At 66.0% G+C, this 55,151-nt stretch carries 55 protein-coding genes and 1 riboswitch (1 of these 56 running past the window's edge); of the genes, 23 read left to right on the top strand and 32 right to left on the bottom strand.

Annotated features, from left to right (window positions below; translation table 11 throughout):
- Window positions 1-466 precede the first annotated feature (466 nt).
- Window positions 467-1,033 (bottom strand): methyltransferase family protein, encoded by a 567-nt coding sequence (locus AC1DYL_RS17930; RefSeq protein WP_477174223.1) that lies wholly within the window; start codon window positions 1,031-1,033, stop codon window positions 467-469.
- Window positions 1,034-1,232: 199 nt separating this feature from the next.
- On the opposite strand from AC1DYL_RS17930, the gene AC1DYL_RS17935 reads away from it, so the two are divergent.
- Window positions 1,233-2,096, top strand: a complete 864-nt coding sequence (locus AC1DYL_RS17935; RefSeq protein ID WP_477158246.1) for an alpha/beta fold hydrolase — start codon at window positions 1,233-1,235, stop codon at window positions 2,094-2,096.
- A gap of 3 nt (window positions 2,097-2,099) precedes the next feature.
- On the opposite strand, the gene gcvPB is transcribed toward AC1DYL_RS17935, so the two are convergent.
- The 7 genes from gcvPB to AC1DYL_RS17970 form a co-directional block, all read right to left on the bottom strand.
- Complete coding sequence (gcvPB, locus tag AC1DYL_RS17940; protein ID WP_477174224.1) at window positions 2,100-3,635, bottom strand: aminomethyl-transferring glycine dehydrogenase subunit GcvPB; 1,536 nt, start codon at window positions 3,633-3,635, stop codon at window positions 2,100-2,102.
- Window positions 3,632-4,987: an aminomethyl-transferring glycine dehydrogenase subunit GcvPA gene (gene gcvPA, locus AC1DYL_RS17945; protein WP_477174225.1), complete on the bottom strand. Its 1,356-nt coding sequence runs from the start codon at window positions 4,985-4,987 to the stop codon at window positions 3,632-3,634. The genes gcvPB and gcvPA overlap by 4 nt, the downstream gene beginning before the upstream one ends.
- 8 nt (window positions 4,988-4,995) lie before the next feature.
- Window positions 4,996-5,358, bottom strand: a complete 363-nt coding sequence (gene gcvH / locus AC1DYL_RS17950) for a glycine cleavage system protein GcvH (protein ID WP_477174226.1) — start codon at window positions 5,356-5,358, stop codon at window positions 4,996-4,998.
- A complete protein-coding gene (gcvT, locus tag AC1DYL_RS17955; RefSeq protein ID WP_477174227.1) occupies window positions 5,355-6,524 on the bottom strand; it encodes a glycine cleavage system aminomethyltransferase GcvT in 1,170 nt (389 codons plus the stop codon). Before gcvT ends, gcvH begins: the two co-directional genes overlap by 4 nt.
- A gap of 148 nt (window positions 6,525-6,672) precedes the next feature.
- Window positions 6,673-6,761, bottom strand: a riboswitch (glycine riboswitch).
- 59 nt (window positions 6,762-6,820) lie between these two features.
- Complete coding sequence (locus tag AC1DYL_RS17960) at window positions 6,821-7,408, bottom strand: hypothetical protein (protein ID WP_477174228.1); 588 nt, start codon at window positions 7,406-7,408, stop codon at window positions 6,821-6,823.
- 11 nt (window positions 7,409-7,419) lie between these two features.
- On the bottom strand, window positions 7,420-7,917 hold the full coding sequence (locus AC1DYL_RS17965; RefSeq protein WP_477174229.1) for a redoxin family protein: 498 nt from the start codon (window positions 7,915-7,917) through the stop codon (window positions 7,420-7,422).
- A 64-nt stretch (window positions 7,918-7,981) separates the two neighbouring features.
- A complete protein-coding gene (locus tag AC1DYL_RS17970) occupies window positions 7,982-8,803 on the bottom strand; it encodes a protein-disulfide reductase DsbD domain-containing protein (RefSeq protein ID WP_477174230.1) in 822 nt (273 codons plus the stop codon).
- A gap of 127 nt (window positions 8,804-8,930) precedes the next feature.
- On the opposite strand from AC1DYL_RS17970, the gene AC1DYL_RS17975 reads away from it, so the two are divergent.
- Window positions 8,931-9,509, top strand: a complete 579-nt coding sequence (locus tag AC1DYL_RS17975) for a YqgE/AlgH family protein (protein ID WP_477150591.1) — start codon at window positions 8,931-8,933, stop codon at window positions 9,507-9,509.
- 68 nt (window positions 9,510-9,577) lie between these two features.
- On the opposite strand, the gene AC1DYL_RS17980 is transcribed toward AC1DYL_RS17975, so the two are convergent.
- From AC1DYL_RS17980 to coxB, 12 genes are all read right to left on the bottom strand, one after another.
- Window positions 9,578-12,460: an EAL domain-containing protein gene (locus AC1DYL_RS17980; RefSeq protein ID WP_477174231.1), complete on the bottom strand. Its 2,883-nt coding sequence runs from the start codon at window positions 12,458-12,460 to the stop codon at window positions 9,578-9,580.
- Between the two features lie 74 nt (window positions 12,461-12,534).
- On the bottom strand, window positions 12,535-13,137 hold the full coding sequence (locus tag AC1DYL_RS17985; RefSeq protein WP_477174232.1) for a GNAT family N-acetyltransferase: 603 nt from the start codon (window positions 13,135-13,137) through the stop codon (window positions 12,535-12,537).
- An 18-nt stretch (window positions 13,138-13,155) separates the two neighbouring features.
- On the bottom strand, window positions 13,156-14,418 hold the full coding sequence (locus AC1DYL_RS17990; RefSeq protein WP_477174233.1) for a M16 family metallopeptidase: 1,263 nt from the start codon (window positions 14,416-14,418) through the stop codon (window positions 13,156-13,158).
- The gene (gene thrC, locus AC1DYL_RS17995) at window positions 14,419-15,819 is read right to left on the bottom strand and encodes a threonine synthase (protein ID WP_477174234.1); all 1,401 of its coding nucleotides are present in this window, start codon (window positions 15,817-15,819) and stop codon (window positions 14,419-14,421) included.
- A gap of 111 nt (window positions 15,820-15,930) precedes the next feature.
- The gene (locus AC1DYL_RS18000; protein ID WP_477174235.1) at window positions 15,931-16,707 is read right to left on the bottom strand and encodes an SURF1 family protein; all 777 of its coding nucleotides are present in this window, start codon (window positions 16,705-16,707) and stop codon (window positions 15,931-15,933) included.
- Entirely contained in the window at window positions 16,700-17,077 is a 378-nt protein-coding gene (locus tag AC1DYL_RS18005) for a DUF983 domain-containing protein (protein ID WP_477150585.1), read from the bottom strand. The genes AC1DYL_RS18000 and AC1DYL_RS18005 overlap by 8 nt, the downstream gene beginning before the upstream one ends.
- A 110-nt stretch (window positions 17,078-17,187) precedes the next feature.
- Entirely contained in the window at window positions 17,188-18,027 is an 840-nt protein-coding gene (locus tag AC1DYL_RS18010) for a cytochrome c oxidase subunit 3 (RefSeq protein WP_477174236.1), read from the bottom strand.
- Between the two features lie 2 nt (window positions 18,028-18,029).
- Window positions 18,030-18,581, bottom strand: a complete 552-nt coding sequence (locus tag AC1DYL_RS18015) for a cytochrome c oxidase assembly protein (protein ID WP_477158253.1) — start codon at window positions 18,579-18,581, stop codon at window positions 18,030-18,032.
- Between the two features lies 1 nt (window position 18,582).
- A complete protein-coding gene (locus tag AC1DYL_RS18020; RefSeq protein ID WP_477150582.1) occupies window positions 18,583-18,741 on the bottom strand; it encodes a hypothetical protein in 159 nt (52 codons plus the stop codon).
- Complete coding sequence (locus tag AC1DYL_RS18025; protein WP_477150581.1) at window positions 18,741-19,670, bottom strand: heme o synthase; 930 nt, start codon at window positions 19,668-19,670, stop codon at window positions 18,741-18,743. Before AC1DYL_RS18025 ends, AC1DYL_RS18020 begins: the two co-directional genes overlap by 1 nt.
- A gap of 54 nt (window positions 19,671-19,724) precedes the next feature.
- Complete coding sequence (ctaD, locus tag AC1DYL_RS18030; protein ID WP_477174237.1) at window positions 19,725-21,419, bottom strand: cytochrome c oxidase subunit I; 1,695 nt, start codon at window positions 21,417-21,419, stop codon at window positions 19,725-19,727.
- A gap of 60 nt (window positions 21,420-21,479) precedes the next feature.
- Window positions 21,480-22,388 carry a cytochrome c oxidase subunit II gene (coxB, locus tag AC1DYL_RS18035; RefSeq protein WP_477174238.1) on the bottom strand — a complete coding sequence of 303 codons (909 nt, stop codon included), beginning with the start codon at window positions 22,386-22,388 and terminating at the stop codon, window positions 21,480-21,482.
- A 424-nt stretch (window positions 22,389-22,812) separates the two neighbouring features.
- On the opposite strand from coxB, the gene AC1DYL_RS18040 reads away from it, so the two are divergent.
- The gene (locus AC1DYL_RS18040) at window positions 22,813-23,259 is read left to right on the top strand and encodes an invasion associated locus B family protein (protein WP_477150578.1); all 447 of its coding nucleotides are present in this window, start codon (window positions 22,813-22,815) and stop codon (window positions 23,257-23,259) included.
- 11 nt (window positions 23,260-23,270) lie between these two features.
- The gene (locus AC1DYL_RS18045; RefSeq protein ID WP_477174239.1) at window positions 23,271-23,969 is read left to right on the top strand and encodes a gamma-glutamylcyclotransferase; all 699 of its coding nucleotides are present in this window, start codon (window positions 23,271-23,273) and stop codon (window positions 23,967-23,969) included.
- A 169-nt stretch (window positions 23,970-24,138) separates the two neighbouring features.
- On the opposite strand, the gene AC1DYL_RS18050 is transcribed toward AC1DYL_RS18045, so the two are convergent.
- Window positions 24,139-24,411 carry a hypothetical protein gene (locus AC1DYL_RS18050; RefSeq protein WP_477174240.1) on the bottom strand — a complete coding sequence of 91 codons (273 nt, stop codon included), beginning with the start codon at window positions 24,409-24,411 and terminating at the stop codon, window positions 24,139-24,141.
- A gap of 177 nt (window positions 24,412-24,588) precedes the next feature.
- On the opposite strand from AC1DYL_RS18050, the gene AC1DYL_RS18055 reads away from it, so the two are divergent.
- Window positions 24,589-25,476 carry a LysR family transcriptional regulator gene (locus tag AC1DYL_RS18055; protein WP_477150575.1) on the top strand — a complete coding sequence of 296 codons (888 nt, stop codon included), beginning with the start codon at window positions 24,589-24,591 and terminating at the stop codon, window positions 25,474-25,476.
- A 542-nt stretch (window positions 25,477-26,018) separates the two neighbouring features.
- On the opposite strand, the gene AC1DYL_RS18060 is transcribed toward AC1DYL_RS18055, so the two are convergent.
- A complete protein-coding gene (locus tag AC1DYL_RS18060; protein ID WP_477174241.1) occupies window positions 26,019-26,624 on the bottom strand; it encodes a MarR family winged helix-turn-helix transcriptional regulator in 606 nt (201 codons plus the stop codon).
- A 186-nt stretch (window positions 26,625-26,810) separates the two neighbouring features.
- On the opposite strand from AC1DYL_RS18060, the gene AC1DYL_RS18065 reads away from it, so the two are divergent.
- From AC1DYL_RS18065 to AC1DYL_RS18080, 4 genes are all read left to right on the top strand, one after another.
- A complete protein-coding gene (locus AC1DYL_RS18065; RefSeq protein WP_477174242.1) occupies window positions 26,811-27,866 on the top strand; it encodes an ATP-binding cassette domain-containing protein in 1,056 nt (351 codons plus the stop codon).
- A 100-nt stretch (window positions 27,867-27,966) separates the two neighbouring features.
- Window positions 27,967-28,725 carry an ABC transporter permease gene (locus tag AC1DYL_RS18070; RefSeq protein WP_477174243.1) on the top strand — a complete coding sequence of 253 codons (759 nt, stop codon included), beginning with the start codon at window positions 27,967-27,969 and terminating at the stop codon, window positions 28,723-28,725.
- Window positions 28,726-28,929: 204 nt separating this feature from the next.
- Window positions 28,930-29,574 (top strand): glutathione S-transferase family protein, encoded by a 645-nt coding sequence (locus AC1DYL_RS18075; protein WP_477174244.1) that lies wholly within the window; start codon window positions 28,930-28,932, stop codon window positions 29,572-29,574.
- A 183-nt stretch (window positions 29,575-29,757) separates the two neighbouring features.
- Entirely contained in the window at window positions 29,758-30,627 is an 870-nt protein-coding gene (locus AC1DYL_RS18080) for a hypothetical protein (RefSeq protein WP_477174245.1), read from the top strand.
- Between the two features lie 78 nt (window positions 30,628-30,705).
- Here the strand turns inward: AC1DYL_RS18080 and AC1DYL_RS18085 are convergent, their stop codons facing one another.
- Both AC1DYL_RS18085 and AC1DYL_RS18090 read right to left on the bottom strand, forming a co-directional pair.
- Window positions 30,706-32,070 carry a glutamate--cysteine ligase gene (locus tag AC1DYL_RS18085; RefSeq protein WP_477174246.1) on the bottom strand — a complete coding sequence of 455 codons (1,365 nt, stop codon included), beginning with the start codon at window positions 32,068-32,070 and terminating at the stop codon, window positions 30,706-30,708.
- 82 nt (window positions 32,071-32,152) lie between these two features.
- Window positions 32,153-32,902, bottom strand: coding sequence for a 16S rRNA (uracil(1498)-N(3))-methyltransferase (locus AC1DYL_RS18090; RefSeq protein ID WP_477174247.1), 750 nt, complete (start codon window positions 32,900-32,902; stop codon window positions 32,153-32,155).
- A gap of 57 nt (window positions 32,903-32,959) precedes the next feature.
- Here AC1DYL_RS18090 and ubiA point away from each other — a divergent pair, with 57 nt between their 5' ends.
- Entirely contained in the window at window positions 32,960-33,895 is a 936-nt protein-coding gene (gene ubiA, locus AC1DYL_RS18095) for a 4-hydroxybenzoate octaprenyltransferase (RefSeq protein WP_477174248.1), read from the top strand.
- A 229-nt stretch (window positions 33,896-34,124) separates the two neighbouring features.
- Here ubiA and AC1DYL_RS18100 read toward each other — a convergent pair whose 3' ends face one another.
- Together AC1DYL_RS18100 and AC1DYL_RS18105 are read right to left on the bottom strand one after the other, a co-directional pair.
- Complete coding sequence (locus AC1DYL_RS18100) at window positions 34,125-34,967, bottom strand: hypothetical protein (protein WP_477174249.1); 843 nt, start codon at window positions 34,965-34,967, stop codon at window positions 34,125-34,127.
- Window positions 34,968-35,183: 216 nt separating this feature from the next.
- Window positions 35,184-35,711, bottom strand: a complete 528-nt coding sequence (locus AC1DYL_RS18105; protein ID WP_477150565.1) for a DUF6101 family protein — start codon at window positions 35,709-35,711, stop codon at window positions 35,184-35,186.
- 324 nt (window positions 35,712-36,035) lie between these two features.
- Between AC1DYL_RS18105 and AC1DYL_RS18110 the strand changes: the two genes are divergently transcribed.
- On the top strand, window positions 36,036-36,881 hold the full coding sequence (locus tag AC1DYL_RS18110) for a 3'(2'),5'-bisphosphate nucleotidase CysQ (RefSeq protein ID WP_477150564.1): 846 nt from the start codon (window positions 36,036-36,038) through the stop codon (window positions 36,879-36,881).
- Entirely contained in the window at window positions 36,878-37,126 is a 249-nt protein-coding gene (locus tag AC1DYL_RS18115) for a DUF4170 domain-containing protein (protein WP_477150563.1), read from the top strand. The genes AC1DYL_RS18110 and AC1DYL_RS18115 overlap by 4 nt, the downstream gene beginning before the upstream one ends.
- Before the next feature lie 123 nt (window positions 37,127-37,249).
- Here AC1DYL_RS18115 and AC1DYL_RS18120 read toward each other — a convergent pair whose 3' ends face one another.
- Window positions 37,250-38,530: a 3-deoxy-D-manno-octulosonic acid transferase gene (locus AC1DYL_RS18120; RefSeq protein ID WP_477174250.1), complete on the bottom strand. Its 1,281-nt coding sequence runs from the start codon at window positions 38,528-38,530 to the stop codon at window positions 37,250-37,252.
- A gap of 140 nt (window positions 38,531-38,670) precedes the next feature.
- Between AC1DYL_RS18120 and AC1DYL_RS18125 the strand changes: the two genes are divergently transcribed.
- The 5 genes from AC1DYL_RS18125 to AC1DYL_RS18145 are packed head-to-tail and all read left to right on the top strand — an operon-like array spanning window position 38,671 to window position 43,271.
- On the top strand, window positions 38,671-39,663 hold the full coding sequence (locus AC1DYL_RS18125) for a KpsF/GutQ family sugar-phosphate isomerase (protein ID WP_477174251.1): 993 nt from the start codon (window positions 38,671-38,673) through the stop codon (window positions 39,661-39,663).
- 2 nt (window positions 39,664-39,665) lie between these two features.
- Entirely contained in the window at window positions 39,666-40,484 is an 819-nt protein-coding gene (locus tag AC1DYL_RS18130; protein WP_477174252.1) for a 3-deoxy-manno-octulosonate cytidylyltransferase, read from the top strand.
- Window positions 40,481-41,122, top strand: a complete 642-nt coding sequence (locus AC1DYL_RS18135) for a histidine phosphatase family protein (protein ID WP_477174253.1) — start codon at window positions 40,481-40,483, stop codon at window positions 41,120-41,122. Before AC1DYL_RS18130 ends, AC1DYL_RS18135 begins: the two co-directional genes overlap by 4 nt.
- A complete protein-coding gene (gene kdsA, locus AC1DYL_RS18140) occupies window positions 41,122-41,970 on the top strand; it encodes a 3-deoxy-8-phosphooctulonate synthase (protein WP_477174254.1) in 849 nt (282 codons plus the stop codon). The genes AC1DYL_RS18135 and kdsA overlap by 1 nt, the downstream gene beginning before the upstream one ends.
- A complete protein-coding gene (locus AC1DYL_RS18145) occupies window positions 41,967-43,271 on the top strand; it encodes an O-antigen ligase family protein (protein ID WP_477174255.1) in 1,305 nt (434 codons plus the stop codon). The genes kdsA and AC1DYL_RS18145 overlap by 4 nt, the downstream gene beginning before the upstream one ends.
- On the opposite strand, the gene AC1DYL_RS18150 is transcribed toward AC1DYL_RS18145, so the two are convergent.
- Entirely contained in the window at window positions 43,217-44,764 is a 1,548-nt protein-coding gene (locus tag AC1DYL_RS18150; RefSeq protein WP_477174256.1) for a glycosyltransferase family 39 protein, read from the bottom strand. The genes AC1DYL_RS18145 and AC1DYL_RS18150 overlap by 55 nt on opposite strands.
- A 312-nt stretch (window positions 44,765-45,076) precedes the next feature.
- Between AC1DYL_RS18150 and AC1DYL_RS18155 the strand changes: the two genes are divergently transcribed.
- On the top strand, window positions 45,077-46,609 hold the full coding sequence (locus AC1DYL_RS18155) for an ArnT family glycosyltransferase (protein WP_477174257.1): 1,533 nt from the start codon (window positions 45,077-45,079) through the stop codon (window positions 46,607-46,609).
- Here AC1DYL_RS18155 and AC1DYL_RS18160 read toward each other — a convergent pair.
- Window positions 46,606-46,830, bottom strand: a complete 225-nt coding sequence (locus AC1DYL_RS18160; protein WP_477158273.1) for a DUF2093 domain-containing protein — start codon at window positions 46,828-46,830, stop codon at window positions 46,606-46,608. The two genes, AC1DYL_RS18155 and AC1DYL_RS18160, sit on opposite strands and share 4 nt — an antisense overlap.
- Window positions 46,831-47,001: 171 nt before the next feature.
- On the opposite strand from AC1DYL_RS18160, the gene AC1DYL_RS18165 reads away from it, so the two are divergent.
- A complete protein-coding gene (locus tag AC1DYL_RS18165; RefSeq protein WP_477174258.1) occupies window positions 47,002-47,919 on the top strand; it encodes a DUF8189 domain-containing protein in 918 nt (305 codons plus the stop codon).
- A gap of 162 nt (window positions 47,920-48,081) precedes the next feature.
- Here AC1DYL_RS18165 and xseA read toward each other — a convergent pair whose 3' ends face one another.
- The gene (xseA, locus tag AC1DYL_RS18170; protein ID WP_477174259.1) at window positions 48,082-49,494 is read right to left on the bottom strand and encodes an exodeoxyribonuclease VII large subunit; all 1,413 of its coding nucleotides are present in this window, start codon (window positions 49,492-49,494) and stop codon (window positions 48,082-48,084) included.
- Between the two features lie 182 nt (window positions 49,495-49,676).
- On the opposite strand from xseA, the gene purD reads away from it, so the two are divergent.
- Complete coding sequence (gene purD / locus AC1DYL_RS18175) at window positions 49,677-50,957, top strand: phosphoribosylamine--glycine ligase (RefSeq protein WP_477174260.1); 1,281 nt, start codon at window positions 49,677-49,679, stop codon at window positions 50,955-50,957.
- A 52-nt stretch (window positions 50,958-51,009) separates the two neighbouring features.
- The gene (locus tag AC1DYL_RS18180; RefSeq protein ID WP_477174261.1) at window positions 51,010-51,984 is read left to right on the top strand and encodes a patatin-like phospholipase family protein; all 975 of its coding nucleotides are present in this window, start codon (window positions 51,010-51,012) and stop codon (window positions 51,982-51,984) included.
- 53 nt (window positions 51,985-52,037) lie between these two features.
- On the opposite strand, the gene AC1DYL_RS18185 is transcribed toward AC1DYL_RS18180, so the two are convergent.
- Complete coding sequence (locus tag AC1DYL_RS18185) at window positions 52,038-52,466, bottom strand: nucleoside deaminase (protein WP_477174262.1); 429 nt, start codon at window positions 52,464-52,466, stop codon at window positions 52,038-52,040.
- 116 nt (window positions 52,467-52,582) lie between these two features.
- On the opposite strand from AC1DYL_RS18185, the gene AC1DYL_RS18190 reads away from it, so the two are divergent.
- Together AC1DYL_RS18190 and mutL are read left to right on the top strand one after the other, a co-directional pair.
- Window positions 52,583-52,894 carry a hypothetical protein gene (locus AC1DYL_RS18190; protein WP_477174263.1) on the top strand — a complete coding sequence of 104 codons (312 nt, stop codon included), beginning with the start codon at window positions 52,583-52,585 and terminating at the stop codon, window positions 52,892-52,894.
- Window positions 52,895-52,969: 75 nt separating this feature from the next.
- A complete protein-coding gene (mutL, locus tag AC1DYL_RS18195) occupies window positions 52,970-54,775 on the top strand; it encodes a DNA mismatch repair endonuclease MutL (RefSeq protein ID WP_477174264.1) in 1,806 nt (601 codons plus the stop codon).
- A gap of 3 nt (window positions 54,776-54,778) precedes the next feature.
- On the opposite strand, the gene AC1DYL_RS18200 is transcribed toward mutL, so the two are convergent.
- Window positions 54,779-55,151, bottom strand: partial view of a YdeI/OmpD-associated family protein gene (locus AC1DYL_RS18200; protein WP_477174265.1) — the 3' portion only. It continues 62 nt past the right edge of the window; only the last 373 of its 435 coding nucleotides appear in the window; its start codon lies beyond the right edge, outside the window; it ends in the stop codon at window positions 54,779-54,781.

Here is a 55,151-nt window from a genome sequence, read left to right on the forward strand (position 1 = left end):
TCCGCATCGAGCAACCCTCGCGTGATAGCGGCTTGACCGGCGAACCGGTCCTTGCCGTGATGGTTTCCGCCTGAACTGCAGCGACCCGCAGCCCACCCGGTCTCCACCGCACCAACCACTCGTCATGATCTCGCTTCGGTGCAGCGGACGAGGGGAGAATCGCATGGGTGGGGAGCGGGGGGATAGATCGGCGCAAGATTCTCGCAACGCCTTGCCCAGCCTCGTGATTGTGGCTTCGCTCACCCCCTCCCATCCTCCCCGTCAGAGGGGGAGGTGCCGCATCGAGTTTGGGGCATGATCGAGCCTACCCCCACTGGCTGTCGTCCCGGCGAAAGCGGGAACCTTCGTTGGCGGAGGCTCGGCAGAAACAGAAATCCCCGCTTTCGCGGGGATGGCGCCGGCGGATGGGAGAGGTCGGGAAGGCGCGCCGCGGCATCGCGAGGCCGCCTGGGCGTGGTGACTCCGCTCACCTACTCTGCGGGTTGCCGCCAAGCCGCGGCCAGAAGAACCCAGTGCGCCGGCGATAGTCAGCATAGTCCGCCGCCATTTCGGTGCGTGAGAACTTCCGTTCCTCGCCCAGGGCCGCGAGCACGTAGATCACCGTGATCACGACCAGCGGCACGACAGACCACAGCGACCAGGTCGCCACTGCCCAACCGATCCAGAAGATCAGATAGGACGTGTAGAACGGGTGCCGCAGGTAGCGGTATGGGCCGCCGGTGACGAGGCCGTGCGGGTTCCGCACATCAAAGGCCATCTTCAGCCGCGCCGCCCGCGAGGCCTTGATGGCGGACCAGAACATCCAGATGGCAAGGCCCTCGAGCATGAGGGCGACAAGGGTTGCCAACAGCGGCTGGCTCTCGATCCATAGCAGGGCCACATAGATGGCAGCGGTGGTGAGCACCACCACCGAGATCACCACGGTGCCGGTGGGCATTTTGGGAGAGTTGAAATGCGCTTTCAGCGACCAGCTGTACTGGGCGATCACCGACAGGCTGACGGCACTGACGATCAGATCGAGGATCAGGTCCATTCGCATTCTCCCTGTGACGCCAGTCGATTTCAAAATCACGCTACGTAGTGTTTGGGAGCTAAACAAGTCGCAGTTGCATGGCGGCGCCAGCGATATCGGTAAAATACAAGCTTTCAGCTTCGTGGTTGCTTCACCGTGCCGGTTGACCGGCACGTAGTGAGTGTCTGGCAGAGTCCGGTCGTTCTCGAAGGACGCCCGCATGACCGTCTACCATAGCACAGTGCAGACCCGCTCTGCCTCGATCCGCCTCAGCGAAAGCGATGGCCGGGGCGAGCCGCTCGTGCTGCTGCACGGGTCGGGCGCTTCGCGAAAGGTGTTCGGCAAGCAGTTCGACAGCCCGCTGGCCGAGCGGCATCGCCTGATCGCGCTTGATCTGCCGGGACACGGAGCGTCGAGCGATGCCGAGTCACCGGCCGATTACGGTGTCGACGCGCTCGCCAGCACTGTGGCCGAAGTTCTCGCACACAAGGGGATCGACCACGCAGTGGTGTTCGGCTGGTCGCTTGGCGGCCATGTCGGCATCGAGCTGATGGCGCGACACCCGGGCGTCACCGGCCTGATGCTCGTCGGCGCGCCGCCGGTCAGCCGCGGCCCCATTGCCATGCTGAAGGCGTTCCAGACCAATCTCGACCTACTGCTCGCAGCCAAGGAGCATTTCAGCGAGCGCGAGGCGCAGCGCTTCTACGAGATGTGCTACCACGGCGCCGGCGACCCGACCTTCCTGCAGTCGATCCGGCGTGCCGATGGCCGCGTCAGGCCGGCGGTGTCGCGGAGCCTCCTGAGGGGCGACGTGGCCGACCAGAAGCAGGCGGTGGAAGAGGCCACGATCCCGATCGCCATCGTCAACGGCGCCAATGAGCCGGTCGCGCGGCTCAGCTACCTGGCGGGCCTGCGCTACCGCACGCTGTGGGGCAATGTCTGCCACATCATCCCCGAGGCGGGACACGCGCCGTTCTGGGACCAGCCCGCCGTCTTCAACGATCTGCTCGGCCGGTTCGCGGCCGATGTGGTGGCGAAGCCCGCCACCACGCCCAGAGAACTGCCGCTCGCCCGTTCGGCCTGAGCCTTATTCGGCCGCCTGCGGCAGCGGCTCGGCCCGTTCCCACTTCAGCACCGGCGAGCGCGCTGCACGCGTCTCGTCGAGACGGCGCCGCGGTGCGCTCATCGGGGCGCTGGTGAAGCGAGCGCTGTTGCCGGATTTCGCATCCGCCGCCAGTTCCAACATCACGTCACAGAAGTGGTCGAGCGTCTGCTTGCTCTCGCTCTCGGTCGGCTCCACCAGCATCGCGCCATGCACCACCAGGGGGAAGTACATGGTCATCGGGTGGAAACCCTCGTCGATCATCGCTTTGGCGAAATCGAGCGTCGAGACGGCGGTGCCCTCGAGGAAGCTGTCGTCGAACAGCGCCTCGTGCATGCAGGGCTGGCCGGGGAACGGCACCGAGAAGGCGCGCTCGAGCCGCGCCTTGATGTAGTTGGCATTGAGCACGGCATCCTTGGCCGCCTGCGCCAGCCCGTCGCCGCCATGGCTCAGCATGTAGGTCAGCGCGCGCACGTACATGCCCATCTGGCCGTTGAACGCGGTGATGCGGCCGAGGTGCTGGCCTTCAGCGTGCTCCACCAGTTCGCCTTTCCGGACGAATGGCACCGGCGCGAACGGCGCCAGCGCTGCCGACAGCACCACCGGGCCGGCGCCCGGCCCGCCACCGCCATGCGGGGTGGAGAAGGTCTTGTGCAGGTTGATGTGCATGGCGTCGATGCCGAGATCGCCCGGCCGCACCACGCCCATGATGGCGTTGAAGTTGGCACCATCGCAGTAGAAGAAGGCGCCAGCCTCGTGCACGGCGGCGGCGATCTCAATCACCTCCGGCTCGAACAGCCCGCAGGTATTAGGGTTGGTCAGCATGATCGCCGCGACGTCGGGGCTCAGCGCCGCCTTCACAGCCTCGACATCCACCGTGCCGTCATCGCGCGCCGGGATCGAGCGCACGCTGTAGCCGAGGAAGGCCGCGGTCGCGGGATTGGTGCCGTGGGCGCTCTCGGGCACCAGCACGACCTTGCGGTGCCCCTGCCCTGCCGCTTCCTGCGCGGCACGGATCGCCATCATGCCGGCCATCTCGCCATGGGCGCCGGCCTTGGGGGTCAGGCATACGGCAGCGGTGTTGGTCAGCGTCATCAGCCAGTGCGCCAGTTCGTCCATCAACGCCAGCGCGCCCTGGACTGTCGAAACGGGCTGCAGCGGGTGGATGTCGGCGAAGCCTGGCAGCCGGGCCATCTTCTCGTTGAGGCGCGGGTTATGCTTCATGGTGCACGAGCCGAGCGGGTACATGCCGCTGTCGATCGAGTAGTTGAGCCGGCTGAGCCGCACATAGTGGCGCAGCGTCTCGGGCTCGGTGAGTCCTGCCAGATCGATCTCGGATTTCCGCTCGAAGCCGCCGAGGAACGCGCCGTCGATCTTCACGTCCGGCAGGTCGACGCCGGAGTGCTCGCGGTCGCCGATCTCGAACAGCAGCGGCTCGTTGGGGAGCAGCGACGAGCCTGAGACGGAGGTGAAATCGGAGGTGCCGACGCCGGTCGGGCGGCCCTGGTTGTTCATGCTCATTGGGCTTCCTCCGAGAGGGCGGCGTGGAGGCACTCGGCCAGCATCGCGATATCGTCGTCGGTGGTCAGTTCGGTGGCCGCGAGGACGATGAGGTTGGCGCAATCCGGATTGTCCGGCTCCAGCCGGCTGACCGGGAGGCCGACCAGGACGTCGGCCCGGGCCAGCAGCTCGACGATCGGCGCTGCAGGGACCGGCAGGCGGATGGTCATCTCGTTGAAGAAGCTCTTGTTGAGCAGTTCGACGCCCGGCACCGTGCCGAGCATGCGCGCCAGCTTCACCGCGTTGTGGTGGTTGAGCCGCGCCAGCTTCTTCAGTCCGGCCTCACCCAAGAGCGACATGTGGATCGAGAAAGCCAGCGCGCAGAGCCCCGAGTTGGTGCAGATGTTGCTCGTCGCCTTCTCGCGGCGGATGTGCTGCTCGCGGGTCGAGAGCGTCAGCACGAAGCCGCGATTGCCGTCGGCATCGACGGTCTCGCCGCAGAGCCGGCCAGGCATCTGCCGGATGAACTCCTTCTTCGTCGCCATCAGCCCGACATACGGCCCGCCAAAGTTGAGGCTGTTGCCGATCGACTGGCCCTCGGCGACGACGATGTCGGCGCCGAGCGCGCCGGGAGCCTCGATGAGGCCCAGCGACACTACCTCGGTCACCACGACGATCAGCAGTGCGCCGGAGGCATGTGCCGCGTCGGCGGCGGCGCGCAGATCGCGCAGGTGGCCATAAAAGTCCGGGGTCTGCACGACGATCGCAGCAGTCTCGCTGTCGATGCGGTTGAGGATGTCGCCCTGCCCTTCCGGCGAGGCCGGCAGGCAGATGAGATCCGGGCCGTCGCCGAGATAGGTCCGCACCACGTCGCGATAGTGCGGATGCAGGCCGCCCGACAGGACAATGCGGTTGCGGCGGGTCAGCCGGCGCGCCATCAGCACGGCCTCGGCTGTGGCGGTCGAGCCGTCATACATCGAGGCGTTGGCGACCTCCATGCCGGTGAGATGCGCCACCTGGGTCTGGAACTCGAACAGCATCTGGAGCGTCCCCTGCGAGACCTCCGGCTGGTACGGCGTGTATGCCGTCAGCCATTCCGAACGCTGGATCAGGTGATCGACGCTCGCCGGCACGTGGTGCCGGTAGGCGCCGGCGCCGATGAAGAACGGGCCATCGCCAGCCGCGTGGTTCCGGCCGGCCAGCGCCTTCATGTGGGCCTCGACGAGGAACTCCGGCGAATGCGCCGGCAGGTTCACCGACTCGGTCAGCAGGGCTGAACGCGGCACGCGGGCGAAGAGATCAGCGGCGGTCTTGGCGCCGATGACGGCGAGCATATCGGCCCGCTCGTGCTCGGAATGGGGGAGGTAACGCATCGAGATCCTCAGGCAGTCAGCTTGGCGTAGGCGTCGGCATCCATCAGCCCGTCGAGCTCGGCCGCGTTGTCGAGCTGGAGCTTGAAGATCCAGCCGTCGGCTTCGGGCGACGAGTTGATCAGGCCGGGCTCGCCCGAGAGCGCGTCATTGACGGCGGTGACGGTGCCGGAGACTGGGGAGTAGATTTCGGACGCGGCTTTCACCGATTCCACCACCGCAGCCTCGTCGCCGGCCTTCAGCTTCTGGCCCACCTTGGGCAGCTCGACATAGACGATGTCGCCCAGCTGTTCCTGGGCGTAGGGCGTGATCCCCACGGTGCCGATGGAGCCCTCTTGGGTGATGTACTCGTGGTCCTTGGTGAACTTGGTCATTTGCTGGCCTTCCGGACATAGCGATGGGGAACGAATGGGGTGGCGACGGCTTCCGCCGCCTGGGTCTTGCCGCGCACCATCACCTGCAGTTTGGTGCCGGGGGCGGCGTGGTCTGGCGGCACGAAGCCGATGGCGATGGCGCGGCTGAGGCTCGGGGCGAAGCCGCCCGAGGTGACAACGCCGATCTCGGCGCCGTATTGATCGAGGATCGCCGCACCTTCGCGCGCCGGCGCGCCTTCCACCGTCAGCCCGACACGGACGCGATCCAGCACCCCGCCGAGTTCGGCGAGGATGCGCTGTGCGCCGGGGAAATCGGCGGCCTCGCGGCGGCGTTTCGAGATGGCGAAGTTTAGGCCGGCCTCGACAGGCGAAATGGTCTCATCGAGGTCGTGGCCATAAAGCGGCAGCCCGGCCTCGAGCCGCAGGCTGTCGCGGGCGCCGAGGCCGATCGGCTTCACCCTGTTATCGGCGAGCAGCGTATCCCAGAAGGCGGCGGCGTGCTCCGGATCGACGAGGATCTCGAACCCGTCCTCGCCGGTGTAACCGGAGCGCGAGATCACGAGCTTGGTGTCGCGCCAGTCGAACGAGCCGTAGTGCATGAACCCCAGTTCGGCCGCTGCCGGGACGATCGCGTCGATCACCGCCGCCGCCTCCGGGCCTTGTAGCGCCAAGAGTGCCGCATGGTCCGAACGGTTGAGCGTTGCCCGGCCCAGCGCCGCCGTGGCGATGCGCTGGAAATCGGCTTCCTTGGTGCCGGCATTGACCACGATGTAGAGCGCCCCGCCCCAGCCCTCGGCTGCCGGTCGGGCGACCATCAGGTCGTCATAGGTGCCACCCGCCTCGTTGAGCAGCAGCGTGTAGCGGATTTGCCCGGGTTTCAGCCCCTTGATGTCGCCGCAGATCAGCGGCTCCACCACTTCGGCCACCGCCGCGTGGTCGGCTTCGCCGTCGCCCGACTTGTGATCGAGCACGAGGAAGCTCGGGCCCATATGCGAGACATCGAACAGCCCCGCATGCTCGCGGGTCCATTTGTGCTCGGCGATGATGCCGGCGGGGTATTGCACCGGCAGCGAATAGCCGGAGAACGGCACCATTCGCCCGCCAAGCGCAATGTGCTTGTCGTTGAGGACTACGGTCTTGAGGTCGTCTGCCGGTTGTTCGGCCATTGGGACACCAGGGGTTGACTGCACAGCAACGCGTGAGCAACCGCCCCCGCGTTCGTGCCCCCTCTGTCCGCTAACCTGAGAGATTTCCCCGCCGCCTATGGGCGAGTTGCTCCTTCGGTGGGGTGTGGTCACCCGCTTTCCAGAGTTCAGTCTGACTACGGTCCGGTTGCCTGAGAGTTTCCGGGGCGGTTGCTCCTTCGGCGCCGGCACGAAGCCGGACTCTCCCGCAGTCGAGGTATGCTAAGCCGGGTTTACGGGGCGGAGTCAATCCGCCCCTCGCCGGCTATACAGTCACGTCAGCTGTCGAAGCCGACCCAGATCACGATCTGCTCGCCGCCGGTGTAGGGGATGGCGACGTTCTCGACCACCTTCACGAACTCTTCCGACTGGTTCGGCGGCGTGATGGTGACGGGGATTTCGTAGCGCTCAGAGAACAGCGGAACTTCGTCGCGTTCCACCGCGAAACGCACCGGCACGTTGACGTTGGTCTGGTTGCCGGCGGGCCCGAGCAACAGGCGGCCGACGATACCCATCTTCACGGTGATCAGCCCGTTGGACACCACGCAGTTGCGCGACTGCTTCTCGATCACCGCCTGGTAGTTCAGCGCGCGCGCGTCACCCACCTTGCCCTTGCCGTAATAGAACAGCGCTTCGCCGCCCAGCCGCACCTTGATCGGTGGGCATTCGGTGGCGATGGCGGGCAGCGCATTGGTGCTGGCGGTTGCCAGTTCCTGCTGCGTGGGGTTGGCGGTCTGCATGGGAGACGGGCCGCTCGCGGCGGGCGCGAACATATTGCCTATCGAGCAGGCCGAGAGCGCAAGCGCCACTGCGCCAATCGAAACCAGCCGTGCGCCCTGCGTCGCTGCCACTTCAACAAACCCCATGCGACTGCTCCTTACGCACTTACTCGCGACGCTTCGAGGGCCAGCAGCACAGCCGGCGCGCCGCTGACGGTCACTCCTGCCACATCCTGCACGAAGAGGTCCTTAACGACGCCGTTCTCGATGATCATGGCGAAACGCGCGAAGCGCTTGCCCAGATCGTTGGATGTCTTGTCCAGCCCAAGCGCCTCGGCCAGCTGGGCGTGGGCATCGGCGATGAAATCGACCTTGCCCAGGGCCTCGGAACGCTGTCCCCAGGCCTTAGTCACATGGTGGTCGTTGACGGTGCCGCAGACGACGCGGTCGACGCCGAGCGCCTTGAATTTCGCGATATTGGCGACAAAGCCAGGCAGGTGCGAGGTGTCGCAGGTCGGGGTGAAGGCGCCCGGCACGCCGAAGAACACGATCTTGCCGGTGCCGAGCACGGCGTCGGCGGTGGTATCGACAGTGTCGCCGTTGGTCACGAGCTTGACGGGAACGGACGGGATCCTGTCGCCGGGCTGGATCGTCATCTGTGTGCTAGCTCCCCATGACCAAAACTCGAACACCCGATACCCGGGCGCGAGGGACCTTAGATCAGTCGTCCGCTGCCGTCGACCCGGCGGACGAAATCCGCCGCTCGACCGAGAACGGCCCCATTTCGGTCATGAATGTGAGCCGGACGGGCATGCCCTCCACGTCGCGGCTACTTTCTCCCCCGAGCAGTGGCAGGAGGACTAGTTTTCCATCCGGGCTTTTTTGCGGCGCACCAAAGAGTTGCCCACCTTCTCCGGCATCGGCGATGAGCGATTGCGGGTCGACCTCGGGGTCGCTGACCTGCACCGCCAGCGCGCCGCTCGCGGTGTCCAGCCCCACCCAGGCGATCGGGTCGCGCGGGTCCTCCCAGGGCATCGGTGTCAGCGCCAGCGCCTGCGCGATGCGCAGCCCCTGCACCCGGTCGGGGGTAGCAAAGGACAGCGGCAGGTCGAAGCTTGCCGTCACCGGCACGCAGATGTCGGAGCAGACGCCCATCACCACCTGCAATTTGAGGTTGGTGGCCGCACCATCGAGCTTCAGGTCCACCGGCAGCACCGTCGGGCCGCGATAGACGTAATCGACATAGCCGGTCTTGGTCTCGCGCAACGGGAACGGCCACAGCACTTCGTGGCCGAGCACGCCGGTGGAGCCGCTGAAATCGAAGGTGGTCGGAATGCCGGTTTCACCGGGCACCCGCCAATAGGTGTTGGTGGCCATCGGCATGTCAATCTCGAGCGCCACCGTGGTGGTGCCGTCGGACTTCAGCACATCGGACGAGATCAGCCGGACCCTCGCATCGGGGGCAACATCCTGCCACGGCGTTTCGGCCGCCGTGGCGGGGAGGCTGAGGGTGGCGATAAGCAGAACTGCCGGGGTGCGCATGGGTTTCCGGATAGCCGAGCGCACCCTAAATAGAAAGGCGGATCAGGTCTTCGTGAAGCTAGGCAGAGTGCCCGGGCCGGGTCTAGATTAGAGGCATCCGGCCAAGCCGGTGCCAGGAGATGTCGTCATGGAGTCGCTCAGGGGCCAGTTTCTCGTCGCCATGCCGGACATGGGCGATGACCGTTTCCGCGATACCGTCGTCTATCTGGTCGGGCACGGCGAAGAAGGAGCCATGGGGCTGGTGATCAACCAGAGCCTCGAGGACATGAAGTTCGCCGATATCCTCGAAGAGCTGCAGCTCGGCGAGAAAGACGAACTCATCCAGCTGCCCGACGAAGTGCGCAACCGCAAGGTGTTGCGAGGCGGCCCGGTGCAGAAGAGCCGCGGTTTCGTGCTGCACTCGTCCGACTATTTCCGCGTCGGCAACTCCTACGAAGTCACCGACGACATCTGCCTCACGGCCACGCTCGACATCCTCAAGGCCATGGCCTTCAAGAACTCGCCGAGCGAGGCGCTGTTCGCGCTCGGCTATTGCGGCTGGAGCCCGGGGCAGCTCGAGACCGAAATACAGGGCAATGGCTGGCTGACGGTGCCATTCTCACGCGAACTGCTGTTCGGGCTGCCGATCGAGAACCGTTACGACGCAGCGCTGGCGAGCTTGGGAATCACGCGGGCGACGCTGAGCGCGACGGCGGGGCATGGGTGAGCGGGGGTCCCGGCTTTCGCCGGGATGACGGCCGGTGATGGTGGAGAGACCGCGGCTAGCGCCGCGCCCTACTTGCCGCTGAACTGGCTCTGCAGGCGCTTGCCGAGTTCCGCGCCGCTCATGGCGGCGCCGAAGGCGTAGCCCTGGGCGTACTGGCAGTTGAGCTGCTGCAGCCGCTCGATTTCCTCGATGGTCTCGACACCCTCAGCGATGACGCTGAGGTCGAGTTCCGTCGCCAGCGTAATGATGGCGCGGATGATCGGCACCTGGGTGTGGCTCATGCCGCTGTCGTCGCCCAGTTGCACGAAGGCGGCGGGGATCTTGATGGTGTCGAACGGAAAGCGATGCAGGTAGCTGAGCGATGAGTGCCCGGTGCCGAAATCGTCGAGCGCGAGGCGGAGGCCGAGGGCGCGCAGCGCGTTCAGGACATAGGCCGAGTGCTCGGGGTTGCTCATCACCTGGCTCTCGGTGATTTCGAGCTTCAGGTGGCGGGCGATTTGGCGGTGGTCGGAGACCAGCGCGCGCATGTCGTTGAGCAGTGACTCGGTGGCGAGCTGCGCCGGCGACAGGTTCACCGAGACGAAGAAGTCTTCAGGCAGGGGCAGCGATGCGGCCCATTCACGGGCCTGCCCGGCGGCCTGCTCGAAGGCGACGCGGCCGAGGCGCTCGATCAGCCCGGTGCGTTCAGCCAGCGGCACGAACTCCTCGGGCGGAACAACGCCACGCTGCGGATGATTCCAGCGCATCAGCGCCTCGCAGCCGGCGATAGTGCCCGAATGGATATCCATGATCGGCTGGAACTGCACCGCGAGCTCGCCGTGGCGGAGGCCGCGATCGAGGTCCTCTTCGCCGGCCTTCGAATAGGCGGCGATGGAGCGGGCGGAGGCGCGGAAGGCTTCGATGCGGTCGCCGCCCAAGCGCTTGGCGTAGTACATGGCGAGTTCGGCATCGCGCAGCACGTCGGGCGCGGCGACCGGGTTGCCGTCATAGATCGTAACGCCGATCGAGGCGGTGAGGCTGAGGTCGCGCTCGCCGAAGTTGAAGGGCGACTTCAGGGCCTTGCGGATCTGCTCGGCGGTCTCGGCGATCTTGCCGGCGGCCTGCTCGGACGCGAGGATCACGCCGAACTGGTCGCCGCCGAGGCGGGCGACGGTATCGAGCGGGCGCATGACGCGGGCGACGCGGCGGGAGATCGCCAGCAGCACGGAATCGGCGGCGGAGTGCCCTACCCGCTCCTCGAGCTCGGTGAAGCGATCGATGTCGATGAGGAACACCGCGGGCTTGGTGCCGTTGGGCAGGCGGGCACGAACCAGGGCGCGCTCCAGCCGGTCGAGGAACAAGTGCTTGTTGGGCAGGCCCGTCAGGCTGTCATGCACGGCGTCGTGCAGCAGGCGCTCGCGGCTGGCGCGGTCCTCGTTGACGTCCTGCAGGGTGCCGACGATGCGGTTGACCTGGCCGTCGCCGCCGAGCACCGGCTTCACCCGCATGCGCATGGTGCGGAAACTGCCGTCGTGGGCAGTGAGGCGCACGTCGGCCGAGACCTTGCCGCGGCGCAGTTCCACCAGCGTGTCGAAGGCGGTGCGGAAGCGGTCGCGATCCTCCGGATGCACGCGGTCGAGCCAGCGCTTGATCGAGCCGCGCAGCGCACCACGGCGCTCGCCGAGACGGGTACCGAGTTCATCGGAGACCGAGACGCGGTCGCGCTCGATGTTCCAGTCGAAGACGAAGTCGCCCGAACCGGTCAGCGCCAGCGCGCGTCGTTCCACTTCGGAGAGCGTGCCGATCGACACCTGCCCCTCGGAGAAGGCGTGCTGCACCGAGGTAAAGCCGAGCAGCATGACGATGAGCACGAGGCCGCCCGCCACTGCCGGCTGCGCCACGTCGTTCGACACCTGCCCGGTGACCACCAGCCAGGCGTAGAACAGCCAGGCGATGTAGATGACCCAGGTCGGCACCAGCAGCACGGCCCGGTCGTAGCCGCGCAGCGCCAGCAAAAGGATCAGGAAGAAGCCGGTGACGCCAAGCAGCGCCAGTACGAGCCGCGCCACGGTCGCGGCGATCGAGGGCTGGAAGAAGGCGAAGCCGAACAGCGCGAGGAACACCACCACAAGCGCCAGCGCCAGGTGGATGAAGCGCAGGTGCCAGCGGTGGAGGTTCAAATAGATGAACAGGAAGCCGAACAGCGTCGTGGCGATACCTGCCTCCGCCGCCGCCCGGAACGGTTGCATGGCCCCGTTGGAGATGCCCAGCAAAGGTCCGAGCACGCCGAAATCGACCAGCAGGTAGATCAGCACGGCCCATGAGAACGCCGCCGTCGCCGGGAAGATGCCGCGCCCCTTCACCACGAACATGATGGTGAGGAACACCGCCGCCAGCGCCGCAACACCCAGTACCACGCCGCGGAACAGCGTGAACGAGTTGACGTAGTCGCGATAAGCGTCGGGTTTCCACAAGTAGAGTTCCGGCAGCGAGCCGCTCGACAGCTCTGCGACGAAGGTCACGGTGGCGCCCGGGTCGAGCACCACCTCGAAGACGTCCGCTTCGCGGTCGGTGAGGCGGGTCGGCCTGAGGCCGGCGCTCGGGGTCAGCACCTTGATGCGCTCGGCACCGAGATCGGGGCGGAAGACGCCGGAGCCCGGCAGGCGGAAGAATGGCGCCACCAGCAAGCGCTCGAGCTGCACGTCGGAATCGTTGCGCAGCGCGAACAGCGCCCAGTTCGGGTTGCTGCCGCCTACGGAAGCCAGCACTTCGATGCGGCGGATGATCCCGTCTTCACCGGCGGCGGTGGAGAGCTGCACCTTGCCTGCGTCGCCGGGAACGATATCGACCACGCCGGTGAGGTTCACGGCGTTGACGTTCTCAGGGGCGGTGATGACGTCGAAAGCGGAGGCAGGAAGGGTCCCGGCCAAAGCCAACGCAATGCACATCGCGAGGAAGAGGATGTGACGCATTAGATGAAAAATGGCCCTGCCGCCGTCATGGTTGGGGAACTTAGGTAGCGGGGTTTCCCCCTTGGGACAAGCATTCACCGGCTGGAGTGCCTAACGGCCGCGTCGTAGCGCTCTCGGGTAAGGCCGAATAGCACATGATCGGCCCATCTGCCGTCGATCTGGAGGTAGTTCTCGGCGTAGCCCTCTTCCGTGAATCCGTTTTTTTCAAGGACGCGACGGCTGGCCTGATTGTCGGGCAGGAAGGCCGCGTGGATGCGGTGAAGTCCAAGTGTTTCAAAGCAGAACGGCACGACGAGACCCACTGCCTCGGTCATGTAGCCCTTGCCGGCGAACTTGTGGCCCATCCAGTAGCCGAGGTTGACGAACTGCGCGGCACGCCGCCGCACGTTGGAGAGGGTGATGCCGCCGACCAGTTCGCCCTCGCCGCGAGTGAAAATGAAGAAGGCGTAGTCGGTGCCGGCCTTGGCCTCGTCGCGGCCGCGCTTCAGGCGCGACGCATAGACGCGCTGGCCGAGATCCGAGTCGGTCCAGCGGGGTTCGTAGGGCCTGAGGAAATCGCGGCTGGCGCGGCGCAGGTCCCGCCAGGCGATGTAATCACTCGTACGCGGCGCGCGCAGGATCACCCGCTGACCCGTCAGCACGGGGGTATCGTCGCGAGCAAACCAGGTGAGCATCATGACGCCGTCGCCACGCGTTCAGTTCTTGAGCTGTGCCGCAATGTCGCGATAGTCGGGGAGCTTGGCGACCGGGCCAATGCCCGCCAGCGACACCTTGCCGGCATCGAATATCTGCCGCGCGATCTGCTTCACGCGATCCGCGGTGATGCGGTTGATCCGGTCGACCGTCTCCTGCAGCGGAATCGTGCGGCCCCACAGGATTTGCTGGCGCGCCAGTTGCCCGGCGCGGGACGATGGGCTTTCGAGCGACATCAGCAGGCCGGCGCGGATCTGGTTGCGGACGCGGATCACTTCCTCGTCGCTGATGGTCTCGGTGGCCTTGCGCAGCTCGTCGAGCACAACCGGCAGCAGTTCGGTGACCTCCTCCTCGCCGGTCGAGGCGGCGACGCCGAAGATGCCGCTATCGGCGAAGGCCCAGTGGAAGGCGTAGACAGAGTAGCAGAGGCCGCGCTTCTCGCGCACTTCCTGGAACAGCCGCGAGCTCATGCCGCCGCCGAGAATCGAGGCGAGGATCTGCACCGCGTAGAAGCCGTCGGAATTGTAGGCACGGCCTTCCATGCCGAGCACGATGTGAGCCTGCTCGTGATCCGAGATGAGACGCTGCTCGCCCCCGACATAAGCGGCCTTCTCCGGTGCCGGAGCACCGGTGGTCTTGAGGTCGTGGAAGCGGTTGTTGGCGATGTCGACCAGCGCATCGTGATCGACGTTGCCGGCGGCGCAGAGCACCATGTGGTCGCCCACATAGTTGCGCTCCATGTAGGCGCGGATCGAATCCGGCCCGAAGCTGTTCACCGACTCGACGGTGCCGAGGATGGTGCGGCCGATGGCCTGATCCGGATACGCCGCCTGCTGGAACAGGTCGAAGACGTGGTCGTCAGGGTTGTCGCGGGCCGCGCCGATCTCCTGGACGATCACCTGCTGCTCGCGATCGAGCTCGTGCTGCTCGAACTGCGAGTTCTGGAGGATGTCGGAGAGGATGTCGGCGGAGAGCGCCACATCTTCCTTCAGCACACGGGCGAAGTAGCCGGTGTGCTCGACCGAGGTCGCAGCATTGAGGTCGCCGCCGACGTTCTCGATCGTTGACGCGATTTCCAACGCATCGCGGGTCTTGGTGCCCTTGAAGGCCATGTGCTCGAGCATGTGCGAGATGCCGTGCTCGGCTTCGGTTTCGCTGCGCGATCCGGCCTTGACCCAGATGCCCAGGGAGGCGCTTTCGAGGTGCGGCATGTCGTCGGTCAAAACGGTCATGCCGTTCGGAAGCGTCGTACTCCTGACAGTCACTTATGCTCCTCCAGCACGGGTCCGTGCCGCAATGAACCGCTCAACCTCGGCCTGGTCGTTGTCCAGCACCGTGTAGCGTTCTTCTCGTTCATAAAGATCAGACAACCACGCCGGCAAAGCCGGTTCAATGCCCGCCGCTGCCTTGACGGCCGCCGGGAATTTCGCGGGATGCGCGGTGGAGAGGGTCACGACCGGCGACGGCCCGCCCACCAGAGTGCGCGCGACGGCAACGCCGACGGCGCTGTGCGGGTCGAGCAGGTAGCCGGAGGCGGTCTGTACGGCCTTGATCGTCGCGGCGGTCGCAGCCTCATCGGTGCGGCCGGCGACGAACTGCCGGCGGATCGCCGCCATGCCCTTGTCGGGGATGGAGAAGCCGCCGGATTGCTTCAGTCCGCTCATCATGGACTTTACGGCGTCAGCGTCGCGATCGACCGACTCGAACAGCAGGCGCTCGAAGTTCGAGCTGACCTGGATGTCCATCGAGGGGCTGATGGTAGGGTGGACACCGGTGACCTCGTAGCGCCCGGTTTCGAGCGTACGGGCGAGGATGTCGTTGGAGTTGGTAGCGATGGCCAGCGTCTTGATCGGCAGACCCATGCGTGCGGCGCAATAGCCCGCGAAGATGTCGCCGAAATTGCCGGTGGGGACGGTGAAGATCACCTCGCGTTGCGGCGCGCCGAGCGAGGCAGCAGCGGTGAAGTAGTAGACGATCTGCGCGACGATGCGGCCCCAGTTGATGGAGTTGACGCCGCTCAGTTGCGTCGCGTCGCGAAAGCGGCGGTTGTTGAACAGGCCTTTGACGATGTCCTGGCAGTCGTCGAAGGTGCCGCGCAACGCGATGTTGTGCACGTTGGCGTCGAGCACCGTGGTCATCTGCCGACGCTGCACCTCGGAGGTGCGGCCCTCGGGATGGAGGATGAAGATGTCGGTGGCGTCGCGGCCGCGGAAGGCCTCGATGGCGGCGGAGCCGGTATCGCCGGAGGTGGCGCCGACGATGGTGGCGCGGCTGCCGCGCTTGGCGAGGATGTGGTCCATCACCCGCCCGAGGAACTGCATCGCGACGTCCTTGAACGCCAGCGTCGGGCCATGGAACAGCTCGAGGACGAAGTGCCCCGGCTCGATCTCGACCAGCGGCGCGACCGAGGGATGGCGGAACGTGGCGTAGGCATCGTCGATGATGCGCTTCAGCTCGAGATCGGGAATCTCGCCATCGACAAAGCGGCGGATGATGTCGAAGGCGACTTCGGCATAGGGGCGGTTGGCGTAGGCCGCGATCTCGCTGGGGGTGATCTGGGGCCAGGCCTCGGGGACGAAGAGGCCGCCGTCGCTCGCTAGACCCGCGAGGACAGCGTCTGAAAAGCCGGGCACGACCGCCCCGCCGCGCGTAGAAACGAACTGCATGTAGGGAAAGCGCCCCGCCTTGTTCTCACACGTGCCTGCTGCAGCACGCGGTTTGGGATTGCGCCGCACCCTATTGAAACTGGGGCTGCGCCGCAAGTTTCATGGCTTGTGTCATCGCTTGGGTGGCTGTGGCGGCCGTTGCCGGCGGGCCCAGAACCAGAGCAGGAACGGCACCAGCGTGGCGAAGCCGAACCACGTAATGGCATAGCCGAGATGGTTGTTGGGGAAGCTGACGGTGGTCTCCCCGCCCTGCGGCAAGGCCCCACCGGGGCCGGCCGGAAGGTCGATGTAGATCGGCGCGACAGGCTGGGGCACCGCCCCCGCGAGCGAGGCCAGCCGGTCGGTGTTGCGCACCCATTCGACACGCTTGGCCGTGTCGGGAGCCGGCGTGAAGCTGGTGATGGCCTCGGTGGCTCGGGCGATGCCGGTGAGGCTGACGAGGCCGGGTTCAACCACACCACCGGCGGCGAACGCCTCGGCCGACTCCTGCGGGACGAAGCCACGGTTGATGAAGACAGTGCCGCCGGCAGCGAGCGCCAGGGGTGTCATCACCCAGTAGCCGGGACCGGAGAGCTTACCGTGCTGATCGGCAAGGCTGGTGAAGACCAGCACGGTTTCGGACGGCAGGAAGGTGCCGGAGGCGATGACCGGGCGATAGTCCCAGGCTTCCGCGTCGAAGGCGCCCCACTCGGCGAGCGGCGGCAGCTGCTCCGGCGGCTGGTCCATGCGCGACGCCACGTTGGCGATCAGCCGTTCCTTCTCGCCGAGGCGCTCGACCTGCCAGATGCCGAGGACGGTGAACAGCACCATCAGCACCAGCATGAAGGCGATGAAGCCCCAGAACAGCAGGCGCGAGGGCCGCCGCTCGGCCGTGATGTCGTCAACCATCGAGACGACCTTCACCGGCCTTGTTGTGGTATTGCAGCGCGATCATCGTCGCCTTGAACGGCCGAAGCAGCAGCAGCGACAGGATCACCGTGCCAGGGAGCCAGAGCAACAGGTGAACAAACGGCGGCGGGTGGAACAGCCCTTCGACGGCGGCAGCCGCTCCGACGATGACGAAGCCGACGATCAGGATGATGAACACCGCCGGCCCCTCAGTGCCCTCGGCAAAGCTGAGGTCGAGGCCGCAGCTCTCGCAACGCTTCATGGGCTTTAGGAAGCCCGAGAATAGTGGTCCCTCACCGCAGCGCGGGCAGCGGCAGGCAAGGCCGGTGGCGAAGGGAGATGGGAGGCGTTCGGAGGTGGGCTCGGTCATGGCGGGTTTCTATCACATCCGGAAAGCGCGGGACGCGTCATTGTCGCGCAGGCCAAAAGGCAAAGGGCGCGGCCGGAGCCGCGCCCTTTGAAGATCCTTGCAGGTCCACCTTAGTGGTGGATGGCGACGCCCCAGCTGCCCCAGACGTAGATCGAGGCAAACAGGAACAGCCAGACGACGTCAACGAAGTGCCAGTACCAGGCGGCGAATTCGAAGCCGAGGTGATGCTCGGGGGTGAACTCGTCTCTCATGGCGCGGATCAGACAGACGATGAGGAAGATCGTACCGACCAGCACGTGGAAGCCGTGGAAGCCGGTCGCCATGAAGAAGGTGGCGCCGTAGAGGTTGCCGGTGAACTGGAAGCCGGCCTCAGAATATTCGGTCGCCTGCACGAAGGTGAAGAGTGCGCCGAGCAGGATGGTGATCACCAGGCCCCAGACGAGGCCGCGCTTGTCCTTGTGGAGCAGCGCATGGTGCGCCCAGGTGACCGCGGTGCCCGAGGTCAACAGGATCAGCGTGTTGAACAGCGGCAGGTGCCAGGGGTTGAACAGCTCGACGCCGGTCGGCGGCCAGGTGGTGCCCATGGCGGCGATGCGAGCATACTGCTCGTGCGCTTCCTGGTTGAAGAAGCCGTCGAAATAGGCCCAGAACCAGGCGACGAAGAACATCACTTCGGAAGCGATGAACAGCATCATGCCGTAGCGATGGTGCATCATCACCACGGGGGTGTGATCGCCGGCCTTGCCTTCCTTGATGACGTCGCTCCACCACGCGTACATGGTGTAGAGCACGCCGACGAAGCCGGCGATCAGGATCCAGGGCGGAGCAATCTCGTGGAACCACAGGATGGCACCGACGGCCATGACAAAGGCCGAGACCGAGCCGACGAAGGGCCAGGGACTGGGGTTTACCAGGTGATAGTCGTGGTTGGGCTTGGCGTGCGCAGCCATGGTCAGCTTCCCTCGCTCTTAACGGCGTAGAATGTATAGGACAGGGTGATATCGCGAACGGTGTCGAGATCGCCATTCTCGGCAATATCGGGGTCGACGAAGAAGACGATCGGCATCTCGACGGTTTCGCCGGGCTGCAGCGTCTGCTCGGTGAAGCAGAAGCACTCGATCTTGTTGAAGTAGATACCGGTCTGCTCCGGCGTGACGTTGAAGATCGCCTGGCCGGTGATCGGCTTGTTCGAAGAATTGTGGGCTGTGAACGTCACCGTCTCGACGTTGCCGATCTTGTCGGTGACGGGCTTGGCGGGTGTGACGGTCCAGGGCAGGCCACCCTCGACATTGGAGTCGAAGCGCACGGTCATCTCGCGGGCGATGGCGCCCTTGGGGTTGCCGGCGGAAACCTGCGTGGTGCCGCCCAGCCCGGTGACCTGACAGAACAGTGCGTAGAGCGGCACGGCCGCATAGGCCGCGCCTACCATCAGGGCAACCACAACCAGCAGCGTCAGGGCGACGTGGCGGTTGCGGTGACTGTTCGGGAGCGAAGCGTCGGTCATGTCAAAGCGGCCGGTCGAGCACGGCGGGGCCCATCTTCACGATGGTCAGCACGTAGACGATGATGACGAAGGCGCCGAGGGCGAGGCCGAGCGCAATCGAGCGCCGGCGGCGGCGGGCAGCCAGCTCGGCCTCTTCGTCGCGTTTGACTGGTTCAGCCATCAGAGCCATCCCAAGGTGGTGGCTACGTGATCGGTGATCAGCGCCAGGAAGATCACGAAGAGATAGCTCAGCGAGTAAGTGAACAGGGCGCGGCCGGCCTTCTTCATCGCCACCGTCTCGGTGGTGCGGAACAGGATCCAGGCGAACCAGAGGAAGCCAATGCCGGTCGCGACGGCGGTAGCGGTGTAGATCACGCCCATGAAGCCGAGCCAGCCAGGCACCAGCGTCGAGGCAACCAGCACCACCGAGTAGGCGAGGATCTGCAGCTTGGTGGAGGCCTCGCCCGCCACGTTGGGCATCATCGGGATGCCGGCGGCGCCGTAGTCCGACTGCTTGTAGAGCGCCAGCGCCCAGAAATGCGGCGGCGTCCACAGGAAGATGATGAGGAACAGCACGACGGATTCGATGCTGATGGTGCCGGTGACAGCGGCCCAGCCGACCATTGGCGGGAAGGCGCCGGCGGCGCCGCCGATGACGATGTTCTGCGGCGTCGAGCGCTTTAGCCACATCGTGTAGATCACGGCATAAAAGAAGATGGTGAAAGCCAGGAGACCGGCGGCAACCCAGTTGGTGGCGAGGCCGAGCAGGCACACCGAGAAGACCGACAGCACGAGGCCGAAAGCCAGGGCGTGATCGCGTTCCATGCGGCCGGCCGGGATGGGCCGGTTGGCGGTACGGCTCATCAGCGCGTCGATGTCGGCGTCGTACCACATGTTCAGCGCGCCCGAGGCCCCTGCCCCGATGGCGATGCAGAGAATAGCGACCGCGCCGACGAAGGGATTGATGCCAACGGGGGCGAGCAGCATGCCGACGAGGGCGGTGAACACCACCAGCGACATCACCCGCGGCTTCAACAGCGCGAGATAGTCTTCAACCCGCGCCTCATGGGCGTGGGTCGAGATCTCATTGCTGTGGTGCACGTAGGCCAATGTCTCTCGCCCTTGTGGCAGCGGGGCCCGGAAGCCCCGCCACAGGTTCTTGGATCAGTGGTTCGTGTCGGCGCCGATACGCGGCAGCGTCTCGAACTGGTGGAACGGCGGCGGCGACGACAGCGTCCACTCGAGAGTGGTCGCACCATCACCCCAGGGATTGGCCGGAGCCGGACGCTTCTTACGAGCGGCTTCGAACAGGATGTAGAGGAACAGCACCAGGCCGGCGAACGTGATGTAGTAGCCGACCGAGGAGACGCGGTTCCACAGCGCAAACGCATCGGGATAGTCGATGTAGCGGCGCGGCATCCCGGCGAGGCCGAGGAAATGCTGCGGGAAGAAGATCACGTTCACGCCGACGAAGGTGATCCAGAAATGGATGTTGGCCAGCGTCTCGTTGTACATGATGCCGAACATCTTCGGGTACCAGTAGTACCAGGCGGCGAAGATGGCGAACACGGCGCCCAGCGACAGCACGTAGTGGAAATGTGCCACCACATAATAGGTGTCGTGCAGCGCACGGTCGGCACCGGCATTGGCGAGCACCACACCGGTCACACCGCCGACGGTGAACAGGAAGATGAAGCCGATGGCCCAGAGCATGGGCGTGCGGAAGCTGATGGAGCCTCCCCACATAGTGGCGATCCACGAGAAGATCTTCACGCCCGTGGGCACCGCGATGACCATGGTGGCGGCCACGAAGTAGCGCTGCACGTCGAGCGACATGCCGACGGTGTACATGTGGTGCGCCCACACGATGAAGCCGACGCCGCCGATGGCAATCATGGCGTAGACCATCGCGAGGTAGCCGAACACGGGCTTGCGCGAGAAGGTCGAGACGATGTGGCTGATGATGCCGAAGCCCGGCAGGATCAGGATGTACACCTCGGGGTGACCGAAGAACCAGAACAGGTGCTGGAACAGGATCGGGTCGCCGCCGCCTTCAGGTGCGAAGAAGGTGGTGCCGAAGTTGCGGTCGGTCAGCAGCATGGTGATCGCACCGGCCAGAACCGGGAGCGACAGCAGCAGCAGGAAGGCGGTCACCAGCACCGACCACGGGAACAGCGGCATGCGATGCAGGGTCATGCCCGGCGCGCGCATGTTGAAGATGGTGGTGATGAAGTTGACGGCACCCAGGATCGAGGAGGCACCGGCGATGTGCAGGGCCAGGATGGCAAAGTCCATCGCTGGGCCGGGCTGTCCGGATGTCGATAGCGGCGGGTAGATGGTCCAGCCGCCGCCGGTGCCGTAGGCGCCCGCGGGGCCCTCGAAGAACATGGAGAGGACCAGCAGCAGGAAAGCCGGCGGGAGCAGCCAGAACGAGATGTTGTTCATGCGCGGGAAGGCCATGTCCGGCGCGCCGATCATCAGCGGCACGAACCAGTTGCCGAACCCGCCGATCATCGCCGGCATCACCATGAAGAAGATCATGATGAGCGCGTGAGCGGTGGTGAACACGTTGTACATGTGCTTGCCGGCATCGAGCGCGGCATCGCCCGACGTGCCGTAGACCATCGCGGCAAGGCCGTGGAAGATCTGGATACCGGGTTCCTGCAGCTCGAGGCGCATGGCGCCCGAAAGCAGACCACCAATCACCCCCGCGACGATCGCGAAGATAAGGTACATCGTGCCGATGTCCTTGTGATTGGTCGAATAGACGTAGCGCCGCCAGCCGGTCGGATGGCCATGATCATGCGCCGCGGCGTGGCCGTGGTCATCATGGGCTTCCAAAGCGTGAGTATCGGCCATTCTGAGCGATCCCTTTTCGTATCACCTGGGGCGCCGGGTCGAGGACCCGCGCACGGGTCCTTAGCTGAGTGCAGGCAGGGTGGCGTTGGCGTCGTCGACGGTACCCGCCTCGAACGCTGCCATCCAGGCCGCAAATTCTTCCTTCGTCACGACGCGCACGGCGATCGGCATAAAGGCATGGTCCTTGCCGCACAGTTCCGAGCACTGACCATAGTAGATGCCGGTCTTGCGGGCATTGAACCAAGTCTCGTTGAGCTTGCCGGGCACGGCGTCGATCTTGATGCCGAACGAGGGTACGGCGAAGGCATGGATGACACCAGTCGGATCGGCGGTGATCTGCATGCGAACGGTGGTGTCGACGGGAACGACCAGTTGATAGTCCACCGCGAGCAGACGGGGCTGCACCGGAACCTGGGCAAGACGGGCGTCCTCGGAGAGGATCGCGGACGACATCGACTTGCCTTGATCGACGTACTCGTAGTCCCAGTACCACTGCTGGCCGGTCGCCTTGACCGTCAGTTCGGGGGCCGGCACCTCGACGTCGCCGAACGAGAAGATGTTCGAGCCGAGATACTTGCGCTGCCCATCGGGGACGGTGAGCTGGTCGGTCAGCACCGCGAAGGACGGGATGGCGATGATCACGAGGATCAGGATCGGCACCACGGTCCAGACAATCTCGACCAGCGTGTTGTGCGTGGTGGAGGACGGCTTGGGGTTCGACCTGGCATTGAACCGCACGATCACGACGATCAGCAGCACCAGAACGAGCACTGCGATCAGAACGGCAGTCCACAGCAGCGGGCCATCGTGGAAGGCGTGGATGGAATCCATGATCGGGGTCACGGAGGGCTGCAGCCCGATCTGACCGGGCACCGGATGGCCTTGCTCCTGCGCAGTTGCCACCATCGGCAGAAGCGCAAGGGCTGCGGCTCCGAGCGAGCCAATCGAACTCAGTAGTTTGCCGGTCACCTAAAACCCCCTTGAGATCCCGTCTGGTCCGGTATTCTAGCGCGGGTTGAGGTGTCAAATGCGGCATAGCGAAACGCCGCCCCGACTCAACCTCGGAGCGCTTGAAACTTGGAACGTGTCTAAACCACATCGGCAGACCCAAGGCAATTCATGCCTCTCGCCACACCGTGCGTCAAAACGCACCGTTAGGGTGGAAGGGGCCCCGCCTCATGCTCGCCTTGATTGGCAGGCGTTTATCCGCGGCGCCATGCGGGACGGCTTGTTGACAGCCGCGCGGGGCTAACCGACTAAGTTGCAGAGCCTGCGGAAACGCGGGATTCGTTATGTCACATATAGAGAGAGTGGATCGGTGCAGCCAATCCTCGGGCTAGTTGTTCGGACGTTCGCGGTTGTTGGCGCGGTGGCCGCGATTGCGGCGGGTCTGATGTCCCCTGCCCTGTCTCAGGGCGTGGTCAAGGCGCAGTACGGCGACTGGCAGATGAGCTGCGACACGCCGCCGGGCGCCAGCTTCGAGCAATGCGCGCTAATCCAGAACGTCTCGGCCGAGGACCAGCCCAATGTCGGGCTGTCGGTGATCGTGCTCAAGACCGCCGACAAGCAGGCGCGGCTGCTGCGGGTGCTGGCGCCGCTGGGGGTGCTGCTGCCGAACGGGCTCGGGCTCAATATCGACGGCGCCAATATCGGACGCGTGGCCTTCGTGCGCTGCCTGCCCAACGGGTGCGTCGCCGAGGTGGTGCTGGACGACGAGCTGATCGCCAAGCTCACCACCGGCAAGAGCGCGATTTTCTTCGTGTTCAAGACGCCGGAGGAAGGTATCGGCATCCCGGTTTCGCTCAACGGCTTCGGCGACGGCTTCGCGCAACTCCCGTAGGATCAGCGCCGATGGGCCAGCCGGTGCGGCAGATGCGCTTGAACGAGGCCCATGTGGCCCGGATGGCGCTACTGGTGCAGCCGGATGGGGCGGTCCCGCCAAGCGAGGCTGCCACCGACGAGGACTACAAGCAGTTCGTGCAGGACATCCTCAGCGGCAGCGATGGCTCGGATCAGATCTGGGTGTTCGCCTATGGCTCGCTGATCTGGAAGCCGGCCTGCGACTTCGTCGAGATCCGCACCGGGCTGCTGCGGGGCTGGCATCGCGCCTTCTGCCTCGGTTGGAACACCTGGTTCCGGGGCTCGAAGAGTAATCCCGGGTTGATGCTTGCGCTGGACCGGGGCGGCGCCTGCAAGGGCGCGCTGTATCGGCTGCCACCGGGCCAGGCCGAAGACAACATCGAGAAACTCTGCCGGCGCGAGATGAGCCAGAAGCCGTCCTCGTTTCCGCCGCGCTGGGTGACGGTCGCCACCGAGCACGGCCCGGTGCGGGCGTTCACCTTCTGCATCGATCGCAACAGCGGGCGCTATGTCTCGGGGCTGAGCGAGGCGCAGGTCGCCGATGTGCTGGCGAAGGCCGTGGGGTCGCGCGGCTCGATGGTGGAGTACCTGTTCAATACAGTCTTCCATCTCGAACAGTTGGGTATCCACGACCCGCATCTGTGGCGGCTGCAGGAGCTGGTGGCTGAGCGGCTGGACGCGATGGGCTAGGCGGTGGGTCGCCCCTCCACCAAGCTTCGCTTGGTCCCCCGCTGCGCCGGGGAGGATCAGACAAAAAAGCCGGGCCCTGGAGCCCGGCAGTTCATCAGGAAACAAGGCCGGTGGGTGAACCGACCCGAAGATGGCACAATCTGGGATTGAGCCAACGAGGAGACTCACCTCAGGGGTTGAGCCAATTCCGGGCGCTCTCGGCGCGCTTCTGCGACAGCTTGTAGCCGGGGCGCTGGCTGGGGCTGTCGAGCGCTTCGAACAGGTCCTGGCGGTTGATGCCGAGGTCCTCGAGGCGAGCAACGTCGTAGTCGAGAAGCGACTCAAGGGCGATGCGCTGGGTTCGCGCAGCCCGGGCTTTGGCGAACCAGCTCACCAGTGCGCTCAGCGGGTTGGACGACGCGGCAGCCATCGACGGCCGCTCGCTCGAAAGCAAGTGGACCATGGTCCTTCTCCAATTTCATCTTTGCCTGGGCGGGAGTGCCGGGGCGGGGAAAGCGATCGGAGGATCGCCGGTGGCGACCTCGGGATCACCGATGGGTGGTGATATGAGCCCTTGCCTTCCATTCGTCCAACAAATAGATTTCATCCTCGTCATCAAATTTCGTGATGGAGAAGCGGGATGACCACTCCCCTCGATCTCGACCAGTTGCAGAGCTTCTGTGCCATCGCCGATTGCGGCAGTTTTACCGAGGCGGCGCGCCGGGTGAACAAGACGCAGTCCGCGGTTTCCATGCAGATCAAGCGGCTCGAGGAGCGCCTCGGGCAGGCGCTGCTCAGCCGCGACGGGCGCACGGTGGCGCTGACCGAGTATGGCGATGCGCTCTATGCGCGAGCCCGGCGCATGCTGCGGATCAATGCCGAGATCATGGACGTGTTCTCGGATGGCGACCTCAAGGGCTCGATCCGCTTCGGTGTGCCGGACGACTATGCGGTGCGATTGCTGCCGGTGATCCTCTCGAGCTTCCAGCGCACGCACCCCAAGATCGTGGTCGATGTGCGCTGCCAGCCGTCGGAAGAGCTGCTCGATGGGATGAAGAAGGGGCGCTACGACCTCATCGTCTTCACGCAGGGCACGAACCACGAATATGGCGAGATGTTCCGCACCGAGCGGATGTTCTGGGTTGCCTCGCATGGCGGCCAGGCGCTGGCCACCGAGCCGCTGCCGATCGCCGGTGGGTTGCACTGCTGCTGGAAGGAGAACGCGGTCGAGGTGCTGAACCGCATCGGCCGCGACTATCGCATCGCCTATACCTCGTCGAACGCCATGGCGATCGCCAGCGCCGTGCTGACCGACCTCGCGGTCGGCTTCCTGCCCGAGAGCGCGCTGCAGCCCGGCATGCGTGTGATTGCCGAGGACAAGGATCTGCCGCGGCTGCGCGACGCCGAGATCGCCATCATGCGCGCAAGCCACGCCTATGGCGGGATTTATGATGCGCTTTCGAGCCACATCGTTGCCAGCATGGGCAACCTCGATGGCAAGGACAGCCTGCCGATGGCGGCGGAATAGGCGCGACGAAGCGCCCGACAGCCCGTGGGCTTCGGTAGACTCAAAGAGCAGGCGGTTCCGGCGTGGCTTCGACCACGCGGGTAGTCCGCAATATGAAGGCCGTCGCCACGCCGGAACTGTTCGGAGTTTTTGCGGGGACCACGAGGAAGCGTTCGCACGCCGTGCGCTAAGCACGGAAACGGTGGACGGGTGCCCATAGCCGCGGCCGCCAGGGGACGGCTCCCCCAGCACCGAAGTCGCCCCACCGACCGTCCGTACGCGACCGCGCCCGTGTGGGTGACGGGGGCAGGATCGCACGGGTTCGGAGTGGGGGGATAAGTCGGTGACGATTTTTCTTTCCACCGCCACCGACCGTCATCCCGCCGAAAGCCGGGACCCAGTGCACTGGGTCATCCACTCGCTTTTAGCCCTCCGACCTTGCCGTGATGGACCGGCACGGCCGGTGCCCAGACCGACTGTCTGAGCAGTGGGTCCCGGCTTTCGCCGGGATGACGGCTGGTGGGAGGATGAAAAGTGCCCACCGGTCTGCCAGCCGTATCCCCCTACTTCTCCTTCAGCAGCTCGTTCAGCTCTGCCTGCAGCCTGGAGCGGCCGGCTTCCACGGCGCGTTCGAAGGCGCGGGCCTGGATGAGGCGGGCGGTGGGGGTGGTGGCTCGGGGGTCGAGGTGCTCCTTGAGAGCAGCGGCCATTTCGTTCTCTACGAAGGTGCCGATCTCCAGATACTCGAGGATGGCGCGGACCTGGTCGGGGGTGAAGCGGGCCATCATCATCGGGCCGGTCTTTTCGTAGTGACCGAAGATGCGTGCGGTGATGTTGCGGGTGTCCTCGGTCAGTTCGACCCAGATCTTCCGCCGGTCGAGAGTGTCGCGGATGCGGCGGACATAGCCGGCGGCCTCGAGGCGATCGATCACTGCAGTGACGGCGCCCGTAGTCAGGCCGCTGTCATTGGCGAGCTGGCCGGCGCTCACCCTGCCCCGCCGGTCGATCAGATCGAGGCAGCGGCCGTCGGTACGGTTGATGCCGAGGAACTGGGTCAGCGTTTCGTCGAACAGGTCCGTTGCGGTCTGGCTGGCGCGAACGGCTTCCTTGAAACGCAGGCCGAATTCCCGCTCCGATTTTTCTCTTGACGCGTTGATATCTTGATCCATAAGATAATTATACGATGAGACATCGAGGAATGCAAGATTCCTGGATGTCGCATGGACCGCCCACGACGATACGCGAATGCGATGCGAGATACGCGGATGCGATCTCGTAATCGCAACCGCGATCAAGCCGGGTGGCCTGCAAAACGATCATGAAGACGACGCAACCGACGGCCGGAGGGCCGGCGCATGAAACCGCAATCGCATCCATTCCAGCCGATCCGGCGCATGCCGGTGGAGCTGTTCGCCGTGCCGCGCAATGACAATGAGGCGCAAGTGACCAACACGATCATCGAGGCCAGGGGCCTCAAGCGAAGCTTCAAGGCGCGGGGCGCCAAGGGCAAGACCATCGAGGCGGTGCGCGGCATCGACCTATCCGTCCGTGAGGGCGAGATCGTCGGCTTTCTGGGGCCGAACGGCGCCGGCAAGACCACGACCCTGAAGATGCTCTGCACGCTGCTGGCGCCGACCGACGGTTCGGCGAGCGTGGTGGGCGCGGACCTGCGGCGCGACCCGGTCGAGGTGCGCCGGCGCATCGGCTATGTGAGCCAGGCCGGTTCGACCTCGCCGGAGGCCAAGGTGGGCGAGGAGATCGTCAGCCATGCGCGGCTCTATGGCATCGACAAGCCGGTGGCGATCGAGCGGGGCAAGGAGTTGCTCTCGGCGCTCGATCTGGCCGAGATCTGGGACCGCACCTGCGGATCGCTCTCGGGCGGGCAGCGGCGGCGGCTCGATATCGTGATGGGGCTGATCCACCAGCCGAGGCTGGTGTTCCTCGACGAGCCCTCGACCGGGCTCGACCCGCAGAGCCGGGCGAACCTGTGGAATCACATCCGCAAGCTTCGCGACGAGCTGGGGACCACGGTGTTTCTTACCACACACTACATGGACGAGGCCGACTCGCTGAGTGACCGCATCCTGATCATCGACCACGGAACGATCGTTGCCGAAGGCACGCCGGCAGAGCTGAAGAAGCGGGTGTCGGGTGACACGATCACATTGACGCTGCGCACGGAGGCGGACGCGACCGCGTCGGCCAGCATTGCGGGCCGTCTGGTCGGCGCGGATGTGCCGGTGACCGAAGCCAACGTCGTGCGTTTCCATGTGCCCGATGGAGCGACCGCGCTGCCGGTGCTGCTCGGCGACCTCACCAAGGCGGGGATCGACGCGATCGGCGTCGATGTGAACCGGCCGACGCTGGACGATGTGTTCCTGACGCTGACCGGACGGTCGCTACGGGATTGAACTGACTGAGCGTGTGGCTCCCCCACCCTTGATCCCTCCCCGCAAGGGGGAGGGTGACGACTGAGGGGGCGGCGCGCCTGAAACTTGGAAGGTTTGGGAAATGTCCTTCATTCGCGATACCTGGATCATCTTTGCCCGGGCTATGAGCCTGTCGCTGCGGCAGCCGCTGTGGGTGGTGATCGGGCTGCTGCAGCCGATCCTCTATTTGACGCTGTTCGGGCCGCTGCTGCAGACGGTGGCGGCGACCTCGGGGTTCCAGGGGGATGCCTGGCAGGTGTTCGTGCCGGGGCTGCTGGTGCAGCTCGGGATTTTCGGCGGGCTGTTCGTCGGCTTCGGGATCATCGCCGAGTGGCGCTCGGGGGTGATCGACCGGCAGCTGGTGTCCCCGGCGGCGCGGACTGCGATCATCGCCGGGCGGACGCTGCGCGACGTGGTGGTGATCACCGTGCAGGCGATCGTGCTGGTGGGGGCGGCGTTCTTCATGGGGCTGCGGGTGCCCGTAGGTGCATTGCTGATCGGGCTGGTGCTGGTGGCGCTGCTCGGGGCAGCGTTCTCGTTCATCTCGAACGCCATCGGCATTGCGACCAAGAGCGAGGACGCCCTGGCGCCGATGGTCAATACGCTGGCACTACCGATCCTGCTGCTGTCGGGAATATTGCTTCCGATGACGCTGGCGCCGGCCTGGCTGCAGGTGGTCGCCAACTTCAATCCATTCAAGCACATCGTCGAAGCGCTGCGGGCGGTGTTCCTGGGGAACTTCGGCGACCCGATCGTGTGGATCGGGTTGGTGCTCGCGGTGGTGCTCGTGGTGATCGGCGCTTGGGTGGGCAGCCGGGTGCTGGCGGCGCAGACGAAATAGGCTGGCAGGGGCTTTGGTCGCCCCCTCCGCCGCCCATGGCGGTCCCCCTCCCCCGCCGCGCGGGGGAGGATCACGGAGAGAGCTGTTCCCGGCGCCGTGACGCGAATTATTTGTGGTGGCCTGTCGAATCTCGCTTCGACCGTTCGATTATCAATGAAGGCTTGCAGGCCTTCGCTATGATCACGGAACGCACGGAGCCTTGCGATGAAGCCCACTATCACCACCTTTGAACGGTCGCCCGACGGCGGCAAGGGACTGTCGCGCGACATGCGCGTCCGCTGGGCGCTCGAGGAAGTTGACCAGCCCTATGAGGTGCGGCTCGTTTCCTTTGCTGCGATGAAGCAGCCAGCGCATCGGGCGCTCCATCCTTTCGGGCAAATTCCGACCTATGAGGCGGGCGACCTGGTGCTGTTCGAGTCAGGCGCTATCGTCTTCCATATCGCGGAGCGGCATGCCGGGCTGCTGCCGGGCGATGCGAATGGGCGGGCGCGGGCGATCATGTGGATGTTTGCGGCGCTCAGCACCGTGGAGCCGCCGATCCTCGAGCTCCAGACGGCGAGGTTCGCCGAGGGCAATGAGAGCTGGGCGGCGGAACGCTTGCCGCTGGTCAAGGACCGCATCCGCGTGCGGCTGGCCGAGCTGTCCGAACGCCTTGGCAACAGCGAGTGGCTCGATGGGGCCTTCAGCGCGGGTGACCTGATGATGGTGCACGCCCTGTCGCGGCTCGGGCCGTCGGGCCTGCTCGCGGAGTATCCGAACATCGACGCCTATGTCGCGCGCGGACAAGCCCGCCCCGCATACAAGCGAGCCCAACTGGCGGTCGCCGCGGTTGCATTGCAGGCCGTTTGAGACGGTCCGCTGCGCCACTTCGACGGGTCGAGATGACCGCGGTCCGGACCTCGGCTTCGTCGAAGTAGATAGACGGACGTGTTGACGACTCTGGCGTGGCGTTTGAGAACAGGGCGCGAGGCTGTTCGCTGAGGGTCTGACTTGAAGCTGATCGTTGTCACTCCCGCTGGGCGGGAGCGCTATATGCGTTTGCTCAGCCACTACGTCCTCGGCAGCGCCGAGGTGGTCGAATGGCAGCTGTGGGACAATTGCCGCAACGACGCGGACCGGGCCTACCTCCAGCGGCTGGCGGCCAGCGACCCACGCTGCACGATCAAGCGACTCGCGTCGGCCGACGGCACGAGCCAGAACATCGGCGACTTCTTCCGTTTCTGCGACGATCCGGAAGCGCTCTACCTGCGGCTCGACGACGACATCGTGTTCACCGAGCCGGGGTTCTTCGAACACTTCAAGGCGAGGGCACTCGCCAGCCGCGGCGAGGCGCTGTGGTTTGCGCCGCTGATCATCAACAATGCGGTGTGCAGTTCGTTGATCCAGAGCCTCTCCAAGGTGCGGATCGAAGGAACGATCACCAGCCAGGCGATGTGTCCGTATAGCTGGGCGCATCCGAGTTTTCCCGAAGCGATGCATCCGGTGCTGATCGAAGCGGCCCGGAAGGGACGGCTCGACGATTTCCGCGTGCCGGATCGGGAAGTGCGGCTGGGGCGGTTCTCGATCAATGCGATCGGCTTCTTCGGCGCTGAAGTGATAGCGCTGGGCGGACTGTTTCATCCGCCCGACCAGAACGAGGAAGAGTGGCTTTCGGCCGTGCTGCCGGCCAAGTTGAATCGGCCGGGCAAGGTGCTCGGCGACCTGCTGGTGTCGCATTTCAGCTTCTACACGCAGGAGCGCCGGCTGCTGCAGACGGACCTTCTCGAGAGCTACTACGAGCTGGCGGGGCTTGACTGGCCTGGTTTCCTCAAGCCAAAGCGCGATCGGCTGAACGAGGCTTACATGAAGTGGCGGCAACGCAAGCGGCCGATGCCGAAGTACCGGATTTCGCTGGCGGATTAAGCTGCGGGCTGGGGCGCCCCGTCCACCACCCTTCGGGTGGTCCGCCTCCCCCGCCCCGCGGGGGAGGATCAAGAGAAACTAGATTTCGGCTTCGTCGAAGATGCGGGTGAGGTCGCCGGCCCATTCACCGTTGTATTTGTCGAGCCAGCGTTCGGCCTGGGTCTTGCCGAGATCGAGGGTTTCGTTGAGCGGATCGAGGAAGATGGTCTCGTCCTTGCCGGCGGCGAGGTGCTTGCGGCGGCGGAGGCCGTCGCCGGCGAGGTCGACCACGAGGCGGGCGATATCGGCAACGGTGCCGCCGCGGAACTTGGTGTGGATGGCGGTGCGGGGGACTTCGTTGCGGAGCGTCTGACGCTCGGCATTGGTCCAGTCGCTGACCAGGTCCCAGGCGGCGTCCAGCGCTTCGGAGTCGTAAAGGAGGCCGGTCCAGATGGCGGCGAGCGCGAGGACGTGGCCGCGATCGCCCATGTCGGCACCGCGCTGCTCGAGGAACTGCTTGAGGCGGACCTCGGGGAACAGGGTCGAGAGGTGGTTTTCCCAATCCTTGACGGTCGGGCGCTCGCCGGGAAGCTGGGGGAGCTTGCCCTGCATGAAGGCGCGAAAACTCTCGCCGGCGACGTTGATGTATTCACCCTTGCGGATGACGAAGTACATCGGCACATCGAGCGCGTATTCGGCGTAACGATCGAAGCCGAAGCCGTCTTCGAACGCGAAGGGCAGCATGCCGGTGCGGGCGCGGTCGGTGTTGAGCCAGATGTGCGAGCGGAAGCTCAGGTAGCCCGAGGGCTTGCCGTCAACGAAGGGCGAGTTGGCGAAGAGCGCGGTGACGATGGGCTGGAGCGCCACCGAGACACGGAGCTTTTTGACCATGTCGGCTTCGTCGGAGAAATCGAGGTTCGCCTGCACGGTGGCCGAGCGGTACATCATCGAGGTGCCGAGGCTGCCGACCTCCTGCATGTATTTGGTCATGATGCCGTAGCGCGACTTCGGCATGGCGGCGATTTCGGCGACGGACCAGAGCGGGGTGACGCCGAGGCTGAGGAAATGGATGTTGAGCGGGCCGCCGATGATGCGGCAATCCTCGAGATGCGCGTCGAGCTCGGCCGCGGCATCGTGGATGGTGAGCTGCGGGGCGCCGCTCAGTTCGAACTGGCCACCGGGCTCGAGCGAGATGCCGCCGACGGCGCCGAGGTTGCGCAGCCCGATCGGGTTGCCGCGATCGAAGAACGGGTGCCAGCCGGTGCGAGCCTCGATGCCCTTGAGCAGGGCATGGATGCCGTCGTCGCCGGCATAGGGGACGGGACGGAGCGGGGCTTTGCGATAGACATGCTTTTCGTGCTCGGTGCCGACGCGCCACTCGGATTTGGGCTTGCCGCCGACGGCCATGACCTCGAGCAGGTCGTCCCGCGTTTCAATCAGCGGTGCGTTTTCTTCGCCGGCCATAGGCACTCCAACAGGCAAGACTGCCGGGCTCCGGGCCGGGCGCGGCGGACAATAGCCAGCCGCGCTCCGAATGCAATGGGCTTTATCGCCAATCGCCGATGGTCGATTGAACGACGGCGAGAGCGGCCACTGCAGCAGTGTCGGCGCGCAAAATCCTGGGGCCGAGACTAATCGGAATTACAAAGGTTTGGGCGAGGAGGAGCTGCCGCTCATCGTCGGAGAAGCCACCTTCGGGGCCGACCAGGATGCCGATGGGCAGGCCGTCGAGATCCATCAGCTGGGTGTTCGGGGCATGGTTGGGGGCGCTTTCGTCGGCGAAGATCAGGCGACGAAGGCCGTGTTTCTGCTGCCAGGTGGAGATGAGGTCGGTGAGCGTCACCTCGTCCGCCAGCTTCGGGACGCTGAGGACTTCGCACTGCTCGGCGGCTTCGATGACATTGGCGTGGAGCTTGTCGGACTTGAGGCGCGAGACCTGGGTGAAGCGGGTGATCACCGGCTGGATGATGCCGGCACCCATCTCGGTGGCCTTCTGCACGAGGTAGTCGAGGCGGCCGGTCTTCAGCGGGGCGAAGCCGAACCAGAGGTCGGATCTTTCGGTCTGGTGCTGGGTTTGCACCACGAGTTCGAGGGTGGCGCCCTTGCGGTGATCGTCGGCGATACGCGCCATCCAGGCGCCGTCGGTGCCGTTGAAGACCACCAGCGCGTCGGCCTGCTTCATGCGCAGCACGGTCAAGAGGTAGTTGGTGTGCTCGCGACCGAGCTCCAGCTTCGCGCCTGCGGCGAGCGGCGCCTCGATGAACAGGCGAGGCAGGGTCTTGTGCGATCTGGGCATCGTGGTACGCGTGATATGAAACTGGCCGCAGGGCCATTACGACACACAAGACAGACGATGCAAACCCCTGAGAAAGCAGCAGGTACGGTAGCGGACGCGAGCCGCGGCAACTGGCTGGACCGCTATGCGCCGGAGTGGCTGAAGCCTTACGGGCGGCTGGCGCGCTGGGACCGGCCGGTCCCGTTGCTGCTGCTGTTCTGGCCGTGCGGATTTGCGCTGGCGTTGGCGGCGCTGGCGAACCCAGCACGCGGCTTCGACTGGTGGGCGCTGGTGCTGTTCTACATCGGCTCGGTGGCGATGCGCGGGGCGGGCTGCACGTTCAACGATATCGTCGATACCGACATCGACATGAAGGTGGCGCGGACGCGCTCACGGCCGATCCCGTCGGGCCAAGTGACGAAGCGGCAGGCGGCGCTGTTCCTCGTCCTGCAGTCGCTGGTCGGGCTGGTGGTGCTGCTGCAGTTCAACGGCACAACCGTGCTGCTCGGTGTATCGTCGCTGGTGCTGGTGGCGATCTATCCGTTCATGAAGCGGGTGACGTGGTGGCCGCAGTTGTTCCTGGGGTTGGCGTTCAACTGGGGCGCGCTGGTGGGCTGGACGTCACAGACCGGTTCCCTCGCCCTGCCCCCGCTGCTGCTTTATGTCGGCGGGATCCTGTGGACGATCGGCTACGACACGATCTACGCGCTGCAGGACATCGAGGACGATGCGCTGGTGGGGGTGAAATCCACCGCCCGATTGTTCGGGCGGCGGGCGCGAACATTGGTGGCGCTGTTCTATGCGGCGGCGGCGGTGCTGTGGGTGGCGGCGGCGCTACTAGTGGGTGCGGGATGGCCGTTCCTCTTGGGCATGCTCGTGGTGATCGGCATCCTGGGCTGGCAGATCCGTACGCTCGAGCCGCGGAACCCGGCGAATGCGCTGGTGCGGTTCCGGGCCAACCACTGGGTGGGACTGGCCTTCACCCTGGCGCTGCTGCTCGATCTGGCGATCTGATTGTGCAGATTGCTGCACAATCTCTCCTGATGTCGCCGACTTCTGCATAAAGCCTTGAGCGGGTATTTCTTCGGGCAACGAAACCCGGAGATGGACATGCCGAAACTGAAGGTCATTGCCGCGGAGCGCTGTTGCCGCCCGCTCGCCGACGAAGCCCGGATCGGCTGGGAGGCTGCGGCTTACCTGGCGCTAGAAGCGATGCAGGACGGACGCCACCGTGCCCGCCGGCCTAGTATTTCAACTCGTTCTCGGCGTTGAGTTTTTCGAACGCGTCGGAATTCGCCACGTAGCCGCCAAGCGAGGCGCTCCAGTTGTAGGTCTGGGCGATCATTCGGTCGTAGGCCGGGGCCAGCGGCTCGAGCGAATCCTCGCCCTCCTCCACCGGCTCAGGCGGCTCGACGGTGCGGGTGGCGTGGACCGAGGCGGTGATCGGCCAGTAGCCGGGGCCACCGGCAGTTGTGGTGACGGCGAGCGACTGGTGCTCCTCGTAGCTGCCGCCCTCCACCGAGAAGAAGTAGATCGAGTCGATGAGAGTGAGTTGCTCGTCCTTGACGAAGACCAGTTGTGCGGCGTCGTAGCCCTGGCTCGAATTGAAGTGTTCGGACTTCACGCGGACCGCGTCGTTGGTGGCGCTTATCGGGAAGACTTCGCCGAACCAGTTGTTCTCGTAGATGCCGACATCCACCGCATCGAGCAGCTTGAGGTTCTCGTCGTAGAGCGCCAGCAGGACCACCTCCGCGACGCTGTCATTGGAGTGGCCGAGAACCGAGTGCAGCAGGGTGAGCGGGCGACCGTCGACGCGCAGCGTGACAACCTCGGGTCCAAGGACCTTTATCGCAGCGGGCGTTTCGCCGCTCGCGGCCTCGTCGATCGGGCGCAGCGGCTTCATGGCGCTGCCGCTGCCGTAGTTATTGGAATCGATGGTGAGGTCGGTGACGACCTGGCGCATGAGATCGAGCACCGTGGATTGCGGGTGCCCGGGAACCGGGTCCGCCAGCTTCACCTCGACCGCTCCGGCCGCCGTACCGGTGAGCGCCAGGATCAGCGCCGCAAAAGCCAATGACTTCAACATCTCTCACCCCTCGGGATCATGGCCGGCATCTGCTGCAAGCCGGCTGAAGCAGCGATGAACGGGGACGCAGAATAGAAGCGGGGCCGGTCCATTTCTGGATCGGCCCCGGCTCGAGCTAGTTTTGGAGGTCGCTACGAGTCTTTCCGACAGTTCAAACGTGCATGGGATCGCTGTCGGCTTGTTGATCACTAACGGCTTAGCGCCGGAAAAGTTGCATCAGGACGCTTCGCCCGGCTTGCGGCGGTTGAGGAAGCGGGGACGGCGTTCGGCGTCGGCGGCGAGGCGGCGGCGGTCGTGCTTGATGCCGAGTGCGACACCATCGACCTGCTGCGAATAGGGGAGGAGGTTGCCGTCGCCGGCCTTGATGAACAGCGGCAGGCGGAGCTTCTTGCCCCAGTTCTGCCACTCGGCGACGACGTTGGAATTGCCGATCTCTTCGAACACGCGGTAGTTGAGGTCCGGGTCGCCGTGCACCAACTCGATGGCGCTCGACAGCACACCCTCTTCGGTGATCGAGGTCGAGACGGCAACGCCGATGAACTCATCGACCGGCACCTTGATCTTGATGGCGACGCCGCTCTTTTCGAGCGTCTTGCGCACCGTCACGGTCTTTACCGGATCCTTGGGGCCATTATCGTTGGCCGGACCGAAATATCTGGCAGTCAGCGAACGCGTCCGGGGGGCCCTGCCCTCGCCGAACAACATGACAACCGACGAACCGTCGATCCCAATACGACCCTGCATAATATGCCTTCCTGTCAACTTTCGAGAGCTGTTAGTGCCGCCCTCTTTGATGGGCCCAATGTACCCGCGCCCCTTGCCACCCCGCTTAAGAAACTGGGTTAAGTTTAGGTTGTTTTGCGAAGGGTTAGCGGGGTGTCACCGGGTGTAACGCAGTCTTAAGTGCGTGGGCTTGCTTGGCTTTAACCACTCGCTCCGACGCCACCCCGCAACTGGGCTAAGTAGTGGCCGCGCAGCCACTGAGGCGACCTGTGGCCTTTGTGCGGGCCTTGTTCCTGCACAGGGATGCGCCTAGAAGCACCGCCAGCCAAATACCCCGGAAGACTGATGCTCAATGCCGCCCCGACTACAGCTGCCGACGATCGCGAATTGCTGCGCTCGGCCGCCGTCACCGCCGGGATCATCGCGGCCGGCTACTTCCGCAAGGACCTGAAGACCTGGACCAAGGAGAACGCCTCGCCGGTCAGCGAGGCGGACATCGTCCTCGACAAGTTCCTCAACTCGGCCCTGCTCACGGCGCGCCCCGACTATGGCTGGCTGAGCGAGGAGAGCGTCGACAACCCCGCGCGGCTTAGCCATCGCCGGGTGTTCGTGGTCGACCCGATCGATGGGACGCGCGGCTTCATCCGCGGCGAGGACAGCTGGACCGTGTCGCTGGCGGTGGTCGAGGACGGAGTGGCGATTGCGGGCGTGGTCTACGCACCGGTGCGCGACGAGATGTATGACGCGGCGATCGGCGATGGCGCGCGGCTCAACGGCAAGCCGCTGGTGCGGCAGCGCCATCCGGGCCGGACCGCGCCGCTGATCCCGGCGCCGGGGGCAGTGCACCAGGAGTTGCAGGCGGCGGGACTCGAGTACACGCGCGGGCCGTTCTACCCGTCGCTGGCCTATCGGCTGGCGCTGGTGGCGTCGGGGAAACTCGATGCGGTGGTGGTGCGGCGCGGGGCGCAGGACTGGGACGTGGCGGGCGCGGCGTGCATCCTTGCCGAGGCCGGGGTCGGGTTCGAAGACGTGTGCATAGGTGCCCTGCGCTTCAATCGCCCGGAAACCCGGCACGGAGCGCTTGCAGCGCTGGCCGAGCCTTCGCTAAAAGCGCCGTTACATGCGGCGCTGGTCAAGGTCTATGGCTGCCCGCAGCCACAGGAAGTCGATCTGGAGCGTCTGAAGCCGTGAGCAAGACAAAGAAACCCGAGACCAAGCAGCAGCTCTTGCACCTCGTCATCGGTGGTGAAGTGGAGAAGGCCGAGGACATCGTCTTCAAGGACCTCGATGCCGTGGACCTGGTCGGGGTGTACCCGAACTATGCCGCGGCCCACGCGGTGTGGAAGCAGAAGGCGCAGCTGACGGTGGACAATGCCGAGATGCGGTATTTCGTGGTGCATTTGCACCGGCTGCTTAACCCGGAAGACGACGAGTAAGGTCGGCGACAACACCGCAGCCGGAGCGTGGGGACCCCCACCCCTGTCCCCTCCCCGCAAGGGGGAGGGAGACCCTTACACTGACATCGAGATTGTCGTCTCCCTCCCCCTTGCGGGGAGGGATCAAGGGTGGGGGTCGGCTCGCACCGGGTTCTCGACCTGCGCGATAAGGCTCGCTGCCAAAGCGTCGAGTCTTTCGGTCGCCTTGCCCGCCACTCCGCGGAAGGCGTCGACCATTTGCTGGCGGCGTGGGGCGTCGTCCAGCAGACCCAGCACTACCTGAGGCAGCTCGTCCGCCGAGCCGACCTGAACAGCACAACCTAGCGCTGACAACGCCTCGTGCAGTGGCTTCTGGCGTTCGATGTGGGGGCCGTAGAGGCTGGCTGCGCCGAGGTGCAGCGGTTCGCTCAGGTCGTGGCCGCCGATATCGGAGAAGGTGCCGCAGACGATGCCGATCGTGGCCCGTGCGTAGACCTTCGACAGCGTGCCCATTTCATCGAGCCATACGAGGCCGCCGGAGTCGGTGATGGCCGCTTCGCTGTCGACGATGGCGAGTTCGGCGCCGAGGCGGGCGCTGAGGACTTCGCCCGGGGTTTTGCCGGGATAGCGCGGGACGAGGACGAGTTTCGCGTCGGGGCGTTTGGCTCGGAGTTCGGCGATGGCGGGGGCGAGCAGGTCGATCTCGTCGCGGTGGACGTTGCCGAAGGCGATGAGCGGGGGAGCGTCCTTGGGGGTCGCGCCGGAGCTCTTCAGTGGCACCAGCTTGAGGTTGCCCAGCACTTCGATGCGGTCGCCGGGGACGCCTAGTTCGGCGTAGCGGGCGGCGATCGCTTCGTCCTGGGCGTAGATGCGCTGCGCGTTGGCGATGGTGCGGTTGGCGACCAGCGGGTTGCGCTGGTGGCGCGCGAAACTGCGCGGCGACATCGTGGCGTTGACGACCACGACGGGTACACCGGCGGCCTCGGCGGCGGCGAACTGGGCGGGCCAGAACTCGGATTCGACCAGCACCAGCAGGTCCGGGCGCAGCTTGGTGAAGATGCGGCGCTGCGCTTCGAGGGTGTCGAGCGGCATGACGAAGCTGGAATTGTCGCCGGCGATGGCGCGGACGCGGGCATAGCCGGAATAGGTGGTGGCGGAGAGGACGACCGAGAGGCCCGGGTCGCGTTCGAGCAGGCGCTGGCGGAGGAGTTCGGCGACCTTCGATTCACCGGCGGAAACGGCGTGGATCCAGATGCGCTTGCCGTGGGCTGGTTGCGGCAGGACCGGGTTGAGGCGCTTTTCGAACCAGGCGGTGCCGCCTTCGTCGCTTTTGGAGAAGCGGGACAGCACCGCATAGTGCAGCCAGGACGCCGCCGTGACGAGCCCGCCATAGGCCTTCCAGCGAAACGGCACGGCTTCGGACACGCGGTGACTCCAACTGGGCTGCAGGAGTGACCTAGCCGGTCCAACGGCGGGGCACAACCTTGCGGCGCTTGCTTGCGGGTTCTTGGCGATTGCTGCTAAGCCACGCCATGTCTTCAGCGAGGCGCGGACCGGGTCCTAACGTGCGCTATCCGATTGCCAATGATGCGCGTCTGCAGCAGCTCGCCCTCGATGAGGCGCGCGCGGCGATCCGGCTTGAAACCGAGGGGCTCGAGGCACTCGCGGCAGGGCTCGATGGCGCGTTCGTGGCGCTGGTGGAGCTGATCCAGCGGGCGCCGGGGCGGGTCATTCTCTCGGGCGTGGGCAAGAGTGCGCATATTGCGCGGAAGGTGGCGGCGACGCTGGCTTCGACCGGTACGCCGGCACAGTTCGTCCATGGTGGCGACGCCAGCCACGGCGACCTCGGGATGATCACTACCGCGGACGTCGTGGTGATGTTCTCTAAGTCCGGCGATACGGCAGAGCTGGCGGACCTCGCCAACTATTGCGTGCGGTTCGATATTCCGCTGGCGCTGGTGACGGCGCGGACCGACTCTCGGTTGGGGCGGGCGGCGAACATCGTGGTGACGCTGCCCGACGCGCGCGAGGCATGCGAGATCACGGCGGCGCCGACGACTTCGACGACGATGATGGCGGCGCTGGGCGATGCGCTGGCAGTGGTGCTGCTGAGGCGGCGCGGCTTCCAGGCGGCGGATTTCCATGTGTTCCATCCGGGCGGCACGCTCGGCAGCGCGCTGCTCACCGTTGGCGAGGTGATGCATCGGGACGAGAAGTTACCGCTGGTGGGGGCCGAGGCGAGCGTAGCGGAGGCGATCCTCGAGATGACCTCCAAGGGTTTCGGTTGCACCGGCGTGGTGGACGAGGCGGGCGAACTGGTCGGGATCATCACCGATGGCGATTTGCGTCGGCATATGGCGGACGGGCTGCTGGTGCAGACGGCGGCAGCGGTGATGACGGTGAACCCGCGGACCATCGGCGCCGAGGCGCTACTGAGCGAGGCGCTGCGGCAGATGACGGTGCTGACGCCGCGGATCACTGCGATTTTCGCCATGGACAGAAACCGGCCGGTGGGCATCGTGCATGTCCACGATTGCCTGCGCGTCGGCCTCGTCTGAGCGTGTCCGACCTCATCGTCATTCCCGCTCGTTACGGTTCGACCCGGCTGCCCGGCAAGCCGCTGCACATGATTGCTGGGCGCGCGCTGCTGGAGCGGGTGGCGGCGATCGCCATCGCGGCGGCACGGCAGCTCGGTGATGCCGAAGTTCTGGTCGCGACCGATGACGAGCGCATTCTCGACGTAGCGCAAGCCATGGGACTCGAGGCCGTGATGACGGCGAGCGAAATCACCTCGGGGTCGGGGCGGGCGCTGGCGGGGCTCCGAGCCACCGGGCGATCGGCTGGGCTGGTGGTGAATTTGCAGGGCGATGCGCCGTTCACGGCGCCGCAGCATATCGTCGAGATCGTGCGGACGGCGCGCGGGTCGGCGGCGGATGTGACGACGCCGGTGGTGCAGTTGGACTGGGCGCGGCTCGATGCGCTGGTCGCGCACAAGCGCACGACCCCGGCGAGCGGCACGACGTGCGTTCGCGATGGCGCGGGCCGGGCGGTCTGGTTCTCGAAGACCGTGCTGCCGTTCATGCGGAAGGAAGCGGAGCTGCGAAAGCAGGGCCCGCTGTCGCCGGTGCTGCAGCATATCGGGCTCTATTGCTACCGGACACCGGCACTCGAGGCGTTCGAGGCCGCGCCGCCTTCGCAGTACGAGCAGCTCGAGGGGCTGGAACAGTTGCGGCTGATCGAGCTCGGGCTCGACATCCGTGCGGTGATCGTGCCGCCGGCGTGGATCACCATGAGCGGGGTGGATAGCCCGGCGGACGTGGAGCGGGCGGAGCGGCTGATCGCGGAGTTCGGCGATCCGTTCGTCGACTGGCGATCATGACGCGGCTGGTGATTGTCAGGCATGGCAACACCTTCGAGGCCGGCGAGCCGCCGCGCCGGATCGGCGCCCGTACCGATCTGCCGCTGACCGCGACGGGGCTGGAACAGGCGGAGGCGCTTGGACGGCATTTCGCCAACAAGGGCGTACGTTTCAACCGGGTGTTGAGCGGCGAGCTCAAGCGAACGCGCGCGACGGCCGAGGCGATTGTCGGGTCGCAACCGCTGAAGATCGAGGCGGTGCCGTTCCTCACCGAGATCGACCATGGGCCGGATGAGGGGCAGCCCGAGGCCGCCGTTATCGCAAGATTGGGTAACGAGGCCATCACGCTGTGGGAGACAGAGTGGGTGGCGCCCGAAGGTTGGGAGGTGGGGGCGCAATGGCGCCTGCTCGCCTGGCGGGAGTTCGTGGAGCGGACAGCGGAGGAGCTGCCTCGCGGAACGATACTCCTGGTGACCAGCAATGGAGCAGCGCGGTTCGCCTTGGCGGCGCTGGGCCTGAAGCCTGGGGAAAACCGTGCCGGCGTCAAATTCCGTACGGGAAGCTATGGTGTGATCGAGGCCGACGACGGGGCCGATTTCCGTCTACTGGGGTGGGACATACGTCCGGGCGAATCGCCCGGCGATTTGGATTTGTTTTGATGCAGCAGGTTTTTGTCGATGCGCCCAACGGGAAGCGCGTCGGGTTTGGTACTGATCTTCCGCTTGCCTTCATTCTCGGTCCTTGCGTGATCGAAAGCCGTGATCACGCATTGAAGACCGCGGGCTTTCTTGCCGAACTCGGCGAGCGGCAGGGCATTCCGCTGATTTACAAGTCGTCGTTCGACAAGGCGAACCGCACCAGCGGAGCGAGCTTCCGCGGCATCGGCATCGACGAAGCGCTGCGGATCTTCGAAGCGGTCAAAGCCGAAACCGGGCTGGCCGTGACCACGGACGTGCATGAGCGCGAGCAATGCGCTGCCGTGGCTGAGGTGGTGGATATCCTGCAGATCCCGGCGTTCCTCAGCCGGCAGACCGACCTACTGGTCGCTGCGGCCGCGACGGGGCGCATCGTCAACGTCAAGAAGGGGCAGTTTCTCGCGCCCTGGGACATGAAGAATGTCGCAAAGAAACTCGACAGCGCCGGCGCCTCGGGCGTGTTGCTGACCGAGCGGGGCACGAGCTTCGGCTACAACACGCTGGTGGTCGACATGCGCGGCCTGCCGATCATGGCGGAGACCGGTAAGCCGGTGATCTTCGATGCCACCCACTCGGTGCAGCAGCCGGGCGGACGCGGCGAATCTTCGGGTGGCGAGCGGCAGTATGCGCCGGTGCTGGCGCGAGCTGCGGTGGCGGTGGGCGTCGCCGGCGTGTTCATCGAGACGCACGAAGACCCCGACAACGCCCCGTCGGACGGCGCCAACATGATCCCCCTGACCGAGATCGAGAGCCTGGTGGCGGAACTGAAGGCGCTCGACGCCATTGCCAAGAGCCGAGGCCTCAGGCGATGAGCGCTGCGGCCAAGGACGGCACGCCGTCGTATATCCGCTGGGCTTGTTTTGCCGCGATCGTCTTCCTGTTTGCACTGCCTTGCATCGCGGGGCGGCTCACCACGTATTTCGTGCTGCTGTTCGCGATCTTCGCGCTGATCACGCCGTCGATCCTGGTGGCCTTTCGGGACCGGAGCCAAAACCCGATCGACCTGATGTTCGTCGTGGCTGCGGCGTTGCCCGCGCTCTCGTTCGTGATCACGGCGGACAGCCCGGATGACCTGATGTTCGCGTTCAACTTCGCGCCGTTGCTGGTGGCCGTGCCGTTCCGCTGGCAGGTCGAGCGCTTCGCGCGGGCCGATGGTGCAGTGCTGATCGGCTGGCTGTCGCTGACCGGCGCCGGCATTGCGGTGATCGTGGGCGTGGTCCAGGTGATGTTCCTCGGCTACGACCGGGCCGGCCAGCCACTGATGAGCGCGTTCCATTACGCCGACAGTGCCATGCTGCTGGGCTTTCTCGCATTGGTGGGGCTGTTCGCGCCGGGCAAGCATCGCCGGCTGCCGTTCCTGCTGGGGCCGATTTTCGGCATCATGGTGGCGCTGCTCAGCGGCACGCGTGGCGCGCTGATTGCGACGCCGGTACTCGGCTTCATCGCGCTGGTGTTCGCCCTGGCACTGGCCCCTGCCCGCCACCGGGTGGTCACGCTGATCGCCGCTGCTGCCGTGGTGGTTGCTTCCGGCATCGTGCTGCTGATCGCGATGCAATACGGACTGGACCGCGCCATCGGTGGGTTCGCGGCGACGCAGGACGTGCTCGCCGGCGGCGTGGCGGACCGCTCGACGCAGGAACGACTGATGATGTTCTCGGGCGGGTATCAGGCGTTCATGCACAAGCCGCTGTTCGGCTATGGCTGGCCGGAAATGGTGCGGGCGATATTGCCGTACATCCCGGCGTCCGAGGCGGAGCGGATGCTGAGCTTCAGGCAGTTGCACAACGGGCTGCTGAGCTTTGCGGTGGGAGCGGGGATACCAGGCGTCATCAGCTTCCTACTGCTGTCAGTGGCGCCGCTGATCGCGGTGTTCCGCACGCCGCGGGACGAGCTTTTCGCCTCGCGGCTGTACCTCGCGGTGACGCTGTGCGCCGGCTATGCGGTGTTCCAGCTGACCATCATCATGATCGGCTTCGAGTTCCACACCGTGCAATACGCCTTCATGACCATGGTCATCCTCGGCTTCGTCGTGGTGCCGCAGCGGGTGGCGACGGTCGCTCAGTCGGCGCGCGGCCAGGCCGCAGTGGGGCCCGAGACCGCCAGAACGGCATAATACTCGCTGCCGCGCCCGCCCCCCTCGTCGCGCTTCAGCACCGTGACGAGGCGGGTTTCGGCGAACTCCGGCCGTGCCGGCAACGCGTCGGCGGCGGCTGGCGACGCGACGGCCTTGACCAAGAGGGCCGGCGAGAGCGCCGGATAGCGCTGATCGGATGGCAGGAAGTCGTAGCGCGGGTGCGGAGCGATGTCGCGGACCGGGCGCGGGTCGCCGGCGCCGCGGCCGTGAAAGAACAATTCCCCGGTCAAACGGTAGCTGTTCACGGTCCAGATCACCTGCGCTCCGGTCTGGTCGGCGATCTGGCGGACGTCCGAGGCGAGCTTGTCCCAGCCGCGCAGCATGCGCGTGCGATCGGCGAAACCGAGGTCCAGCGGATAGTAGACGGCCTGGATGTAGGCGAACCCGATCACCAGCAGACCGAACGCCGTCTGCAGGCCGGTGGCGAGGACCGCGACCCAGCGCCCGAACGGTCGCGGCGGCAGCAGGCAGACGAAGGCTGCGCCGACCAGGGCCAGGACCGGCGTCACCGGCTGCAGCCAGTTCACCTCGACGCGGGCATGCAGGGAGTGAAACAGGAAGTAGAGCAGAACCGGCAGCGTGGTCAGCACCGGCAGGGCCAACCGCGCACCGCTCCGTCGACCTTGCCCAAGGAAGAACCCGCCGATGCCGAGCAGCGCGCAAAGCAGCAGCGTCGGCCCCATGGCAGCGGCTTGGCCGACGATGAATTCGGCCACAAGATTTTTGAGTTCGGCGTCAACGGTGACGACGCGGGCCCCCTGGAACAGGAAAGACTGCCACTCGTGCTGGTAGTTCCACCACAGCACCGGCGAGAATACCGCGATCGCCAACAGCCCGCCGGCCCACAACTGCCAATGCCTGAACTGGGCGCGGCCATCAGCCGTGCCGACGAGGAAGAGCACCAGGCCGACCCCGAACCAGGCATTGGTGTATTTCGAGGCAAGACCGGCGCCGGCGGCGAGCCCGACAAGCAGCCACCAGTTGGGGCGTGAGCGCGTAACGGCCGCGGCGGCGGCCCAGAGCGACAGCGTCCAGAACAGTGTCGATGGCACGTCGGGGGTGGCGACGAAGTTCACGCCGCCCTGCAGGCTGAGGCAGTACCAGGCGACGGCGAGCGCGGCTGCGGTGCGTCCGGGCACCAGCAGGCGGCCGGTGCGATAAAGGGCGGCAAGCAGCGCGAGATTTGCGAGCAGCGGCATGAGGCGCACGCCGAGCAGGGTGTCACCAGCGACGAGGCGCCCCAGGGCGGTCATCAGGGCGACGCCGGGAGGATGATCGAAATAGCCCGGGGCGAGGTAGGCCGACCACATGCCGTAGTAAGCTTCGTCGCCGTCGAGACCAACGGTGACGGAGACGAACAGCTTTGCCGCGAAGGTGACCACGACCACCAGGAGCGCAAAGACCTCGACACCGGTCAGCCCGGCGCGAACGGGCGTCTCGAAGGGGATGTTGGTTTCGGTGGTCGAGGCCATGGAGGTAACCGGAGGACGCTGGGTCGGAATTGAGGACGCAGCTAAACCACGGATCGGCTCGCTTCGGAACGATCTTGACGGTTGCCGCGGCAGCATGACCCATCCGTGGGGTGGATCGAAACGGCTCTGCCGACCTGCATTTTCTGGGTCATCGGTCGCGTCGCGGAAGTGGATATTCTGTATATCGTGGATATCGGCGCCAGCTACCGACGCGTTCGACTTTCTTAGGCAAACCGTAATTTGACTTGGGGCTAGATAGTCGCTAGCCAAACCGCAGACGACGCAAGCGGCAGGTCAGGGACCCATCCGTCCATGCACACTTCCGCCCTCCCCTACAGTGAGTCCGCGACGGGCCTCGAGGCACGTAGTGCGCACCGGTGGGTGTTCGCCCTCATCGCCGTGGCGACCATTGTGCGGCTGGGGATCGCCGCCGTGCTGCCGGTCGGGGTGGACGAGGCGTACAGCATCGGCATCTCGCGGCAGTTTTCGCTGAGCTATTTCGATCACCCGCCGCTGCATCTGTGGCTATTGGGATCGTGGGCCAAGCTCTGGGGCAGCGAGAACCTGGTGCTGATGCGGTTGCCGTTCGTGCTGCTCGGGGCGCTGTCGTCGTGGCTGATCTACGCGCTGGGGGCACGGCTGTTCGGGACGACCGCCGGGTTATGGTCGGCGGTGATCTTCAACCTCGCTCCAGTATTCGGGCTGGCGCACGCGGGACTGATCTTCCCCGACGGGCCTCTGCTCGCGGCGGGGCTGGCGATGGCGCTGGTCGTCGGGCGGATCGTGCTGGCGCCGGCAGAAGGGCAACGATTGGGGCTTTGGGCGCTGGCCGGACTGATGGGCGGGCTGGCGCTGCTGTCGAAATATCACGGTGTGCTGCTGATCGGCGGCGTGGGGCTGTTCCTGCTCAGCACGCGCGAAGGGCGGCGCTGGCTGCTGCGGCCGGGGCCGTGGCTGGCGGTGGCAATTGCGGCGGTGTGCTTCGTGCCGGTGATCATCTGGAACGCGCAGCACGACTGGGTGTCGTTTGCATTTCAATCGGCGCGGGGGCGGTTCGGCAGCGGCAATCTCCGGGCGCTGGGGCCGCTTGAATCGCTGCTGTTCCAGGCGGGGTACCTGCTGCCGTGGATTGCCGTGCCGTTGGCGCTGGTTCTGGTACGCGCCGTCGCGGGCGGGCCGGGCAATGCCCGCCGCTGGCTGCTGGTTTGCCTTGCGGTGCTGCCGATCGTCATTTTCACCGGGCTGACGCTGCTGAGCCGCGGTCTGCCGCATTGGCAGATGCCGGGGTGGCTGTTCACGATTCCCCTGCTCGGCGAAGCGCTGGCCACGGCTGGGCGGACCATGCGGCGAATTGCGATTGGCACCGCCGTAGTGACGGCAGTGCTGCTCGCGGGGCTGGGGACCGTGGTGACGATGCAGGCGCGATGGGGGAGTTTCGACGAGCCGACGCGGGCGCTGTTTGGCGGCACCGATCCGACCGACGCGCTGCTGTCTTGGGAGGCTCTGAAGCCGGCGCTGGCGGAGCGCGGGTTGCCGTCGGACGACCGGACCTTCATCGGGACGTTCAACTGGATTCGCGCCGGCGAGATCAATGCGCTGTTCGGCCGCGATGTGCCGGTGATTTGCCTCTGCGACGACGCGCGGCACTTCGCCTATCTCACGCCGCCGGCAGCGCTCGCTGGGTGGACGGCGATCCTGATCGGGCTTCCGGAGAATGTCGGCAACGATGCTGCGCTGGGCCCGCGGTTCGAGACGCTTGGGCCGGTGGAGGAGGTGAGCCTCAGCAAGGCAGGGCGCGTGGTGGTGCCGCTGCAGCTCAGAATTGCAACTGGATTCAAGCCTTAGCGGCTGGAGAGGCCGTAGCGCTTGTAGGCTTCGTGGGCGGCTTCGGCGTTGGCGTAGGGCTCTTGCCGGTCGACGTTCCAGTAGGTCAGCTCGTCGAGCGCGATGGGGACGCCCGTGACGGCGCAGCGGACGAAACTGCCGGGCCGCAGAACGACATAGTCGGCATCGAGGTACCGGACCTGCGCCTCGGAGGGGCTGAAGCTCTTGTCGAAGATGTTCATCGTGTCGCTCGCATTGGCGAAATATAGGTCAGATTGGCTGACTTGCAAACCGTTGCAAACCGCTGCTTTCTGACCGGAGTCTGAACGGCGCCGTCCGCACAAGTTCATCGATACGGCCCCAGAGTGGCAATGCTGGGGCGAAAGCACGCCCTCGCGCAACCAGGGGCTCAGATGAAATCAACTCTCCTCGCGCTCGGCGCGATCCTCTCCATGACCGGGACTGCTTCGGCCATCGACATGTTCGATCTCGGCGGCGCCGCGGCCGGCAGTCCGAGCACGGTGTGGTACAAGTTCGCCGGCAAGGACGCGATCGCCGTGTTCGTGCGCGGCAAGGACGGCCTGATGTACGCCCAGGTCGGCGACGGCGAGGGCGGCGGCTGGACCGGCTGGGCGCCGATCGGGGCCGAGATCCTCAAGTCCGACCCGGCCTGCGTCGCGACCAGCACAAGCCTCATCGACTGCGTCGCGGTGGGCAAGAGCAACAACGTGTTCCACGTCCGCTACGACGCCAAGAAGCACCAGTGGACGGACTGGGAGAACCTGGGCGGTTTTGCCACCGGGGCGCCGGGCCTCGCCCGCACCAGCGAGGATGGCAAGACCACGCTCAACGCGTTCGTGTCGGGGCCCGACAACCTGCTGTTCATCGATACGTTCGACGGCAAGGGGTGGAGCGACTGGCAGAGCCTCGACGTCAAGGTCGGCGGGGTGGTGGCCTGCTCCGACATCCTCGTCGTCGGCGCGCATTGCTACGACACCAGTTCGGGCAGTGCCGAGCAGCTTTCCGATCTCACCCGCACCTCCGGCAGCGACATCTTCGTCGATCATCTCGGCGGCGCAATCGAGGGCAAGGTCTCGGCTGTCGCCAGCGGCATGAACGGCGACACGCTGCGGGTATTCGTCAACGGGCCGGGGCACCGGCTGTGGTTCAAGAAATGGGACGGACAGTGGAACGAGTGGTCGCAGCTGCCCGTCACCATCCACTCCGCCCCCGGCTGCGCCATCCGCAAGACGGGTGGCGATGCGTGGTGCGCCAGCGTGCAGGACGACGGCAAGGTGAAGATGGTGCTGGTGAGCGAAGCTGAGATGTAGCCGCCCGCTGGTGCAAGCCGACCCCCACCCCTGTCCCCTCCCCCTAAGAATGGGGAGGGAGACGCTCCCACTGCAATCGAGGCCATCGTCTCCCTCCCCCGGTTGAGGGGGAGGGATCAAGGGTGGGGTCGGTTCGCACCGGCTCCGCCTTAGTGGCGGCTGCTAGAACAGGCTGCCCTGGTTGCCCTCGCCCGGCGGCGGTTTGACGCGCCGTTGGGTGCGGGGCGCGCCGCCCACGGCGACACCGATCTTGCCGACTGAAACCTCGATAGTGAGCTCCTCGCCGGGTCGCACCTGATCGGCGCGCTTGACGATCCGGTCCTCCGAATCCGTGACGATCGCAAAACCGCGGTCGAGGATGTTGCGGTAGCTCACCGCATCGATGAGCTTGCTCACCGCATCGAGCTCCTGGCGTCGCTGGGCAACGATCCGGAGGACCGTGGGCGGCAGGCGAATCGACGCCGTGGTGAGACGGCTCGCCAGGTTCCTGACCTCGCCGCGCAGCGTGTTGGGCGACAGCTTGCCGGACAGCCGCTCGAACGCGATGCGCTTGCGCTGCCCGGTGTGGCGGAGCGCGGCGACGAGGTTCGAGGCGGCGTGATCGAGGCGCTGGCGGGCGCTCGCGACGAGATCGAGCGGGCGCGGCAGGCCGGCAGCGGCGGCGCGCAGGCGATCGCGGTAGTTCGAGGCGGTGCGGCGCATCGCATGGCGCTGGCGACCACCGATTTCGTCGATGTAGCCGATGAGGTCGGCGCGCACCGGCACGGCGGCTTCGGCGGCTGCGGTGGGGGTGGGGGCACGGTGGTCAGAGGCGTAGTCGACGAGCGTGGTGTCGGTCTCGTGGCCGACGGCGGTGATGACAGGGATGCGGCTCGCGGCGACGGCGCGGACGACGATCTCTTCGTTGAAGCCCCAGAGGTCCTCGATGGAGCCACCGCCGCGGGCGACGATCAGCACGTCCGGGCGCGGGATTGGGCCGTCGACGGCGAAGCGGTTGAAGCCTTCGATGGCGGCGGTGACTTCGGCCGCGGCGGTTTCGCCCTGGACGCGGACCGGCCAGACGACGACGTGGCTGGGGAAGCGATCGGAGATACGGTGGAGGATATCGCGGATCACCGCGCCGGTGGGCGAGGTGATGACACCGATGACGCGCGGCAGGTAAGGCAGTTCGCGCTTGCGCTCGGAGGCGAAAAGGCCCTCGGCGGCGAGCTTCCGGCGGCGATCCTCGAGCAGCGCCATCAGCGCGCCGGCGCCGGCCGGTTCCATCTGCTCGATGACGATCTGGTATTTCGACGAACGCGGGAAGGTGGTGAGCCGTCCGGTGACGATCACCTCCATGCCCTCGGCGGGCTTGAACTGCAGGCGCGGGTAGTTGGTCTTCCACACCACCGCGTCGATCGAGGCGTTCTCGTCCTTCAGCGTGAAATAGGCATGGCCGGAGGAGTGGACGCCGCGGAAGCCGGAAATCTCGCCGCGCACGCGGACGTGGCCGAACTCGTCCTCGACGGTGCGCTTCACCGCCTGGGCGATTTCGGAGACGGTGAACTCGGCAGCGTTGGTCAGCGGGGCGGACATGGGTGAGAGGTGCGGGAAAGGGACGAGTCCGTCAAGGGTGGCGGCATAATCGAGCAGATGCTAGATGGGCGCCGAATGGCCACGCGCCGCGCGCTTGGCTGCCCCCTCCACCACCCTGCGGGTGGTCCCCCTTCCCCGCCACGCGGGGGAGGATCAACGGCAACATCGGGAGCTTACGGCTGATGCGCATTCTGGTGATTGGGTCGGGTGGGCGTGAGCATGCGTTGGCGTGGGCGATCGCCAAGTCGCCGCGGTGCGAGAAGCTGTTCGTGATGCCGGGCAATGGCGGGACCGGCGAAATCGCCGAGAACGTCGCCATCGACATTACCGACCATGCGGCGGTGGTTGGCTTCGCGCTCGGCAGCAAGGTGGACTTCGTGGTGATCGGGCCCGACGCGCCGGCGGTGGCGGGGCTGGGCGACGATGTGCGGGCGGCGGGGCTGCTGTGCTTCGGGCCATCGAAGGCCGCGGCACAGCTGGAAGGGTCAAAGGCTTTCACCAAGCTGATCTGCGATGAAGCCGGCGTGCCGACGGCGGCTTACGGCCGGTTCGACAACGAGAGCGATGCGCTGGCCTATGTGCATGACCAGGGCGCGCCGATCGTGATCAAGGCCGACGGGCTGGCGGCGGGCAAGGGCGTGACCGTGGCGATGACCATGGAAGAGGCGGTGGACGCGGTGCGCGACTGCTTCTCGGGCGCGTTCGGGGAATCCGGCTCTACCGTGGTGATCGAGGAATATCTCGAGGGCGAGGAGGCAAGCATCTTCGCACTCTGCGACGGCGAGAGCGTGGTGATGCTGCCCAGCGCGCAGGACCACAAACGGGTATGGGACGGCGATCGCGGCCCGAACACCGGCGGAATGGGCGCCTACTCCCCTGCCCCGGTGATGACGCCGGAAATGACCGCACGGGTGGAGAACGAGATCATCCTGCCATCGGTGCGCCGTATGGCGGAGCGCGGCACGCCGTTCTGCGGGGTGCTGTTTGCCGGGATCATGGTGACGGCCAAGGGGCCCAAGCTGATCGAGTACAACGTGCGGTTCGGTGACCCCGAGTGCCAGGTGCTGATGCTGCGGCTGCAGTCGGACGTGCTGGACCTGTTGGAAGCGACGGCGCGCGGCACGCTCAAGACGGCGAAGCCGCTGTTCAGCGATGACGTGGCGCTGACCGTGGTGCTGGCCGCCAAGGGCTACCCGGTGAACCCCGAAAAGGGCAGCGAGATCAGGGGCGTCGACGGCCTCGAAGGTGACGGGCTGATGGTGTTCCACGCCGGCACGCTCCGCCGCGATGGCAAGCTGCTGGCCAACGGCGGGCGAGTGCTGAACGTAACGGCGCTCGGGCAGACGGTGGGCGAAGCGCGCGACCGCGCCTACGCCGCGGTGGACCAGATCGACTGGCCGGAAGGCTTCTGCCGGCGCGACATCGGCTGGCGTGCCGTCGAAAGGGAACTCAAACCGGCCTGAACATCTTATAAACCGGCAGAGCGTATCCTACGTCCTTATCGTGACCCATGAGATGACAGCGCCGGTCGATCCGACGCCGCTGCAGCGGCGGGGGCAGGAAATTGTCGACCGCCTGCGCGGTGAGTTCCGCGAAAACGCCCATGGCCACGCCCTCTCGACAATCGAGCCCCGCATCGGCGTGGCGCTGGGTGGCGGCTCGGCACGTGGGCTGACCCACATCCCCTATATCGAGGCGATGGACGAGATGGGCTTACGGCCCCACGTGATCTCGGGCACCTCGATCGGCGCCCTGATCGGCGCGGGCTGGGCCAGCGGCATGAGCGGCGCCGAGCTGCGCGACCATTCGTTCTCGGTGCTGGGCACGATGCGGATCATCGCCGGGCGGCTATGGGGCGCGCAGGTGCGCAACCTCGGCAACTTCTTTCAATCCGGCTTCAACGTGCAGCTCGACGCGGTGCAGGTGGTGGACGCCTTCCTGCCCGACAACTTCCCGCTCGAGTTCAAGGACTTGCGCACCAAGTTCTACGTCGTGGCGACGGACTTCCAGTCGTGGCACCAGGCGGTGTTCTCGGAAGGGCCGGTACGCGAGGCGATTGCCGGTTCGATCGCCATCCCGAGCCTGTTCAAGCCGGTGCCGTTCGCCAATCACCTGCTTGTCGATGGGGGCGTGGTGAACCCGCTGCCACTCGACCAGGCAGCGGCCGATACCGACATCCTCGTCGGGATCGACGTCAACGGCGACCCGTCGGAACAGCTGAACAAGGTGAACCACAAGGCGCTCGACGTGTGGTTCGGCGCGGCGCAGATCATGATGCACTCGCTGACGGCGCACATGATGGCCGCCTACCCGCCCGACGTGTACGTGCGGCCGCATCTCAGCGCGTTCGGCGCTTTGGAGTTCTGGCGCGTGCGCGAGATCGTTGCCCATGTCGAAAAGGACAAGGACAACTTCAAGCGCGCGCTGGATGGGCGGATCGAGTCGTTCCTGACCAAGCAGCAGGACTCGATGCGGGCCGAGGCGCGGTAGCGGCGGTCCGGGCGCGTCGGTTGGGGGGCCACAGCCACCGGCCTCGAACGTTGCTAGCGCAACCCCTGGAAGAACGCCCGCATCAGTTCTGATGACCGCTTAGCCCCCACCCCGCCGATGACCTCCGGCCGGTGGTGGCAGTTGGGGCTTTCGAACAGGCGGACGCCATTGTCGACGGCGCCGGCCTTGAGGTCTTCAGCACCGTAGTAGACGCGGCGCAGCCGGGAGTGGGCGATGGCGCCGGCACACATGGCGCAGGGTTCGAGCGTCACATAGAGATCGCAGCCATCGAGCCGGCCGGTGCCGCGCGCGGCGAGCGCCGTCCGGATGGCGAGGAATTCGGCGTGGGCGGTGGGGTCGTTCAGCTCGCGCATGCGGTTGCGCTCGGCGGCGAGGACGCGGTCGCCGTCGACGACGACGGCGCCGACCGGGGCCTCACCGGCGGCAGCGGCGGCTTCGGCGAGGGCGAGGGCTTGGTCCATGGGGGTGGGCATTTTCGCGTGTTAACATCTTTCCAAGGTTTTCCAAACGCGTCCGATGTTCTGCTTTGCGCAGCTGCCGCTACGCGGTACTTCTCCGCCAAGGGAGAGCAACAACCATGAAATTGCTGACTATGTTTTTGGCCGCTACGGCCTGTTTTTGCATGTTCTCAAGCATTACTTGGGCAGCGAAGCCCCTGTTCCTGCAAGGCGAAGGTGTGTCGGCGTCGCCGACAATGAAGAAAGCCGGCTGGATCAAGAACTGCATCGTGCAATCTGGACCGAACAGGCAGGACCTGTACCTCGTGCGCTGCAAGGGCACCGACTCGCAAATCGCGCCGGCATGGATCAAATCCAACCCCGACCAGAGCAAGACCAGCCGCTACTTCGTGTGCCCGGGTGAGGGCAAGCGGTGCTACTTCAAACCATGACGTTGCGCTGAGCATCTCGCGCGGGTGGCACCGACCTAGCTGGACCGCTACATTCGGGGTCCAGGAGAATCGCCTTTGTCCATTCGCCAGCTTCCCGAGGATCTGATCAATCGCATCGCCGCCGGCGAGGTGGTGGAGCGGCCGGCGAGCGTGGTGAAGGAGCTGGTGGAGAACGCCATCGACGCCGGAGCCGACCGCGTCAGCATCACCACGGCGGGCGGTGGGCAGAGCCTGATCCGGATCGAGGATGACGGCGTCGGCATGGACGAGGCAGACCTGGTGCTCTCGGTGGAGCGGCACGCGACCTCGAAGCTGGCCGATGATGGGCTCGAGGATATCCGGACGCTGGGGTTTCGCGGCGAGGCACTGGCGTCGATCGGGGCGGTGGCGGAGCTAGGTATCGCGTCGCGGCGGGCCGAGGATGCGAGCGGGTTGCGGATCGCGGTCAGGCACGGGGTGAAGTCGCGACCGGTGCCGGTGGCGATGAACCGGGGCACTGTCGTCGAGGTGCGCGAGCTGTTCGGCAATGTGCCGGCGCGGCGGAAATTCCTGAAGTCAGAGCGGGCGGAGGCCGGGGCGATCACCGACATGGTGAAGCGGCTGGCGATGGCCAACCCGCATGTGCAATTCGTGCTCGAGGGGGCTGATAGGACCACCTCGAACTGGCCGGGGCGCGAGGGCGACGGGGCGCTCAGGGCGCGGCTCGGCGATGTGATGGGCGGGGATTTCGGCGACAACGCGGTGACGCTGGCGACGATGCGGCACGGCATGGTGGTGACGGGGCTCGCCGGGCTGCCGACCTACACGCGGGCCAATTCGCTGAGCCAGTATTTCTTCGTCAACGGCCGCTCGGTGCGCGACAAGGTGCTGGTGGGGGCGATCCGTGCGGCCTATGCGGATTTCGTGTTCCGCGATCGGTTTCCGGTGGTGGCGATCTTCCTCGCTGTCGATCCGGCAGATGTGGATGTAAACGTGCATCCGACCAAGGCGGAGCTGCGGTTCCGGGATCCGGGTGCGGTGCGCGGGACGGTGATCCGGGCGATCAGTGAAGCGCTGGAGGCGGCGGGGCATCGGGCGGCGAGCACGGTAGCGGACCACGTCGCCGGGGCGTTCCGGGTGCCGGAGTATGAGACCGTCCGCCCGACGGAGCGTTGGGCCGCCCCCGCCACCGCCTATGGCGGTCCCCCTCCCCCGCCACGCGGGGGAGGATCACTGACCGCGCCGTCGGTGCGGTTTGCGGATTTTGCGGAGCCGAGTGCGCGGTACGATGAACCCGCACCTGTTGCGGAGCCGGTGGAGTATCCACTGGGGTCGGCACGGGCGCAGATGTTCGACAATTTCATCGTGGCGCAGAACGGCGACAGCCTGCTGCTGGTGGACCAGCATGCGGCGCATGAGCGGCTGGTTTACGAGCGGTTCAAGGCGCAGATGGCGGCGGGGCCGGTGGCGAGCCAGATGCAGCTGATCCCGGTGGTGATCGAGCTCAGCGAGGACGATTGCGGGCGGCTCGAGGAAGCGGCGCCGACGCTGGAGCGGCTGGGCCTGTACCTGGAGCGGTTCGGGCAGCGGGCGGTGGCGGTGCGCGAGACGCCGGCGCTGCTCGGGCAGGCCGATATCGACGGGCTGGTGCGGGATCTCGCGGATAGCCTCGCGGAATGGGACAGCTCGGCGGCGCTGGCGGACCGGTTGGAGGCGATCATCGGGCGGATGGCGTGCCACGGCTCGGTGCGGTCGGGGCGGCGGCTGCGGGTCGAGGAAATGAACGCGCTGCTCCGCGAGATGGAGGCGACGCCGCATTCGGGCCAGTGCATCCACGGGCGGCCGACTTATGTTGAGCTGAAGAAGGCGGATATCGAGCGGTTGTTCGGGCGGACGCGGTAGGCGTCAGCCGCCCAGCGTTTCCGCCAGCTTGGCGACGCGGCGGGCGCGGACTTCCGGCTTCGTCGCCGCTTCGATATCGCGGACATGCTTGGCCTTGAGGCCGAATGGCAGCTTGTCGAAGGCGGCGCGGGCGGCGGGATTGCCATCGAGCGCGGACTTCAGGTCGTCGGGCTCCTCGACCTCGCGCGGGGCGGTATCGAGGCTGACGTCGAGGTCGATGGCCTGGCCCTCGGCGATGCCGGCGGCCTCGCGGTGGGCAGCGCTGATGCCGACGAGGCGCTGGCCGTTCTTGATCGCCACCCGGCTGCGCCAGCTGTAGCCGTTGATGGTGATCACCACCGGCGGGCGCGCCTCGGGGCCGAGCGACTGCATCACC

Source organism: Devosia sp. P1_H9 (genome assembly GCF_056405135.1).

Coding starts and splice junctions, on each gene's coding strand:
- gcvH (WP_477174226.1), bottom strand. CDS start 5,358: ATGACCAAGTTCACCAAGGACCACGAGTACATCACCCAAGAGGGCTCC.
- AC1DYL_RS17985 (WP_477174232.1), bottom strand. CDS start 13,137: ATGATGCTCACCTGGTTTGCTCGCGACGATACCCCCGTGCTGACGGGT.
- gcvPB (WP_477174224.1), bottom strand. CDS start 3,635: ATGAGCATGAACAACCAGGGCCGCCCGACCGGCGTCGGCACCTCCGAT.
- thrC (WP_477174234.1), bottom strand. CDS start 15,819: ATGCAGTTCGTTTCTACGCGCGGCGGGGCGGTCGTGCCCGGCTTTTCA.
- AC1DYL_RS18185 (WP_477174262.1), bottom strand. CDS start 52,466: ATGGACCAAGCCCTCGCCCTCGCCGAAGCCGCCGCTGCCGCCGGTGAG.
- kdsA (WP_477174254.1), top strand. CDS start 41,122: ATGCAGCAGGTTTTTGTCGATGCGCCCAACGGGAAGCGCGTCGGGTTT.
- AC1DYL_RS18080 (WP_477174245.1), top strand. CDS start 29,758: ATGCGTTTGCTCAGCCACTACGTCCTCGGCAGCGCCGAGGTGGTCGAA.
- AC1DYL_RS18145 (WP_477174255.1), top strand. CDS start 41,967: ATGAGCGCTGCGGCCAAGGACGGCACGCCGTCGTATATCCGCTGGGCT.
- AC1DYL_RS18060 (WP_477174241.1), bottom strand. CDS start 26,624: ATGGATCAAGATATCAACGCGTCAAGAGAAAAATCGGAGCGGGAATTC.
- gcvT (WP_477174227.1), bottom strand. CDS start 6,524: ATGGCCGAACAACCGGCAGACGACCTCAAGACCGTAGTCCTCAACGAC.
- AC1DYL_RS18190 (WP_477174263.1), top strand. CDS start 52,583: ATGAAATTGCTGACTATGTTTTTGGCCGCTACGGCCTGTTTTTGCATG.
- AC1DYL_RS18010 (WP_477174236.1), bottom strand. CDS start 18,027: ATGGCTGCGCACGCCAAGCCCAACCACGACTATCACCTGGTAAACCCC.
- gcvPA (WP_477174225.1), bottom strand. CDS start 4,987: ATGCGTTACCTCCCCCATTCCGAGCACGAGCGGGCCGATATGCTCGCC.
- ctaD (WP_477174237.1), bottom strand. CDS start 21,419: ATGGCCGATACTCACGCTTTGGAAGCCCATGATGACCACGGCCACGCC.
- AC1DYL_RS18090 (WP_477174247.1), bottom strand. CDS start 32,902: ATGCCCAGATCGCACAAGACCCTGCCTCGCCTGTTCATCGAGGCGCCG.
- AC1DYL_RS18135 (WP_477174253.1), top strand. CDS start 40,481: ATGACGCGGCTGGTGATTGTCAGGCATGGCAACACCTTCGAGGCCGGC.
- AC1DYL_RS18085 (WP_477174246.1), bottom strand. CDS start 32,070: ATGGCCGGCGAAGAAAACGCACCGCTGATTGAAACGCGGGACGACCTG.
- AC1DYL_RS18055 (WP_477150575.1), top strand. CDS start 24,589: ATGACCACTCCCCTCGATCTCGACCAGTTGCAGAGCTTCTGTGCCATC.
- AC1DYL_RS18040 (WP_477150578.1), top strand. CDS start 22,813: ATGTCCCCTGCCCTGTCTCAGGGCGTGGTCAAGGCGCAGTACGGCGAC.
- AC1DYL_RS18005 (WP_477150585.1), bottom strand. CDS start 17,077: ATGACCGAGCCCACCTCCGAACGCCTCCCATCTCCCTTCGCCACCGGC.
- AC1DYL_RS18150 (WP_477174256.1), bottom strand. CDS start 44,764: ATGGCCTCGACCACCGAAACCAACATCCCCTTCGAGACGCCCGTTCGC.
- AC1DYL_RS18065 (WP_477174242.1), top strand. CDS start 26,811: ATGAAACCGCAATCGCATCCATTCCAGCCGATCCGGCGCATGCCGGTG.
- AC1DYL_RS18015 (WP_477158253.1), bottom strand. CDS start 18,581: ATGACCGACGCTTCGCTCCCGAACAGTCACCGCAACCGCCACGTCGCC.
- AC1DYL_RS17965 (WP_477174229.1), bottom strand. CDS start 7,917: ATGACGATCCAGCCCGGCGACAGGATCCCGTCCGTTCCCGTCAAGCTC.
- AC1DYL_RS18110 (WP_477150564.1), top strand. CDS start 36,036: ATGCTCAATGCCGCCCCGACTACAGCTGCCGACGATCGCGAATTGCTG.
- AC1DYL_RS18075 (WP_477174244.1), top strand. CDS start 28,930: ATGAAGCCCACTATCACCACCTTTGAACGGTCGCCCGACGGCGGCAAG.
- AC1DYL_RS18165 (WP_477174258.1), top strand. CDS start 47,002: ATGAAATCAACTCTCCTCGCGCTCGGCGCGATCCTCTCCATGACCGGG.
- AC1DYL_RS18180 (WP_477174261.1), top strand. CDS start 51,010: ATGACAGCGCCGGTCGATCCGACGCCGCTGCAGCGGCGGGGGCAGGAA.
- AC1DYL_RS18000 (WP_477174235.1), bottom strand. CDS start 16,707: ATGGTTGACGACATCACGGCCGAGCGGCGGCCCTCGCGCCTGCTGTTC.
- AC1DYL_RS18020 (WP_477150582.1), bottom strand. CDS start 18,741: ATGGCTGAACCAGTCAAACGCGACGAAGAGGCCGAGCTGGCTGCCCGC.
- AC1DYL_RS17970 (WP_477174230.1), bottom strand. CDS start 8,803: ATGCGCACCCCGGCAGTTCTGCTTATCGCCACCCTCAGCCTCCCCGCC.
- AC1DYL_RS18070 (WP_477174243.1), top strand. CDS start 27,967: ATGTCCTTCATTCGCGATACCTGGATCATCTTTGCCCGGGCTATGAGC.
- AC1DYL_RS18100 (WP_477174249.1), bottom strand. CDS start 34,967: ATGTTGAAGTCATTGGCTTTTGCGGCGCTGATCCTGGCGCTCACCGGT.
- AC1DYL_RS18045 (WP_477174239.1), top strand. CDS start 23,271: ATGGGCCAGCCGGTGCGGCAGATGCGCTTGAACGAGGCCCATGTGGCC.
- AC1DYL_RS18050 (WP_477174240.1), bottom strand. CDS start 24,411: ATGGTCCACTTGCTTTCGAGCGAGCGGCCGTCGATGGCTGCCGCGTCG.
- AC1DYL_RS17935 (WP_477158246.1), top strand. CDS start 1,233: ATGACCGTCTACCATAGCACAGTGCAGACCCGCTCTGCCTCGATCCGC.
- ubiA (WP_477174248.1), top strand. CDS start 32,960: ATGCAAACCCCTGAGAAAGCAGCAGGTACGGTAGCGGACGCGAGCCGC.
- xseA (WP_477174259.1), bottom strand. CDS start 49,494: ATGTCCGCCCCGCTGACCAACGCTGCCGAGTTCACCGTCTCCGAAATC.
- AC1DYL_RS17980 (WP_477174231.1), bottom strand. CDS start 12,460: ATGCGTCACATCCTCTTCCTCGCGATGTGCATTGCGTTGGCTTTGGCC.
- purD (WP_477174260.1), top strand. CDS start 49,677: ATGCGCATTCTGGTGATTGGGTCGGGTGGGCGTGAGCATGCGTTGGCG.
- AC1DYL_RS17930 (WP_477174223.1), bottom strand. CDS start 1,033: ATGGACCTGATCCTCGATCTGATCGTCAGTGCCGTCAGCCTGTCGGTG.
- AC1DYL_RS18155 (WP_477174257.1), top strand. CDS start 45,077: ATGCACACTTCCGCCCTCCCCTACAGTGAGTCCGCGACGGGCCTCGAG.
- AC1DYL_RS18160 (WP_477158273.1), bottom strand. CDS start 46,830: ATGAACATCTTCGACAAGAGCTTCAGCCCCTCCGAGGCGCAGGTCCGG.
- AC1DYL_RS17975 (WP_477150591.1), top strand. CDS start 8,931: ATGGAGTCGCTCAGGGGCCAGTTTCTCGTCGCCATGCCGGACATGGGC.
- AC1DYL_RS18105 (WP_477150565.1), bottom strand. CDS start 35,711: ATGCAGGGTCGTATTGGGATCGACGGTTCGTCGGTTGTCATGTTGTTC.
- AC1DYL_RS17960 (WP_477174228.1), bottom strand. CDS start 7,408: ATGGGGTTTGTTGAAGTGGCAGCGACGCAGGGCGCACGGCTGGTTTCG.